Here is a 57,671-nt window from a genome sequence, read left to right on the forward strand (position 1 = left end):
GCCGGTGGCGGCGATCGCCGCCATGGCCCCCCACAGCACCTCGCGCTCGTCCTCGCCGTCGAGCATGACCGTTACCAGCCGTAGCAGTGCGTGTCGGGCGGTCCCCGGCTGCGGGCTGGGGTGGCGGGGTTCGGCGGTCGGAAAAGGAACAGCGTCCATCGCAGGTCCATTCGCGGCTCGACAGCGACTTCCCACCTGCCACGCTACGCCGCTCGACACGGGGTCTCACCTGCGGACCGTACCGCGTCCCCGTCCTCGCGGACCGGAACGTCAGCCCGGATTGGTCCTGCCGGGGCGAGGAAGAGCGCCGCGTACCGCGCGAGGCTGCGACGTGGTGCGGTGTGCCCCGGCTCCGTCCGCCTGGCAGCCCGCCGACCGGTCCGCGTCGCGACGGAGGAGATTCTTATGGCGAAGGCAGTAGGCATCGATCTCGGCACCACCAACTCGGTCATCGCGGTCTGGGAGGGCGGTGAGCCCGCTGTCGTCCCGAACGCGGAGGGGGCCAGGACGACCCCGTCGGTGGTCGCCTTCTCCGATGACGGCCAGCGCTTGGTCGGACAGCTCGCGCGCCGACAGTCGATCCTCAACCCCAAGGGCACCATCACCTCCGCGAAGCGGTTCATCGGACGTCGCTACGACGAGATCTCCGACGAGGCCAAGGCGGTCTCCTTCGACGTGGTCGAGGGGCCCGGCGGGGTGGCCCGCTTCGAGGTGGGCGGAAAGCTGTACGCGCCGGAGGAGATCAGCGCGCAGGTGCTGCGCAAGCTCGCCGACGACGCCGGGAAGTCGCTCGGCGAGAAGGTGACCGAGGCGGTCATCACCGTACCGGCGTACTTCAACGACGCCCAGCGCCAGGCCACCAAGGACGCCGGGAAGATCGCCGGCCTCGAAGTCCTGCGGATCATCAACGAACCGACAGCCGCGGCGCTGGCCTACGGGCTGGACAAGAAGGGCCATGAGACGGTCATGGTCTTCGACCTCGGCGGCGGCACGTTCGACGTCAGCCTGCTGGACGTCGGCGACGGCGTGGTGGAGGTCCGCGCCACGGCGGGCGACTCCCACCTGGGCGGCGACGACTTCGACCGCCGGCTGGTGGACCACCTGGCGGACGGCTTCCAGAAGGCCGAGGGCATCGACCTGCGCAAGGACCCGCAGGCGCTGCAGCGCCTCTTCGAGGCGGCCGAGAAGGCGAAGACCGAGCTGAGTTCGGTCAGCCAGACCCAGGTGAGCCTCCCGTTCATCACGGCGGACGCCTCCGGGCCGAAGCACCTCACCGAGACGGTCCGCCGCTCCACCTTCGAGCAGATCACCTCGGACCTGGTGGAGCGCTGCCTGGAACCGGTCAGGACGGCGATGAGCGACGCCAAGGTCACCGACAACGACATCGACGAGGTCATTCTCGTCGGCGGCTCGACGCGCATCCCGGCCGTGCAGAACCTGGTCCGCCGGATGACCGGCGGCAAGGACCCGAACATGAGCGTCAACCCCGACGAGGTGGTGGCGCTGGGCGCCGCCATCCAGGCCGGCGTGCTCAAGGGCGAGGTCAAGGACGTCCTGCTGCTGGACGTCACCCCGCTGTCGCTGGGCGTCGAGACGGCCGGCGGCGTGATGACCAAGATCATCGAGCGGAACACCACCGTCCCTGCCCGCCGGTCCGAGACCTTCTCCACGGCTGAGGACAACCAGCCGGCCGTGGACATCGTGGTGCTCCAGGGCGAGCGCGAACTGGCCGCTGACAACCGGGTGCTGGGCCGCTTCCGGCTGGAGAACCTGCGGCCGGCTCCGCGCGGGGAGACCCAGATCGAGGTCACCTTCGACATCGACGCCAACGGCATCCTCAGGGTCAGCGCCAAGGACCGGGACACCGGCGCCGAGCAGTCGATCACCATCAGCGAAGGCTCCAACCTCGACCCGTCCGAGGTCGAGCGGATGATCAACGAGGCCGAGACCAACCGCAGCTCCGACCTGGCCCTGCGCGAGGCCATCGACGCCCGCAACGAGCTCGACGCCGCCGCGTACCAGGTGGAGCGCCGGCTGGACGACCTCGGCGACGCCGCACCGGAGCACGAGCGCGCCCGCGCCCGACTGCTCGTCGACGAGGCGCGCACCGCCGTCAAGGAGGAGGCGCCGGCGGAACGGTCCCGGAGCCTGACCTCCGAACTCCAGCAGATCCACGCGGCGCTGGCCGCCCACGCCGCTGGACCGGGCGGGGCCGGGGGTGACGCCCAACCCGGCGCAGCGCCCGACCAGGGTCCCGAGGGCGGCTCCTCGTCGAGAGGCGACGACGAGGTCATCGACGCCGATTTCGACAAGAGCTGAGGCGGCGACATGTCGGATCAGGAACAGACGCGCCCCGCCGAGGACCGCTCCCCGCCCGAGCCCGAGCGGACGCCGGCCGAGTCCGAGCAGACGCCGGCCGAGGGGTCCGGCGAGCCCGGCGGCGACCCGCGCGCACCCGCACCGCAGACGCCCCCGCGGGTCCCCGAAGCCGGGGAGCAGGAGGCGGCACCCGCACACCGCGGCCCCGAGGTGGAGGAACTGGAGGACCGGTGGCGGCGAGCCCTCGCCGACCTCGACAACCTCCGCAAGCGCCACGCCCGTGAGCTTCCCCGGGAACGGGAGGCCGAGCGGGCCAAGGTGGCCTCGGCGTTCCTCCCGGTCGTCGACAATCTCGAACTGGCCCTCGCCCACGCGGGCGACGGCGACCCCGGCGCGATCGTCAGCGGAGTCCGGGCGGTACGCGACCAGGCCGTCGAGGTGCTGCGAAGCCTCGGCTACCCCCGCCACGAGGAGACCGGCGTCCCCTTCCACCCCGAGCAGCACGAGGTGGTGTCCGTGGTGGACACCCCTGACGCACCTGCGGGCACCGTCATCCAGGTGCTGCGGCCCGGCTACGGCGAAGCCGGTCACCAGCTGCGGCCGGCCGCGGTGGTTGTCAGCCGCAAGCAGGAGTGAGGCCGCCATGGCAGAGGACTACTACGAGGTGCTGGGCGTTCCCCGCACCGCCGACGGCGCCGAGATCCAGCAGGCGTTCCGCACCCTGGCCCGCCGCTACCACCCGGACGTCAACCGCGATCCGGCCGCGGAGGAGCGCTTCAAGCAGATCAACGAGGCGTACGGCGTGCTGTCCGACCCCGACACCCGGTCCCGCTACGACCGCTTCGGCCCAGACTTCCGGCAGATTCCGGAGGACTACGACGAGCGTGTCGCGGCCGGCCAGGGCTTCGGCGGCGGAGCCGGCGCGTATCGCGGCAGTCCCTTCGGCGGCACCCGAGGCGCCGACCGGGCAGGCGGCCGGACCTGGACGGAGACCGGTTTCGACGCCTCCGGCGTGGACTTCGAAGATCTCTTCGGAGGCATGTTCGGCGGCCGGGCGGGCGCCGGGCGGGGCAGCCCGATGCCCGGTGCGGACCAGGAGGCCGAACTCACGCTCAGCGTGGAGGAGGCGTACCGCGGCGGCCGGCGGAAGATCACCCTCGGCGGGCCCGGCGGGGAGCGCAGCTACGACGTCACCATTCCGGCCGGCGTCGTCGACGGGCAGCGCATCCGGCTCGCGGGAGAGGGTGGCCGGGGCCGCGGTCCGGGTTCCGCCGGGGACCTCTACCTGGTGGTCCGTATCGCCCCCCATCCGCGCTACCGGCTCGTTGGGCGCGACATCCATGTCGATCTGCCGGTCACCGCCTGGGAGGCCGCGCTGGGGGCCACGGTGCCGCTCTCCGCTCCGGGCGGGACGGTCAAGGTGCATGTGCCGCCCGGTACCTCCACCGGCCGCCGGCTGCGGCTGCGCGGCGAGGGGATGCCGCACCCCAAGGGTTCCCCCGGGCACCTCTACGCCGAGATCCAGGTGATGGTGCCGCCCTCGCCCAGCCCGCGCGAGCGTGAGCTGTTCGAGGAACTGGCCGCCGTCTCCTCCTTCGACCCGAGGAAGCAGACATGAGAGCCGAACACCGTTCGCCCGCCCGAGAAGCCGGACAGCCCCGCACCAGGGCTGCCTATCCGCTGGTGCGCGTCTACCGGACCAGTCCGAGCCCTTACCAGCTCCCCTTGGCCGGAGTGGTCAGCAGGAGTGGACTGCCGCCCGAACTCGTCAGCCGTTTCGTCGCCCTCGGACTGGTGGACGCCGAGCGTGACGCACGGGGCCGGCTGTGGTTCCGGCCGAGCGCGCCGTCGGCCATCGCCCGGGTGCTGCGGCTGAGGGACGGACTGTGCCTCAACTACGCGGCCATCGGCGTGGTCCTGGACCTGCTCGACCGTATCGAACGCCTGGAAACCGCACTGCGGCACAGCGAGCGAGCCGCCAAGGAGCCCACGACATGGACATGAACCGCCTCACCCAGAAGTCCCAGGAAGCGCTTCAGGAAGCGCAGAGCGTCGCGGTGCGGATGGGCCAGACCGAGGTCGACGGGGAGCACCTGCTGCTGGCCCTGCTCGATCAGCAGGATGGCCTGACCACCCGTCTGCTGGCCGACGCCGGCGCCGATCCGGCCGCCCTGCGGGCCGCAGTCGAGGCCGATCTCGCCAAGCGCCCGCGCACGACCGGTCCGGGTGCCGCCCCCGGGCAGGTGGTGGTGACCCAGCGGTTGGCCCGGCTGCTGGACAGCGCGGAGCAGGAGGCCAAGCGGCTCAAGGACGAGTACGTCTCCACCGAGCACCTGGTGCTGGCGCTGGTGGACGAGGGTTCGACCACCGCGGCCGGCCGGCGGCTCGGCGAACAGGGCGTCACCAAGGACTCCTTCCTCGCCGCCCTCACCACGGTGCGCGGGAATCAGCGGGTCACCTCCGCCAATCCTGAGGAAGCCTACGAGGCCCTGGAGAAGTACGGGCGCGACCTCGTCGTCGAGGCCCGCACCGGCCGCCTCGACCCGGTGATCGGCCGGGACGCCGAGATCCGCCGGGTGATCCAGATCCTCAGCCGCAAGAGCAAGAACAACCCGGTCCTGATCGGCGAACCGGGCGTCGGCAAGACCGCCATCGTCGAGGGCCTGGCCCAGCGGATCGTGCGCGGCGACGTGCCCGAAGGGCTGCGGGACAAGACGGTGTTCTCGCTCGACATGGGGTCGCTGGTGGCCGGGGCGAAGTACCGCGGCGAGTTCGAGGAGCGCCTCAAGGCCGTTCTGTCGGAGGTCAAGGGCGCCGAGGGCCGAATCCTGCTGTTCGTGGACGAGTTGCACACCGTCGTCGGGGCCGGCGCCGCCGAGGGCGCGATGGACGCGGGCAACATGCTCAAGCCGATGCTGGCCCGCGGCGAGCTGCACATGATCGGGGCCACCACGCTGGACGAGTACCGCAAGCACATCGAGTCCGACGCCGCCCTGGAGCGCCGCTTCCAGACCGTCCAGGTGGACGAGCCGACCGTCGAGGACGCCATCTCCATCCTGCGCGGCATCCGGGAGCGACTGGAGATCTTCCACGGCGTCAAGATCCAGGACAACGCCCTGGTCGCCGCGGCCACCCTCAGCCACCGCTACATCAGCGACCGCTTCCTCCCCGACAAGGCCATCGACCTGGTCGACGAGGCCTGCGCGCGGCTGCGGACCGAGATCGACTCCATGCCCGCCGAACTCGACGAACTCACCCGCCGGGCAACCCGCCTGGAGATCGAGGAGGCCGCGCTGGACCAGGAGACCGACCCGGCCAGCCGCGCCCGCCTGGAGGACCTGCGGCGTGAACTGGCGGACCTGCGCGGTGAGGTGGACGCCAAGCATGCCCAGTGGGAGGCCGAGCGCCAGGCCATCCGCAAGGTCCAGGAACTGCGCCAGGACCTGGAACGCGCCCGGCAGGAGGCCGAGCACGCCGAACGCGCCTACGACCTCAACCGTGCCGCCCAACTTCGCTACGGAACGGTCGCCGAACTCGAGCGGCGCCTGGCGTCCGAGGAGGAGCACCTCGCCGACAAGCAGGGCGAGAGCCGGCTGCTGCGCGAGGTGGTGACGGCCGAGGAGATCGCCGAGATCGTCTCCGCGTGGACCGGCATCCCCGTCACCCGCCTTCAGGAGGGCGAACGGCAGAAGCTGCTCAAGCTGGACGAGATCCTGCGCGAGCGGGTCGTGGGCCAGGACGAGGCCGTCCAGCTCGTCGCCGACGCGGTGATCCGGGCCCGCTCCGGGGTACGCGACCCGCGCCGGCCGATCGGCTCGTTCATCTTCCTCGGCCCGACCGGCGTCGGGAAGACCGAACTTGCCAAGACGCTGGCCGCAGCGCTGTTCGACAGCGAGAGCAACATGATCCGCCTCGACATGAGCGAGTACCAGGAACGCCACACCGTCAGCCGACTGGTCGGCGCGCCCCCCGGATACGTGGGCTACGAGGAGGGCGGCCAGCTCACCGAGGCGGTACGCCGCAAGCCGTACTCCGTCATCCTGTTCGACGAGATCGAGAAGGCGCACGCCGACGTCTTCAACACGCTGCTGCAAGTGCTGGACGACGGCCGGATCACCGACGCCCAGGGCCGGACCGTCGACTTCCGCAACACCGTGATCATCATGACCTCCAACCTCGGGTCGCAGTACCTGCTCCAGGACGCCACTCAGGCGGGCGAGATCAAGCCCGAGGCGCGGGCGCTGGTGATGACCGAACTCAACGGCCATTTCCGCCCCGAGTTCCTCAACCGCGTCGACGACATCGTCCTCTTCCACCCGCTCGGCATCGCGCAGATCGAGCGCATCGTCGATCTGCTCCTCGACGAGCTGCGCGACCGCCTCTCCGAGCAGCGCATCACGCTCCTCCTCACCGAGCCGGCCCGCCACCTGATCGCCGCCGAGGGCTACGACCCGGTCTACGGAGCCAGGCCGCTGCGCCGCTTCATCTCGCACGAGGTCGAGACCAGGATCGGCCGCGCGCTGCTCAGCGGCGAGGCACGCGAGGGCGTGACCGTCCTGGTCGACGCCGCGGGCGGCGAACTGACCGTCACCCTCCAGGACGAGCCGCAGGAGCCGTGATGAGTACTTCTCCGGAAGGCCGAGCCGACCGCAGCGGCCGTACCGACGGTGCCGGGAGTTCGGTGCGGATGGTCGCCTGCGCCAACTGCGGCCGGACCAACCGCGTACCCGCCGCGGCGGAGGGCAGCCCGCGCTGCGGAAACTGCCGGGCCCCGCTTCCGTGGATCGCCGAAGCGGGCGACGCCGACTTCGGGGAGGTCGCCGAGCAGGCGAGCCTGCCGGTGCTGGTCGACCTCTGGGCCACCTGGTGCGGCCCCTGCCGCATGGTGAGCCCAGCCCTCGAACGGGTCGCCACGGACCTGGCCGGCCGGATCAAACTCGTCAAGGTCGACATCGACAAGTCCCCAGCTTTGGCGCGGCGGTTCGAGGTCCAAGCCGTACCCACCCTGCTGATCCTCGACAGGGGCAGGCAAGTCGCCCGCCAGACCGGCGCCGCGCCCGCGAACGCGCTGCGCCAGTGGGTGGACGAGGCGCTGTCGACGTCCCATGGACCAGCCGATCCCGCCTCCCGGAGGCCGTGATGACCAACTCTCCCGACCCGCACCTGTCCATGGTCCGGCCCGTCGCGCCCAGAACCCCGCAGGGCTGCGAGGACTGCCTGCGCACGGGGACGCAGTGGGTGCACCTGCGCCTCTGCCTGACCTGTGGCCACGTCGGCTGCTGCGACTCCTCGCCGATGCGGCACGCCCGCGCTCACGCGGCGACCGACGGGCACCCGATCGTCCAGTCGTTCGAACCCGGCGAGGACTGGCGGTGGTGTTTCGTGCACGAAGCGATGGTCTGAGGGGAGCGAACCGTGCCGACCCCGACCCCGACACCGACACCGACACCGACGGCCGACGTCCACGGTGCCTACCCGCGGCTGACGGACGACCAGATCGCGACCCTGAGTTCCTGCGGACAGAAACGGCAGGTCCGCGAGGGGGAACAGCTCTTCCGGGCCGGCGAACGCGGTGACGAGTTCTTCGTCGTCCTCAGCGGCACGGTGGCCGTGGTCGAAGGCCGCGACGACCAGGAGCACGTCGTCCAGTTGCACGGTCCGCGCAGCTTCCTCGGCGAACTGGGCGTACTGGAAGGCCAGACCGCCTTCGTCAGCGCGGTGGTGAACAGGCCCGGAGAGGTACTGGCTGTGGGTTCGGCCGCCCTGCGCGACCTGCTCAGCCGCGAACCCGCGCTCGGCGACGTCATCCTGCGGGCCTACCTTCTGCGCCGTAGGATGCTGGCCGGCGCGGGCACGGGCTTCCGCATCATCGGCTCCGCCTTTTCCGCCGACACCCGGCGGCTGCTGGAGTTCGCCGCCCGCAACCGCCTCCCGCACCGCTGGGCCGATCTGGAGAAGGACACCGAGGCCGAGGCGCTGCTCACCCGTCTCGGGATCGCTCCCGAGGAGACCCCGATCGTCGTCTGGAACGACTACCGGGTGCTGCGCAATCCCTCCAACGTCGAACTCGCCCAGGTCATCGGGCTGCGGACCGAGACCGCCGCGAAGGCCGTCTGCGACCTGGTGGTGGTCGGCGCGGGACCCGGGGGCCTTGCCGCCGCGGTGTACGGCGCCTCCGAGGGACTCTCCACTGTCGTCCTGGACGGTGTGGCGACCGGCGGCCAGGCCGGGACCTCCTCCCGGATCGAGAACTACCTCGGTTTCCCCGCCGGGATCTCCGGCATGGAACTCGCCGAACGCGCCGTCGTACAGGCCAAGCGGTTCGGCGCCCGGATCGACGTCTCCGCCGAGGCCACCGGCCTCGAACAGCGCGACGGGACCAACGTGGTGCGACTCGCCGACGGCGGCACGGCCACCGCCACCAACGTCGTGGTGGCCACCGGCGCCCGCTACCGGCGGCTGACCGCCCCCGGCGTCGAGCGGTTCGAAGGACTCGGGGTCCACTACGCCGCCACCGTCTGGGAAGCACGGAACTGTCGCCTTGACCCGGTCGCCGTCGTGGGCGGCGGCAACTCCGCCGGCCAAGCAGCCCTGTTCCTGGCTCGCGAGTCGCCCGCCGTCCATCTTCTGGTCCGCGGTGGAGACCTGGAACACAGCATGTCCCGCTACCTGATCGACAGGATCGAGCGGCACCCCCGGATCGACGTCCGGCTGCATACCGAGGTCCGGGAGGTCACCGGCGAGGACCGGGTCGAATCCCTCGTCGTCGAGAACAACCGCACCCGCGAGCAGCAGGTGCTGGCAGCCCGCGCCCTGTTCGTCTTCATCGGCGCGCGCCCCGCCACCTCCTGGCTCGCCGACGCCGTCACCCTGGACCGGCGGGGCTTCATTCCGACCGGGCAGGACGTGGTCCAGGTGACAGCGGACCTCTGGAGTCGCCTCGCCCGCACCCCGCTCGCCCTGGAGACCGGTCTGCCGGGAGTCTTCGCCGTCGGCGACGTCCGCAGCGGCTCGGTCAAGCGGGTGGCCTCCGCGGTCGGTGAGGGCGCCATGGCTGTGCGCCTGGCGCACGAGCACCTCGGGGAGGTGGGAACGCCCGCCATCCGATGACCTCGGCGCCGAACACGTCTGCGGGCTGCCGCCGTGCCGCCGTGCCGCCGTGCCGCCGGGCGCTCCGGTCGCGCTCGAGGGCGACTACCTCTGCGATCGACACGTGAAAATCTACCTTCGCCGGAGTAGACATTGGGGGGCGGTGTGGCTATGGTTTCTCACGTAGCCGAGATCGAGCAGGGCCTGGCAGAGACGAACTGCCGGGCAGTAGTACTCGCAGTTGCAGGACGGTGCGGTGGTGGAGTTCCGGCGCTGGATTGCCAGATGGCGTCGGGGCTGACGACCGGACCGGGTGGCCCGCGGTGATCAGGGGCCGCCGGGAGAAGTACCGCAGTTCGGTAGGTGCAGTTCGCAGTACCAAGAGGTTTTCGGTCAGCAGAGGAAAGAACGGAGGGGCCAGGCGCCATCAGGATCGCCCGGGCGGAAATTGTGGGCCCGGGTACCGCAGGACATCGATAGTGAGGTGGTCTCCGGTCAAGCAACCGCGATCCCCGCGGCTCCGACAGCAGCACGGTCGGGCCAGCGGAAACAGAAGGTCGGCGCAGTACTGAGGCCGGCAGATGGTGTAGTAGTTCCTTCGGGGTCCTGGCGCCGTACGGTGCCAGGACCCCTCGACGCGTTCCACAGAGAGGTGCGATGACAGCAGACGACTCGTTCGGCCGGCTCGATGACGACGACTACCCCGCCTTCACGATGGGCCGCGCCGCGGAACTCCTGGGCACCACCGCCGGCTTCTTGCGCGCCATCGGAGAAGCCCGGCTGATCACTCCGCTCCGCTCCGAGGGCGGCCACCGGCGCTACTCGCGCTACCAGCTGCGCATCGCCGCCCGCGCACGGGAACTCGTCGACCAGGGCACCCCCGTCGAGGCGGCCTGCCGGATCATCATCCTCGAAGACCAGCTCGAAGAAGCGCAGCGCATCAACGCCGAATACCGTCGCGCCGTATCGCGGGAAGTGACCGAGAATTGACCTGCGGTCGCCGGAAGCGCCATGGACGTGTTCGCCGGCTGGTGCTGGAATTCCAGGCTCCGGATGGTCCCGGCGGCAGCTGATCGACGGCGTACGGTTCCGGGTCCGTACCGGGGTTCAGACGGGACGCCTCGCGAGCCGGGCCGCGAGGTAGGGCGCGGTGGCGCTGCGGCGGGACTTCGCCACCTTGGCCGGCGGGCCCGACGCGACCACCCGCCCGCCCGCGTCTCCGCCGCCCGGCCCGAGGTCGATGACCCAGTCCGCGGTGGCGATCGTGTCGAGGTCGTGCTCGACGAGGACGACCGTGTTGCCGGCGTCGACGAGCCGGTGCAGCTGTCGCAGCAGCAGCGCGATGTCCGAGGGGTGCAGCCCCGCCGTCGGCTCGTCGAGCAGGTAGAGCGCGTGCCCGCGGCGGGCCCGCTGCAGCTCGGTGGCCAGTTTGATGCGTTGCGCCTCACCACCGCTGAGTTCCGTCGCGGGCTGCCCCAGCCGCAGGTATCCGAGCCCCACCTCGCGCAACGTCTCCAGACTGCGGGATGCGGCCGGGACGGCGGACAGGAACTCGGCGGCGGCGTCGACGGACAGCCCCAGCACTTCCGCGATGTTCTTGCCGCGGTAGGTGACTTCCAGCGTTTCGGCGTTGTACCGGGCACCCTGGCAGGTCGGGCACGGCGCGTAGGTGCCGGGCAGGAACAGCAGTTCCACCGCGACGAATCCCTCGCCCTGGCAGGTCTCGCACCGCCCTTCGGGCACGTTGAAGGAGAACCGCCCGGCCGAGTAGCCGCGCGCCCTGGCCTCGTCCGTCCCCGCGTACAGCTTGCGCACCGCGTCGAACATCCCCGTGTACGTGGCCAGGTTGGACCGGGGAGTTCGGCCGATGGGCCGTTGGTCGACCCGGACCAGCCGGTCGAACGACTCGACCCCCGACGCGTCCTGGACGTCGACCTCCAGCTGTGCCTCGTCGGGGTCCTCGGGTACGAGTCCGAGGTGGCCGCGGACGACCTCGGCGAGCACCTGCGTCACCAGCGTCGACTTTCCGGAACCGGACACGCCCGTCACCGCCGTCAGGACGCACAGCGGCACGTCGACGGACACATGGTGCAGATTGTGGCGTGAGACGCCGCTCAGGTGCAGCCAGCCGTGCGGTGTGCGCGGGCGGTGGTCGAGCGGCTGGGCGCGCCCGAACAGGTACGCGCTCGTGGCCGACTCCCCGACCTGCTCAAGACCGGGGACCGGGCCGCTGTACAGCACGCGTCCGCCGCCCTCGCCCGCGCCGGGGCCGATGTCGACCACCCAGTCCGCCCGCCGTACGACGTCCATGTCGTGCTCCACGACGAACAGCGAATTGCCCGCCGCCTTGAGGCGGTCCAGCACCTCCAGCAGCGGTTCCGCGTCGGCCGGGTGCAGCCCTGCGGAGGGTTCGTCGAGGACGTAGACCACGCCGAACAGCCCCGAGCGCAGCTGGGTGGCGATCCGCAGGCGCTGCGCCTCGCCGGGCGACAGGGTCGTCGAGCGGCGCCCGAGGCTGAGATATCCGAGGCCCAGGTCGAGCAGTACGTCGACCCGCGCGACGAGATCGCCGCAGATCCGGACCGCGACCTCGGTGGTCTCCCCGGATCGGGCGGTCGACGTGGCGGCGTCGGCCTCGGAGCGCCCCACGACGGGCCGCAGCAGCGCCACGACCTCGGTGAGCGGCATCGCGTTGATCTCGGCGATGGAGCGTCCGGCGAAGGTCACGGCGAGCGCCTCGGGCCGCAGCCCGCTGCCGTGGCACTCGGGGCAGGGCACACTCCTGACGAACCGGAGCGCCCGTTCGCGCATCTTGTCGCTCTTGGAATCGGCGAGGACGTGCATGACATGCTTGCGGGCGCTCCAGAACTTGCCCTGGTAGCCGTAGTCGACCCGGTCCTCCTCCGGCTCGATGTACACGGAGGGCTGCTCGTCCGTGTACAGCAGCCAGTCCCGGTCCTTCTTCCTGAGCCTGCGCCACGGCCGGTCGATGTCGATCCCCAAGCCGCTCACGACGCTGCGCAGGTTGGCGCCCTGCCAGGCACCCGGCCAGGCGGCGATCGCCCCCTCGCGGATGCTCAGCGAGGGGTCCGGGACCAGCAGGTCCTCGGCGACGTCGTGCACGACGCCCAGCCCGTGGCACTCCGGGCAGGCGCCGGCCGCGGTGTTGGGTGAGAACGACTCGGCATCCAGCCGTGCGGCCCGGGGCGGATAGGTGCCGGCGCGGGAGTACAGCATGCGCAGCAGATTGGACAGCGTGGTGATGGTGCCGACCGTCGAGCGCGAACTGGGCGCCCCGCGTCGCTGCTGAAGGGCCACAGCCGGAGGCAGTCCGGCGATCTCCTCCACGTGCGGTGCGCCGACCTGGTTCAGCAGCCTTCGGGCGTACGGTGCCACGGACTCGAAGTAGCGCCGCTGGGCCTCCGCGTAGAGCGTGCCGAACGCGAGCGAGGACTTGCCCGACCCGGAGACGCCGGTGAAGGCGACCATCGCGTCCCGCGGAACGTCGACATCGACGTTCCGCAGGTTGTTCTCATTGGCGCCCCGGACATGCACGAAGGGGTCGGTCGCGTCCTCGTTCACCATTCCTGGTTACCTGATCGCGCCGGGAACCGCGCGACGGGCGCCGCCACCGAGCCCAGTGCCGGGACCGGAAGGGTTCACCGGTTCGCGGCGCCCGGCACGGCACCAGGCGACGTCCTACCAGGGTGGCGAGGCACGGTGCCTGACCCAGCCCGCCCACCGGTACTGCGCGTGAGCGGGCAGCGGACCGTGGTCGCTGCCCGCACACCGCGGTCAGGGCAGCAGGCTGAGGTCGACCGCGTCTGCGAGCGCCTGCATGCCGGCCTCGTTGGGGTGCAGGTGGTCGCCCGAGTCGAAGCGGGGGTCGAGGGCTGCCGGATCGGCGGGGTCGGCGACCGCCTTCTCGAAGTCGACCGTCCCGTCGAACGCCCCGCTGGTGCGTATCCAGGTGTTGACCGCCTGGCGGAGGGCCTCCGCGGAGTCGCTGTAGTAGCCGTTTCCCTTGTCCGGCAGGAGCGTGCCGCCGATGATCCGGACGCCGGCGGCGTGCGCCTGCCCGATCAGGTTCCGGTAGCCGTCGATCAGGTCCTGGGCGGTGAGGGGGGCGCCGTCGGGGCCGGCGTTGTTGCCGATGTCGTTGATGCCCTCCATCAGGATCACGTATCGCACCCCGGGTTGGCCCAGCGCGTCGTGGGCGAACCGCTTGGTCGCGCTGATCCCCTGCCAGATGTTCGGCACGTCGGTCAGCACCCGGTTGCCTCCGATGCCCGCGTCCACGACGCTCATCGGGTGCGGCCCGGACAGCCGGCGGGCGAGGTCGTCGGGCCAGCGGTGATACGCCCCGGCCGGGGTGTTGTACCCGTCGGTGATGGAGTCGCCGAACGCCACGACGGTGCCGCGGGCGCCGGGCGAGATCACGTCGAGACCGGACAGGTAGTACCAAGAGGTCGTCGCCGTGGTGTAGTTGCCGTCCCCCGTGTCGGCGGTGTGGTCGCCCGGCGTGGAGAGGTAGCTCGTGTCGAAGGCGTCGGAGTGCCAGGTGGCGGAGCTGGTCACCTCCGGGAGATAGACGCTGACCAGCACGTTGTGGTCGGCGGCGACGGACATCGCGACCGGGTCGCTGACCGCCTCCGCGCCGGCGGCGAGGGTGACGGACCTGTGGTTCGAGAAGGTGACCGCGTGCCGCGAACCCGGCACGGCGGTGGCCCGGTCCGCCTGCGCGGCGACGCTCACCGCTCCGATGGTGAGCGGGGTCGTGCCGCGCAGGTTGGACAGGTGTATCCGCAGGGAGGTGCCGCTGACGCTGGAGTGGGCGACCATGCGGATCGTCTCGTCGTCGAAGTCCGGTCCGCCGACGGTCATGCTCGGCGACCACGCGGCCACTCGTGCCGGGGCGGTGGCCCGGCCGTGGGCCGGGTGGGCGGCGGCGAGCGGCGCGCCCGCCGGCAGCCCGACGACGACCGCGCCCGCCGCGATCAGGGCCAGTAGCACCCGCAGTGCCCTTCCCTTGGTGCGCGGTCTCCTCGTGAGCAGCATGGTTCACCCTTCTCCCGTTCGGCAGCCGTCAGTCGAGCGTGAATCCGTCCACCAGCAGGTAGGTCCCACTGAGCTTGGTCACCGGAAGGTGGGGTGGGGCAGGAGCTGGGGTGCGGCGGGACCTCCGGGACACCCGGGGCACCAGGGGTTCAAGGGACACCGGGGGCGTAGACGTCCCATGAATATACGAGCCGACCCGGCCATCTCCTAGAGTCGTGCACGACCTTCCGAAAGAAGGTCCGACGTATGTCCCCGAACTGCCCCTGCGTGGGCAGCTCGTGGGCTCCAGAAGGAACGTACGGCCGCCGAGCCCGCGCGCTCGTCGCCGGAACGGCTGGCCGCACCCCGAAATCCCACCTCCGGCCGGGCCCCCGCGCGCCTTCGCCCGTGGCCTCACCCGAGGTGGCCGCGGGCTTCGCTGGTCCTCCGCTGGCGCCGGACGCGGCGGGGCTCGTTGTGGGAAGGTGATCCCATGACAAGTCGACTGCTTCCGCTGCGTGTTGGCGACGTTGACCTCATGGTCGAGACGGTCACGGTCGCCGGGTCGGAGCCGACCTCGCGGTTGCGGAACGCGAGCGGACGGGTCGTGGACGCCTTCGACCATGCCCGTGACGCGATCGTGGAGATCGCCTCCGCCACCGGGGAGGCGATCGGCCGGCTGACGCACGAGGCAACGCGCCCCGAGCAGGTGGAGGTGGAGTTCGGACTGAAGTTCTCCACGCAAGGCACCATCGTGGTGGCCGGCGTCTCCGGCGAGGCGTCGCTGGTGGTACGGCTGAAGTATCCCGCGCCGAGGGGCGAGCAGGGCGCCGCCGCGGCCGACCGCGCCGACTGACCACTCGTGGCGTACGACGAGGGCGGGACGACGCACGCACGGCTGAGCCGCCCGTAGGGAGAGGGCCGTGGCAGCGGCGTCCGCGGGGGGAGCCGGGGGAGACGGGGGAGCGCAACGGTGGTGGACGCGGTGTGGGACGCGAGGGTCCCCGGTTTCCTGGGCCGGGTCCTCGATGTCGACGGTACGCCCGTGGGCACCTGCTTCCAGGTGTCCCCTGGCGTGCTGGTGACGGCGGCGCACGTCCTCGCGGAGGCCGGATGCGACTGGCTCGGGGCGTCGTTGTCCGTGGACGCCCTGAACGGATCGGTGGGGCGCGCGCCCGCGCAGGTGGTGGCCGTCGACGTGCCACGGGACCTCGCGGTGGTGCGCCGGGCCGAGCCGCTGGCGGAGTCCGTCCCCGTCTCCCTGCACCCGGTGGCCTTCCAGGCGGACGTCGTCGTGACCGGCGTCGCCGAGGTGGACGACCCCGGCCACGGCTACCAGTCGCTGGACGCCCCGGGGAGCTGGCAGGGCGGCACCATGCGGGATGACCAGGTGATGCTGTGGCGCGTCAGGTCCGCGGACGTCATGCCGGGGATGAGCGGTGCCCCCGTGCTGCGCCTCGCGGACGGTGCCGCCGTCGGCGTGGTCTCCGCGCGGTACAACAGCGCGGACGGCTGGCTGCGGGACTCCGTGTGGGTGGCCCGGGTCGAGGACGTCGCTGTGCTGTTGTCGACCGTCCCGGGGATCGACGTGCGTCGGCGGCTCGTGTTCGCCGACGAGGTCGGCACCGTGCTGTCCGTACGCACCGTGGACACCGCCCTGGTCCGCGGGCGGGCCGGCGCGGTGGCCACACGCGTCGCACCCGACCCGGGGCCGGCCCGAGACCGGGGGGTGCCCGAAGGCGTCGGGGGCCTGAACGAGGCCGCGGTGGAGGCGGCCCGTGCGCTGATGGCGCTGGACGACGCGTACCGCGGGGTCGGCGGGGCCGGGGACGCGGCGGAGTGGTTGCTGTCGAGAGCCGTCGCCCACGGCCGACACGAAGGCGACGCCGTACGGGACTTCCGGCGCCGCACCCGGCTGCGCGGGCTCGACCCTCGGGTGCTGCTGCTCTCGCACCCGCAGCACGAGGAGGCCCTGCGCCACTGGTCGGCCCCGCTGGACGGCTCGCGCACGCGGAACGACCCGTACGGCACGGGTCCGAACGGCACGGGTCCGAACGGGACCGGTTCGAACGGCGCCGCACCCCGGACCTCTGACGCGCTGCTCGACTCCTTTCGGCACGTCCTGGTCGAGGAGTTGTCCGAAGAGCTCTTCGTCGAGCTCTCCGCGGTGTGCCGAAGGCAGTTGCGGGCGGTGCTCACCGACGGGCGGACACTGCACCTGGAGGCATTCCTCACCGCCCTCACCGCGCGGCTCCCGGAGCTGCGTACCGCCTCCACCCGCGCCGTCATGGTCCGCAGGCCGGACCCGAACGGGAACGGTGCGCAGGGCCAACAGGGCGGGACGAGCGGCGCCGCCCCCGGGGCGGCCGAGGTCCAGCGCCGCGCTCGACGGGCCGTGGCCGCGGCCCAGATGTGCCGTATCCCCGATCCCGATCCCTTCGTCCTCGGCCGTACCGAACTGGTCGCCGACGTGGTCCGCGCCGTACGCGGGAGCACGGCTTGGCAGGGCACGGCGACCGCGTTCCTGTCGGGGCAGCCGGGCGTCGGCACGTCCACCGTGGCCATCGAGGCCGCCCGCGCACTCGCGCCGGACTTCCCCGGTGGGGTCTTCCACGTCGACCTTCACGGACTGGTCCCCGACGCCCGAAGACCCGCCCGTACCGTCGTGCGGATGGTGGCGGAGGCGCTGGGCCTCGACATCGGCGCGGACCTCGACGCGGGGGAGCACCTGGGCGACGCCGCGCTGTTCGCCCGGTTCACCGCCGAACTCCAGGGCCGAGGGGTGCTGCTGGTGCTCGACGACGCCCTGGACGCCGCCCACGTCGCGCCCCTGGTGAAGCCCCCCGCCACCTGCGCGGTCGTCGTCACCTCCCGCGATCGCGTCCAGGGGTACGCCGACCGGTCACTCGTCTTCCGCGTGGAGCCGCTGACGCGCGACGCCGCGGTCCGGGTACTCGCCGCGTGCGACCCCGAGCGCAGCCACGACCCCGCCCTGCTGCACCGGTTGGCCCGGCTGTGCGCGGACGTGCCGCTGGCGCTGCGGATGGTCGGTGGACGGCTGGCGAGCCGCCCGGACCTGCCGGTGGACTACCTGCTGCACCTGCTGGAGGAGGAGTCGACCCGGCTGGACTACCTGGACTCGGGGGACCGAGCGGTGCGCGCGGCGATCAGGCTCAGCTACGACAACCTGGACGCCGCGGCCCGCCGCACCTTCCGGTTGATCGCCGCGGTGCCCGGCGCGGTGACGACCGGCGAGGAACTGGGCGCCTGCCTCGACGCCCCGGCGCTGCGCCAGGAACTGCTCCTCAACCGGTTGGTCGACCGCAGTCTCGCCCAACACGCCGCCTTCGTTCGCACTTTCTCCGGCGGCGTGCTCGCCTCCTTCGCCCTCTTCGACCTTGTCCTGCTCTTCGCCAAGGAGCGCCTGGCACAGGAGGAGCCGGAGGAGGACGTACACGACGTCACCTACCGCTCCGTCCAGTTCCTGCGCGACCGGCTCGGCCAGATCAACCGGGGGGAGCCCGACGCGGAACTGTCCGGCGCCCTCGACCCGGCCCGCTTCCACGCGGCGGTGCGTACGGCGGAGGAACGCGGATGGCTCGCGCTCGCCCTGGAACTGGCGGAGGGGGTGGCGGCCCTGTACCAGGCGGGCGGCGAGCTCGACGGCGAGGTGGCGGCCAACGACGTTCGCGTCCACCTCCACCAGCGCCTCTCGGCGCCCGCCGATGCGGTACGGCTGTGCTGGGACAACGCGGAGCTGCTGCGCGACACCGACCCGGCGCGCGCACTGGTGTACGCGCAGCGGGCCCGTGACATCGCCGGGGCCCACAACCTGCACGCGGGGGCCGCCGAGGCCGACTTCCTGATCTCGCTGATGCAGTGGGACCAAGGCGACGCGGCGGCTGCCCTGGCGTCCGGCCGGCGCGCGGTCTCCGTGCTGACCGCCTTGGGTCTGGCGGCCACCGCCGTCCCGATCGCCATCAACAACTCCAAGCTGGCCTTCGAGACGGCGGGCCCGGAAGAAGCCCGCGCACTGGCACTGCGCGCCCATGAACTTGCCGAGGGACACGGCACCGCGGAACTACGGGCCTCGGCGCTCTTCCAAAGGCAGCGCGCCGAGCTGTGGGCGGGCAACCACGCTGAGGCGCTCCCACTGGCGTGGCGCGTCGAGACCGCGTACACGACGCTCGGCAACTGGTGGACAGCGGCCGTCGCGTGCGAGAACGGGGCCTGTGCGGCAGAAGCTCTTGACGATCACCACGCGGTGAAGGACCTGGTTGCCCAAGCCGTCGAGCACTGGCAGCGCTGCAACACCCCGCCCCACCTCGTGAGCGCCCTGATCGACCTGAGCGCGGCCCACATCCGCCTCGACGAGATGGCACGCGGAGCGGAGGCGCTGACCCGCGCGGTTGCCGCGCTCGACCTGGACGACGGCGCGAACGTGTCCGCCGCCCTGAGCTCCGAGCTGTTGCTGCGCTATGCCGCGGTGTACGCCCTTTTCGACGCCATCCCGCCCAGCGCGGGCCTCGACCACGCGCTTCGATCCGCCGCTGAAAGCGCGGTGCACGACGGAGATCCGGACCCGGATGTCGAACGCCTCCGGACCGACCTCCGCTGCTTCCTCACCACCGGCACGGGCCGCGGCAAGGCCACGAAGGCAGCCCGCGACCTGCTGTCCACCGGCACCCGCCATCCCCCCGCCGACGAGGTGCGGCTGCACGAGACCCTGGGCACCGAGTCCGCCCCACGTCCGGCACTCGGCACCGCCTGACGCCTCGTACGAAAGTCGACGTCGGGGAGGCATCCCGGCGCATGAGGCTGGTCGCTGGCAGCTATAGCCGGTCGGGGACCGTCCGGGGTCGATCAGCGGGAAGACGTCCTTCACGCAGGCAGCAGGTGCAAGGTCACCCGAATGGGCCTGGTGCGTTGCTGGTCAAGGCGCGCGCGGCAAGGGTGTGGGCCTGGGGCACCGTGCCTGCGGCCGCGTTCGTTGCTGCGGTCTGCTGCTGGACGTGACCGATTGGAGTCCTCCCGTGGTCTACTCGCCCAGGCCCGCCACCGCCGCGACCGCCGCATCGAACCGCGAGGCCGTTGCCCGGTTCGACATGGACGACCGGCAGGACTTCGCGGATGCCGACCGGAACCTGATCGCGCCGTTCCCGGACCAGTTGCGCGGCGCGGACGGCCACCTGATCTTCGACACCGCCAAGTTCGACTACCTGTCCGACGACGCCCCGGCCCCCGACACGGTGCACCCGAGCCTGTGGCGGCAGTCGCAGCTGATGCGCAAGGGCGGCCTCTACAAGGTGGTCGACGGCATCCACCAGGTGCGGAACAACGACCTGGCCAACCTGACGGTCATCGAGGGCGACAGCGGCCTGGTCATCGTGGACTGCGCGTCCAACGTCGAGGCTGCTTCCCAGGGCATGGCGATGATCCGTGAGCACGTCAGCGACAAGCCCGTCGCCGCGGTGATCTACACCCACACCCACATCGACCACTACGGCGGGGTCAAGGGCGTCGTCAGCGCCGAGGACGTGGCCTCGGGGAAGGTGCCCATCATCGCTCCGGGCACCCTCGCGTCCTTCGACAAGCACGCCATCGGTGAGAACGTCATCGCCGGCAACGCCATGTCGCGACGGGCCGGCTACGCGTTCGGCAGCCTCCTCGAACTGGGTCCCACCGGATGCGTCACCTGCGGCATCGGCATCACCTCGCTCCCCGGAGTGACCGTCTCCTACATCCCGCCGACCGACCCGATCACCGAGACCGGGACCAAGCGCGACCTGGGCGGCCTGGAGTTCGAGTTCCTCTACGCCCCGGACACTGAGGCGCCCGAGGAGATGCACATCTGGATTCCGCAGCTGGCCGCGCTGACCTGCGCGGAGAACGCCAACCACACGCTGCACAACATCCAGACCCTGCGCGGCGCCCGCACCCGCGACGCCCGCAACTTCGCCCGCTACCTGGACGAGACCCTGGAGCGCTGGGGCGACGACGCCCAGGTCCACTACGGCCCGCACACCTGGCCGGTGTGGGGCAACGAGGACGTCACCGGGTTCATCGGGTCCCAGCGCGACACCTACAAGTACATCCACGACCAGGCCCTGCGGCTCGCGAACAAGGGCTACACCCCGCTGGAGGCCGCCGAGGAGATCGAGCTGCCCGAGGAGCTGGGCCGCAAGTGGTTCAACCGCGGCTACCACGGCACCCTGCACCACGATGTGCGCGCGGTGTTCACCAAGGAACTGGGCATGTGGGACGGCGACCCGGTCTCCCTGCACCCCCACCCCCCGGTCGAGACCGCCCGCCGCTTCGTCGACCTCATCGGCTCCGAGAAGGTCCTGGCTGAGGGCAAGCGCGCCATCGACGCCGGCGACTACCGCTGGGCGGCCCAGATCCTGCACACGCTGGTCTTCGCCCGACCGGACAACCAGGCCGCCCACGACCTTCAGGCCGACGCCTACGAGCAGATGGGTTACCAGGCCGAGGGCCCGCAGTGGCGCGGCATCTACCTGACCGCCGCCAAGGAACTGCGCCAGGGTGTCCAGGCCGCCACCTTCGCCACCGCCAGCCCCGACACCATCCTGGCCATGCCCGTGGACATCCTCTTCGACTACGCCGCCGTCCACCTGATCGGCGAGAAGGCGGCCCAGGCGCACCTGCGCATCGACTTCCACTTCACCGAAGCGGACGAGACCTGGAGCATGTGGGTCGACCGCGGTGTCCTGAACGCCCGCCGCGGTGCCTCCGCCGACACCCAGCTCACCGTCACCGGCCCCAAGGCCGCGCTGGTCGGCGCCCTGCTGAAGCCTGCCGATGCCGCACAGCTCGCCCAGGCCGGCCGGCTGAAGCTCGACGGCGACGAGCAGGTTCTGCTGACGCTCGCCGGCCTCTTCGACGAGTTCGACCCCAACTTCAACATCGTCAGCCCGTGAACACGGGCTGACGGGCACGCCCGGCGGGTGTGGGGGCTCCCGCCAGCTCCTGCGACCACGCGGGCAGTTGGGCGAGAAACGTGTCCGGGCTCGCGGGACGGGCCTATGGCGGGAGCCATGCGGGCGGCTCCAAGGGCGGCTGAGCGATGCGGGTGCCGGGATTCCAAGGTCGCCCTGGGGACCTGCGGCCGCGACTACGCGACCCGGTGCCAGCATGAAAACGCCCGTGTCAGATGTCCCCTACTGCTCGTGGACAGAGCGCCTGCGCTCTCACGGGAGTGTCCACCCCGGGCTGAATGGGGCGAAGAACGGGGTCGATCTCGGCCAGGGCTTCGTGCATCTGACGAGCCCCCAGGGCAACGCGGTCGTCAGTGTCCCGCAACATCTCCGCGCACAACTGCATCGCGTTGTCCCGTTCCTCGGAGAAGATGCTGAACACATCGTGAAGTGCGGTGTGGATCCAATCGCTGTGATTCGAATCGGCGACTGCCAGTGCGGAGGCGACTACCGCCAACCCGATCCTGTCTTTTCGCCGCAGCACGGCTTCCGCGGTCACCCGGGTGACGAAGGTGTCACCTGGGTCGAGAATCAGCTCCAGTAGTGGCCCGAGGGCCTCCTGCATCTCGGCGAAGCCTGCCAGGCCGTGACCGGCATCCGCCCGGTCACGGTAATCGTGGCTTCGCCCGAGCTCGCGGAGTACCACGACAACTGCATGCCGCCGGTCTCTGTCCACCCGCCTACTCACCCGTCCCGCGATTTCGGGTCAAAATACCACTGGGGCACCCGCCAGATCATCGTCGCGACAGGCTCAAGCTTCGTTCCCGCGGAACAAGGCGTCATAGGCTCCAGGACATGCACAGCACCTTGACGGAGCACGCCCGGTGTCTCTACGGAGACGAGTTCGGACCGACGCCTGAGTGCGACCTCGACCACCGGGAGCACTACTTCGTCGAGGAACTGACCTTCGCTGACGCGGCTTCGATCCTCGCCATGCTCCGTGAGCTCTGCCCGCACGTGGTCGATGGTTGTTTGCCGGTCTGGGTGCGCAACCTGTCCTACCGGTTGGTGCTCCTGCAGCGACCTGATGAGCCAGCGCTGATGCGCGAGGCTGCCGCGAACTTGTGGCTGCACGGACCGGACTGGGATCGCGTCGCGGCGGACCTGGCGAGGCGGGCAGACGCCCTGGAGGCCGGCTGAGTTGGGACGCGAGGTCCGTAACGCGGGCCGGCTGCCCCGACCCCTGGCTGCGGCTGACAACCGTTCGTCGCTCGCGGCGCGTCTGGGGCGACGCGATGGCTCAGGCGCGCGGCGGCAAGACCTCGATCACCGTGGCCGTGCCGGCAATAGGTCGAGCTTCGTACATGGTGATCACATCACCGCACTTCAGATGCCTCCACTGCTCTGGTCTCAGAGGAGCCAGCCGAGCATCGGCCGTCTCTCCCGGGCCGAGCTTCTCCGCATATTCCACCCACAACCTTGCGATGCTCAGCTCTCGTTCCCCGCCGACCGTGCGATTGCCGATGTCCCACATCGGTCGGAGCCGACCGTCTCCGGAAAAGGCAGTCCGGCGTCGGCCCTCCTCCCCACCCGCCAGGCTCAAGGTCACCCGGACAGTGCCGTGCCGGACCTCCCAGGCTCGCCACTCGCACCAACTGCGGCTGCGGTCGAGCATCATCTGGCGAGAGGCCTCGGCGAGGAGTTCCCAGAAGTCCACCGACACGGGGTGGACGTCCCCGATCTCGATGAGAACGCCGAGCACCATCTCCCACTCCTGGCGCCCGATGTCCTCGCGAACATCCCCAACCGTCTGCCCGTTCTCTGCTACGGCGTCCTCAGACAGCAGGTCGACGGCCCGCCGAAGGAGTGTGAACGCGTCATCCATGTCCTGCATTGTCCCCTGTCCCCGGACGTCCGTTCATCTGCGACAAGGCAGGAAGTCAGCCGCACGGCACGCCCGGCTGGCCCCAGCAGGCGAGATGTCTGCCCACTACTTTCAGTAACTCGACGGCGTTCCGTCCCCACCGGGTGCACGGCCGGGCCGCGCCCGAAGGGGGCCACGAGGCCGGATCGCGCAGGTACTCGGGGACCGGCCCGATCTCCCCGTCGAACCCGTCGAACCCGTCGAACCCGTCGAACCCGTCGAACCCGTTGGGGACGATGGAGGGCGCGCGATACAGTTATGTGCAAATGTCCCGTTTCTGGGCTATTCGTTGTCCATGAGTGATCTCGACTACGCAGACACGTCCGACTTCGAGGACGCCGACCGGGGGTTCGTCGCCGCCCTCTCACCCGCGGTGATCCGGACGGACGACGGCCGGGTGATCTGGGACGGTGACGCGTACGGCTTCCTGGACGGGGACTGCCCTCCCAGCGCGCACCCCAGCCTGTGGCGGCAGAGCCGGCTGTGCAACAAGCAGGGCCTGTTCGAGGTCACCGAGGGGATCTACCAGGTCCGGAACCTGGACCTGTCGAACATGACGCTGGTCGAGGGCGACTCCGGTGTCCTCGTCATCGATCCGCTGATCTCGGCTGAGACCGCGGCCGCCGCGCTCGCGCTGTACCGCGAGCACCGCGGCGACCGCCCCGTCACCGGGCTGATCTACACGCACTCCCACGGCGACCACTTCGGCGGCTCACGTGGCGTGCTGCCGCACGGCCACGCCCCGGTGCCGGTGATCGCCCCGGCCGGGTTCCTGGAGCACGCGGTGGCGGAGAACGTGTACGCGGGTGGCGCGATGACCCGCCGAGCGGTCTACATGTACGGCGCCGAACTGGACAAGGGCCCTGCCGGACACATCAGCGCCGGATTGGGCATCACGACCTCCAAGGGCACGATCACCCTGGTCCCTCCGACGCTGGACATCACGCGCACCGGCCAGGAGGAGACGGTCGACGGGGTGCGGATCGTCTTCCAGATGACGCCGGACACCGAGGCGCCCTCGGAGATGAACTTCTACTTCCCCGACCGGCGTGCCCTGTGTATGGCGGAGAACGCCACGCACAACATGCACAACATCCTGACCCTGCGCGGGGCGGTGGTCCGCGATACCCGCATCTGGGCGCACTACCTGGGCGAGACGATCAGCTTGTTCGGCGACCGGGCCGAGGTCGCGTTCGCCTCCCACCACTGGCCCACCTGGGGCCAGGACCGCATTGTCGAGCACCTGGCAGGCCAGCGCGACATGTGGGCGTACCTCCATGACCAGACCCTGCGCATGACCAACCAGGGACTGACCGGGATGGAGATCGCCGAGCGGATGGAGCTGCCGCCGGCGATCGCGAACCGGTGGGCGAACCGCGGCTATTACGGGTCGGTCAGCCACAACGTCAAGGCCGTCTACCAGCGCTACATGGGCTGGTTCGACGGCAACCCGGCCCACCTGTGGGAGCATCCGCCGGTCGAGCAGGCCCAGCGGTTCGCCGCTGACTACGGCGGTGTGCCGGCGTTGATCGCCAAGGGCAAGGAGTACGCGGATACGGGGGATCTGCGGTTCGCCGCGACGCTGCTGGGGCACGCGGTCTTCGCCGCCCCCGACGACTCGATCGCCAAGCAGGCGCTGGCATCGGTGTACGAGAAGCTCGGCTTCGGCGCGGAGAACGCCACCTGGCGCAACTTCTACCTGATGGGCGCCCAGGAACTGCGCGGCACCGTCGCACACACCGCGCTGGAGACGACCAACCCCGAGATGGCGATGGCCCTGACCGTCGACATGCTCATCGACTCGCTCGCCATCCGCGTCGACGGCCCGAGGGCGTGGGACGAGAAGCTCACGATGACCTGGAACGTCACCGACGAGGGCCGTAGTTGGCACCTTCTGCTGTCCAACGGTGCCCTCACCTACCGCAGCACCGACACTGCCTCCGGCACGGACAAGCCGGGCCCGGCGGCCGACCTGACCCTCACCCTGACCAAGCCGGAACTCCTCGGCGTCCTGGGCGGCAAGGGACTGGACGGCGTGCACGTCGAGGGCGACCCGCAGGTCCTCGCCACCCTCACCGGCCTGCTCGACACCCCCGACCCCGACTTCGCCCTCGTCACGCCTTGACGTACAACCCTCGGGACAGGGGTGCCCCGTCTCCCGGCAGGGGGAGACGGGGCACCAGGGCGGGTGTGCCGGGCCGGGTCAGCGCGTGGTCAGGTGCACCTTCAGGCTGCTGCCGGAGGCGACCGTCACCATGTGGCCGAGGTCGATGGTGGTGCCCCCCTTGCCGGTGTGCAGGGTGGCCGGCACGGCGGTGCCGTCGAGGGTGACCGTGACGGCGGTCGCCGCGGTCGCGGTGGTGAAGGTGAGGTGGCTCAGGGACAGCGGTCCGTAGGTCACCTTGAGGGTGTCGGTCTGGCTGCCGCCGGCCCTGGTCTGGCTGAACAGCCCCCAGGAGTTGCCGGCGGTGAAGAACGAACTGTGGTTGCCGGGCCGGAACTTCGGTGCGAAGCCGATGGTCCGGGCCGGACCGTTGTAGGTCAGGCCCTGGAGCGCCTGGATGACCGACCAGCTGCTGCCCGAGCGCCCGTACCACTGCCCGCACTCGTCGTCGCCGAACGGGTTGCCGGTGCCGTCGCCGGTGGCGCAGGTCCCGCTGGTGATGCCGTTGCCGGTGCGCAGCACGCCGTCGTAGCGGTTGTTGACCGCGTCGACCATGGTGAGCCCCTGGGTGACGAGGCCGTTCTGGATCATGGTGGCGGCGGCGGAGTACTCGAAGCCGCTCATGGTCTCGTCGTTGTAGTTGACCGCGTTGGCGGGCTTGTCGTCGTGCGGCCAGGTGAACATGACCGCGGCGGAGTCGGTGGGCGCGACGAAGTCGCGCCACTGGTGGCTGTAGCCGAGGAAGTTGTTCTTGAAGTTGTCGCGGAAGAGGGTGCTCAGCGACTGCGTCTCGCGGTCGGCCGGGTAGATCGGGCCCAGCCCGAGCAGGCTGGACCACCACTGGCCGAGCAGCATGTCGATGGAGACGCCGTTGCCGTAGCTCTGGCCGGAGCCCTGGCTGACCTCGCGGTAGTACTCGCCGTTCCACAGCAGGTCGTTCTGTGCGGTCCGGCCCGCCTGGTAGATGCCGGTGAGCAGGGCGGACTCGGTCGAGTCGCCCTCCACGGTGGCCATCAGGGAGGCGGCGTCCGCTGCGGCGAGGTAGAGCGAGCCGGTCCAGGAGCTGGTGCCGGAGAAGTCGGTGTCCAGGGTGTTGTGGGCGAGCCCGGTGGTCAGGCCCGTCCGGTCGGGGTCGTTGGTCTTCCAGATCCAGTCCATCGCCGCCTTCAGGTGCGGCCACTGGCTGTCCAGCCATGCCTTCCCGGCGGTCGGCGAGTCGGCCAGGTACTCCCGATAGGCGGAGAGCACCACGCCGGCCTGGCCGTCGATCGCGGACCCGGTGCTGCCGCTCAGCGGGCGCTCGGGCAGGCTGCCGTCCGGGTTGATCTTGTCCAGCCACTGGGTGACCATGTCGGTGCCGATCTCGGGGAAGAGCTGTGGTGCGTCCTGGTTGTACTCCCAGACGTGCGGCGGCATCCCGCTGCAGCACCCGTAGCCCTCGTACCCGCCGAACATGCCGGAGTCCGTCCAGTACACGGTCGGGGTGTGCAGCAGTGCGGCGCCGGAGCTGGCCCTGTCCAGCACGTACTGGGGCAGGTCGGAGGCGTAGAGCGTGTCGTGGTACTTCCGGGTCAGGGCCTGGGCGTCGGCCAGGTGCGTGTCCAGGTAGGTGTCCAGATTCGCGGCCGACTTCCACAGGGTGGTGTAGTGCCGACCGCTGTACAGGCCGCTCTGGTGGGACGCGTCGGGGACCCACCAGCGCAGCGTGACGGGGATGTCGACCGACTGGCCGGCGGCCAGGGTGAGGGTGGAGGCGAGCGCCGCGTCGACGGTCTTTCCGGTGCCGCTGGTGGCGGTCGTCGGCCCGGTGAGGTCCGGGCTCCTGGTGAAGGCGCTGAGCAGGTTGGCGCTGCCCGACCAGGAAGCGGTCGCGGTGGCGTGCGGCGCGGTCGTGCTCAGCCGCAGGCTGGCCGCGCTACCGGACTTGGTCAGCTGGATGCGAGTGCCCGACGCGTCCTGCTCGACGGTGTCGGTGTTGTTCCCGTAGCCGGAGTAACTGGTTCCCGACACCTTGGCCAGACCGTCCCAGCCGACCGCGTTCTGCTGGGCGGCGAGCAGGCTGACCTGCTTGGCCGCCTTGGTGGTGTTGGTGAGGGTGAAGGTGTAGGCCGCCACCGGCAGCGAGGAGTCCTTGGTGTCTCCCGGCACCATCGGGCTGTCGAACTTCTCGGTGACGTCGAGGCCGGGCACGGCCGCCTTGAACCGGTAGCTGCCCATCGGGTATTCACCGGTCATGGTCAGCGACGGCGAGGCGGGGAACGAACCGGCCGGGACGCTTTGCAGCGCCGCGACCGCCCCGGCGGAACCCGCCTTGCCGGAACGGACCGCGAAGAAGGTGTCGGGCAGCGGATCGGCGGTGTAGGTGACGTTGTCGGCGGGGTAGAAGTTCTGCCAGTTGCGGCGCTGCCCGGTGCCGTCCTGGAGCAGCCCGCCGTCGCCCAGCGGGCCGACCGGGAACTTGATGTCGGTCAGCGCGCTGCCGGAGTAGACCTTGGTGGTGCCACGGGCGTTGAGGTCCTGGTAGGCGCGGGCGATGGTGTAGGCGGGTGGCGACTCGTCCCCCCGCGCGTCCACGGCCTTCACGGTGTAGATGTACTCGCCGGCCGCCTTCGCGGTGTGGTCGGTGTATCCCAGCTCGGTGACCGGCACGTTCGCCAGCAGGCTGGGCGCGCCGGTCGGATGGGTGGCGGTGGCGGAGGAGAGCGGGGCACGGTAGACGCGGTAGCCGGTGACGCCCGAGCTGATCGGATAGGTCCACTGCAAGGCCACCGGCCCGCGCTCGGTGTGGGTGGAGGCCGGATCGCCGACGACCGCGGGCGCACTGCCGGGGGCGGGGAGGTTGATCTGCACGTCGTCGAGGGTGATGTGGCCCCACTTGGAGGCGGCCTCGTCGACGACCCGCAGACGCAGGGTCTGCCCCAGGTAGGGGGTGAGGTCCGCCGTCAGCGGCCGCATGGCCTCGGAGTTGCCGCCGCTGCCCCGCCAGACCTGGGTGCCGTCGGCGGTCTCGACGGCGACGTACTCCTTCGGACCCTTTCCGCCGCCGACCATCATCTGGATCGCCGGCTGGCTCAGCACGAAGTCGGGGGAGACCACCTGGCCCGTGTAGCCCTCGTCGGTGGTCCCGTCCGGGGCCTCCTGGGTGGAGAAGTAGAAGGAACCCTGCTTGGTGTAGGGCAACGCCGGGGCGTCCAGCCGGTAGTCGCGGTCGGTCACCAGGGAGCCGAACGATCCGCTGACCGTGGTGAACCCCTGCGGAGTCCCGCTCTCGAAGTCGAAGGCCTGGTAGCCGGACAGCGGCTGGTTGACGTGGACGTCGTCCACAGTGACGTGCCCCCAGCTGCCGGTGGCCTTGTCGACCACCGCGAGGTGCAGGGTCTGCCCCAGGTACGCGGACAGGTCCAGGGTGCGCCGGATCATCGTCTCGGCGTTGTTGCCCTGGGCCTTGGCGACCGTCTTGCCGTCGGCGTCGACGACGCCGACATAGGTGTTCGCCGAGTTGCCACCGCCGACCAGCATGCTGATGTCGGGCCGCGTCAGCACGAACGAGGGGGAGTCGACCTCCCCGGTGTATCCGTCGTCGGCGGCCTGGGTGGGCGACTCCAGGGTCGACAGGAACCAGGTGCCCTGCTTGGTGTACGGGGTGGTGGGGCTGTTGTGCTCGAAGGCGCGGTCGCTGATCAGCCGGCCGAAGGAGCCGGACGTGACCTGCCAGCCCTGGGCGGTGCCGTCCTCGAAGTCCCAGGTGGTGCCGGCGTCGGTCGCGGAGGCGGTGGAGGGCGCGGGCAGTTGGAGGGTGAGCGCCGCCGCGGTGAGAGCCAGGGCGAGCGCCGCCGGTCCGAGGGCGCGGACGCGTCCGGTGCGGCGGGCGGGTGGAGCGTGCATGTCTTCCTCCAGGATGGGGGTGGCGGAGGTTCAGCAGCTGCTCTTGTAGACGTACTTGGCGATCTCCGGGGTGGCCATGTTGGCCTTGGTGAGCACCACGTACGGGGTGGCGATGCTGGTGGTGGTCGCCTTGCCCTGGAGCGCGGCGAGGGCCTGGTCCACGGCGTCCTTGCCGATCTGCAGCGGCTCCTGGACCACGACGTCCTGGACCACGCCCTTGCTGACGTCGTCCATGATCGGGGCGGAGGTGTCGAAGCCGACGACCTTGACCCGGCCGGTGGCGCCCGCGCTCTGCACGCCGGTGGCCACGCCTTCGACCTCCTGGGTGCTGACCGCGAACACCCCGGCCAGGTCGGAGTTGGCGGCCAGTACGGCGCTGAACTTGGCGGTGGCGGTGGCGGGCTGGCTCTCGCTGTACTGCGGGTCCAGCACGGTGATGCCCGGGTGGTTCCTCATCTCCTCGACAAAGCCCTGCTGGCGGGCGTCGGTGGTGGAGATCCCGGGCTTGGCGCCCATCACCAGGACCTTGCCCTTGCCGCCGATCTCGGTGGCGAGGGTCTTGGCGGCGAGGACACCGCCCGCGTGGTTGTCCGAGGCGATCTCGGACACCGCGAGCGAGTCGTCGGCCGCCTTGGAGTCGGCGAAGACCAGTTTGATGCCTTGGGCCTTGGCCTGGGTGAGTGCCGGGACCATGGCCTCGCCGGCCATCGGCGAGATCAGGATGGCGTCCGGGTGCTGAGCGATGACCGCGTTGAGCACCGGGGTCTGGCTCTCCGGGCTGTAGTCCTTCCCGCCCTGGGCGTCGAAGGACACGCCCTTGGCCTTGGCCTCGGCCTGGGCGCCGCAGGTCAGCGAGGTGAAGAAGGGATTGCCCGCCATGCCCTGGACGTAGACCATCTTGTAGTGCTTGCTGCCGCCCGAGCCTCCCGCGGCGGTGGAACCGGAGCCGGAGCAGCCGGCGGTGAGGGCGACGAGCGCGGTGAGGGACACGGCGAGTGCCGCGGATCTCTTGACAGGCATGGTGACGGGACCTTTCGGGCGGGTGGGTGGCGGAGCAGGGGAGCCTGGGGTCAGAAGCGTTCGAGGGCACTGCGCTTGAGCTGGTCCAGGTAGACCGCGAAGACCAGGACCAGGCCGATCACGACCTCCTGCCAGAAGGTCTGCACCCGGACGATCACGAAACCGTTCTGCAGTACCGCGGGGATGAACACGCCGATCACCGTGCCGAGGATGGACGCGGTGCCGCCGAAGAGGCTGGTTCCGCCCAGCACCACGGCGGTGACGGCCTGCAGGTTGTCGTTGGTGTGCCCGGCGATGTTGGCGCTGGCGTAGAGGGCCAGGTCCAGGAAGCCGGCCAGCCCGGCCAGGGTTCCGGCCAGCGCGTACACCGTGATCAGGTGCCGGGTGACGTCGATGCCCGATCGGCGCGAGGCCTCGCTGTTGGAGCCGATGAAGAGCGTGCGCAGTCCGAACCGGGTCCTGGTGAGCGTGATCCAGGCACCGATCGTGACGGCCGCCGCGATCACCACGATCCACGGCACCACGCCGAACAGCCGCCCCAGGCCGATGGTGGTGAACAGCGCGGTGGGGACGCCGTTGAGGTCGGAGCCGTTGGTCACCAGCTCGGCGATGCCCAGCGCCACGCCCATCGAGCCCAGCGTGGCGATGAGCGGCGGCACCCTGAGCCGGGCCACCAGCAGGCCGTTGATCGTGCCCCACACCAGCCCGGCCAGCAGCGCGGCGGCCAGGCCCACCAGCACGGCGCCCGCGCCGCCGCCGACCGCCTCCATCGCCTTGATCGAGACGACCCCGGCGAAGACCAGCACGGAGCCGACCGACAGGTCGATCCCGGCCGTGGCGATCACAAAGGTCGAGCCGACCGACACCACCAGCAGGACCGAGGCGACGGTCAGCATGGTGCGGATGTTGTACACCGTCAGGAAGGAGCCGGGGGCGGCGATCGAGAAGCCGACGACGAGCACGGCAAGGGTGACGGAGAGGTACAGCAGCGAGGAGCCGAGCAGCCGCTGCCGGAGCGTCCGCGCGAGCTGGTCACCGTCTTCGCCGTGCCGGCGTTCCCGGCCGGGGCCCGGCCGAAGACCGGCGGGAAACAGTGCACTCATCGGGTCGCCTCCGGGGCATCGTGTACGAGGAGTCCGGTCATGGCGGCCACCAGGTCCTCCGCGGTGGCCTCGCCGGTGCGGAAGCGGGCGACCCTGGCACCCAGCCTGAGCACCTCGATCCGGTCCGAGACCTCCAGCACCTGCGGCATGCTGTGGCTGATCAGCACGACCGACACCCCGGCGTCGCGGACCCGCCGGATCAGGTCCAGGACCCGTCGGGTCTGGACCACTCCGAGCGCGGCGGTCGGCTCGTCCATGAAGACCACGCGCTTGGCCCAGGTGACCGCCCGGCAGATGGCGACGGACTGCCGCTGGCCGCCGGAGAGCGTGGCGACCGGCGAGTCCACATCGTTCAGCTTCTGTCCCAGCGAGGCCAGTTCCTCCACGCAGCGGCGGCGCATCGCGGACTTGTCGAGGAACCCCATGCGGCCCAGGAACCCGGCCCGCAGCGGCTCGCGACCCATGTGGAGGTTGGCCGCCGACCCCAGCCCACCGGCCAGCGCCAGATCCTGGTACACCGTCTCGATGCCGGCGGCCTGGGCATCCTGCGGGGAGGCCAGGCGCACCGGCTCGCCGTCGATCCGCACCTCGCCGCTGTCCGGCAGGAGTGCGCCGGACATCGCCTTGACCAGGGTGCTCTTGCCCGCTCCGTTGTCCCCGATGAGCGAGACGATCTCGCCCCGGTAGACGCTGAAGTCGGCGCCGCGCAGTGCCTCGGCCCGGCCGAAGCGCTTGCGTACGGCGCGGGCTTCGAGCAGGGGTACAGGTGGAACCAGGGGTGGGGAAGGCATGGCGAAGAGTCCCTTCGGCGGGTGTGCGGGTGTGCGGGTGTGTGGGTGCGCGGGTGTGTGGGCAGCGGGCAGCGACAAACGGCGTGCAGCGAAAATCGGCGTGCAGCGGCGTACGGCGATCAGCTGCACGCGGGCAGTGAGATGCGCGGGGTCTGCGGAACAGGTACGTCCGGGAGCGGGTCGGCTCAGTGGGGGGACAGCATGGCGTCCTCGATGCCGGCCACATGTGCGGCGGCGCGGATTCTTGCCCGGTAGGTGTCCCCGGCGGCGAGGGCTTCGTAGATGGCCCGGTGCTCGCTGAGGGTGAGATGGAGGTCGGATCGATCGGTCACGCCGCACCATGCGTGCGGACGCAGCGTCTTGCCGGAGATGGTCTCCACGATGGTGGCCAGTACCGGATTGCGCGAAGCCCTGGCGATGACGCGGTGGAACGCCTGTCCGTTCTCCGCCGTGAGCCGACGGTCCGGGTCCGGGTCCTGACCGCTCACCAACTTCTCGCCCTGGTCCAGCAGTCGGTCAAGTTCGGCGAGCTCGTCGGAACTGATGCTCAGAGCGGCCTTGGCCGCGGCTTCCGGCTCCAGCAGACGACGGACTTCCAGGAAGTGCCGGACCGTGCTGTCGTGGTGCAGATCCACGACCATGTGCATGGTTCCGAGCAGCAACTCCGGGTCGAGGCTGGTGACGTAGGTGCCGTCGCCGCGACGGGTGTGCAGGACACGCATCAGGGTGAGCGCCCGGACCGCCTCCCGCAGTGAGTTGCGTGACAGCCCGAGCCGTGCGGCCAGTTCCTTCTCCGCCGGGAGCTTGTCTCCCGGCGCGAGTTCACCCGTGATGATCATCTGGCGGATACCGTCCACCGCATCGTCGGTGAGCGCCACGTACCTCCCTCCCTCGCGCATTAACCCGATGTTTCCTTGAATTGACGGAACCATATGAGCGTGCCGCGTCCCTGTCAATAACCCGATGTTTCCCGCTTCCGCGACGCTGCGCCTCGACGCGTTACTCCGGCAACAGGCGTGTGCCGGCTGGCCTATGGCCCCACCGGCCACCGGCCGACCAGGGGAGGAGACCGACGGCTCGGGCGGCCGGCCGATGGAGTCGGCGGACTCCGTCCGAGGGCTTGGCCGAGCAAGTCATCCGACTTATGATCGCAACCGCGACGCTTCGGCTTCGCCGTCCCCATCGGGTCCCACCAAGGACGCAACCGACAACCGACAACTGACAACCGACAACCGCAACCGACGACCGATGACCGCACGACGGGCGCGCCTGGTGCGTCGGATGTCCCGCGGCGGCCTTGCCCTACGGGAGATCCGGATCGGGCGTGGTGCGAGTCGGTCCGGCGAGCTCAGCCATCTGCACGGCGCGGCTCGGCGGGCTGCTGAACGCGGCAACCGGACGGCGGCCGGCCGACCTTGGGGCGAGAGCACTGGCCGCAGCCTTTGGCCCAAGGTGGCCAGGACGGCCGGCTCGAACGCGGTGTACCTCAGGGCCAGGTGTGTTGATCGCGGACCGCGTACCTGCCCAGCCCGTTCTCCACCGGCGCGAAGACCTCCTGCGCGAGGGCGACCACGGTCGGGTAGATGTCGTCGACGTTGGAGCCGCCCGGCCGGACAACCGCCTGTCCACGTCAGGGCGTCGCGTCGGCTCCGGGGCTGACCACGGAACGGCGTGCCCTGTTCCCGTGGCTGTCGCTCAGGCGCGCGGTCCGGCGCCGTGGAGCAGGGTGTCGATGATGCGGGCGGCCAGCGTGTCGGTGTCGGTGTCGGAGTCCTCGGGGCTCCCGTGCAGGGACTCCCCGAGCAGTGCGTAGTAGACCCGTCGTAGCCAGTGGAGGTCGGCCGTCTCGTCGATGAGCCCGTCCGTCCGGGCCCGTTCCAGCACGGTGAGGCAGCGCCGGGCGATGTCCTGGTGGAGGACGGCGGCTTCGCTGCCGGGCTCGGACGGCAGCCCCAGCGCGAACGCCCAGGCGCTCTTCACGTCGAGCACGTTGGCCGTGATCCGGTGCAGTGCCACCAGGGGAGGGGCCGTGTCGGGTCGGCCGTCCTCCACGGCTTGGGCGAGCTGGCGGGCGGCGGACGAAGCCAGCGCGTCGATCAGCGTCTGACGGTGGGCGAACCGCCGGTGGACCGTTGCCCTGGCCACCCCGGCCGCGGCCGCGATCTGCTCCATCGTCGCGCCCGGATCGGCGGAGAGCACGCGTTCGGCCGCCTCCAGGATCGCGCGCACGCTGCGCTCCGCGTCCGCCCGCAACGGCCGTGCCGTCGACTCGCTCATGGTGCCTCCCACGTGGCCGCTTGGTCCGGTAAACGATACATCGCTGAGTCAGTTCCAGCTTATCTGAGACAACTCTGTTGCAGATACTCGGGAAATGGGTATTCTTCCGTCTCAGTTACTCGCCACTCGCCACTCGCCACTCGTTGCTCGTCAAGCGAAGGAGTTCCCGTGCACAGCGCAGCGCTCGTCACCGGCGCCTCATCCGGACTCGGCGCGGAGTTCGCCGTACAGCTCGCCGCCCGCGGACACGATCTGGTCCTGGTCGCGCGTTCCGAGGACAGGCTCACCGCCCTCGCCGAGAATCTGATCGCGGAGCACGGCGTCCGCGTCCACGTCCTGGTCCAGGACCTCGCCGCACCCGACGCGGCCCAGCGCGTCACCGACCGGCTCGCCGCCCGCGGTCTGGCCGTCGACCTGCTGGTCAACAACGCCGGCTTCGGCACGTGCGGCCACTTCGAGGACATCGCCACCGCCCGTGACCACGACCAGCTGATGGTCAACGTCGTCGCACTGGTCGACCTCACCCACCGGCTGCTTCCCGGCATGCTGGCGCGCGGCACGGGCGCGGTCGTGAACGTCGCCTCCACCGCGGCCTTCCAGCCCTCCCCGTACTTCGCCGTCTACAGCGCGTCCAAGACCTTCGTGCTGAACTTCGGACTCGCCCTGCGCCAGGAGTACCGCGGCCGCGGCATCCGCGTGCTCACCCTCTGCCCCGGCCCGGTCGACACCCCGTTCTTCGACGCCATCGGCACCCGTGAGGCAGCCGTCAACGGCTCGATGACCACGCCGGAGCCGGTCGTCCGCGCCGCTCTTCGCGCCCTCGACCGCGACCGCGGCTACGTCACCCCCGGGCTCGCCAACGCCCTGTCCGCCCATCTCCTGCCGCGCCGCCCGCGCACCCTGGTCACCGCCCTCGCCGAACGCGTCACCCGCAAGGTCCTCAGCCCCGCGCGCACCGTTCCGCAGCCCAAGGAGTACGCGGCATGATCTCCTCCACGGTCCCGGCGACGGGCGCCGCCGCCGCGATGCTGCTCGTCGGCACGTCGACGGCGGTGTCCGCGACCATCGCCGGCTACCCCGTCCTCAGCGGCCAGGCCGTGCGCTACGGCCTCGCCGCGGCGATCCTTCTCGCCGTCGTGCGCCGCCGGCGCCTGCCCCGGGCCGGGCTGACACCCCGTGACTTCCTGCTCCTCGCCGCGCTGGCCGCCACCGGCCTGGTGGGCTTCAACATCTTCCTGGTGGAGGCGACCCGGTACGCGAGCCCCGCCATGATCGGCACCGTGATCGGGATGATCCCGGTGGTCCTCGCCCTCGTCGGGCCACTGACCCAACGCCGCCGCCCCGCCGCCCGGACCATCGGCGCCGCAGCCGTCGTGACCGTGGGCGCCGCCGTTGCCGCCGGGTTCGGCGGCGGCAGTCCGCGCGGTGTGCTGCTGTCACTGGGAGCACTCGCCGGCGAGGTCGCCTTCTCCCTGATCGCCCTCCCCCTGCTGCCCAAACTCGGCCCCCTGAGGGTCGCCGCCTACCCCGCGGCCATGTCCGTGCCCGTACTCCTGGCCGCGAGCGTCGCCATCGACGGCGCGAGCGCCCTGCGGTTGCCCACCCCCACCGAAGCGGCAGCGTTCGGCTACCTCGGCGCCCTCGTCACGGCAACCGCCTTCTTCCTGTGGTACGACGCGCTGCGCCGGCTGGGCGCGGATCGTGCGGGACTCTTCGCCGGCCTCGTCCCGATGGGCGCGCTGCTCACCACCGCCGTGCTCGGGCGCGGCGTGGTGGGCCCGGCGGATGTCGCAGGCGCCTTGGTCGTCGCCGCCGGCGTCGTCATCGGGCTGCGCCGACCGCCCAGGGCGAACGGCGCGAACCGGGACGGCCGCCTGGACCGGAACCCCGAACGCGCCAACGGGCTGCGGGAACTGACGGCGAACTCGTGAACGGGCACCCCGTTGCGGCGTTCGCGGCGGGTGGCGCTGACCGGTCGGTGCCCTCGCGTGCGTCCCTGTGCGACGCCGACCGGCCAGCGGCCCGCACACCGTTCCGGCGAGCCGGCCGTGCGCGCGATCCCCAAGCCGCAGACGGCTATCGCCGACGACCGGGCCTCCCGGTCCGCCGACCGGCGGCCCTTGCCGACGGTGGTCGGAGCAGGGCGGCCCTCCGGCGAGCGGGTAGCAGTGCCCGCCCGGAGGGCGCCCGCCGGCCGCAGCGCCGGGCGGCGAGGCTCAGCGCTGCCTCACGTCGAGCCGGACGTCCAGGACTGATCGCGTACCTGGAGGCCGACCGGCGCTTCCACCTCGGGTTGCCGGGCCTTGCCGGCAACGCCCACCTCGTCCAGGTGGTGGGCGACCTCCGCAAGCGCTCGCGGCTGTACGGGCTCACCGCGCCGGACGCGAGGGGCCGCCTGGTGGAGTCCGCCGAGGAGCACCTCGAACTGCTCGACCTCATGATCGCCGGGGACGTCGAGGGCGCCCAGGCGTGCATGCGGCGCCACCTCGGCAACGTCCGCTCCCTGTGGGCCGACACCCCGGAAGGGGCCCCGTCCGCCGGGCCGGATCGCGGCGCGAGCTGACGGTGCGCCTGGTGGACTGGGGACTGCTCGGCAACCGGTCGGTGGAGGAGGTCTTCGCGCTCGGCCCGCACCGGCGCTGGACGCTGGCCGGCACCGGCCACATGCTCGACCTGGACGTGCACGACTGCGCGCTGGCCCCCACCGAGGCGTACGTGGACGGCACGCTGGCGCCGGGGATGGTGCTCACGGTGGAGCCCGGCCTGTACTTCCAGCCCGACGACCTGACGGTGCCCCAGGAGTACCGGGGGACAGGCGTGCGGATCGAGGACGACATCCTGGTCACCGCGGACGGCAACGAGAACATGTCGGCGGGTCTGCCGCGGTCCGCCGACGAGGTGGAGGCGTGGATGGCCGGCCTGCGCGGCTGACACGGGTGTGCGGCCGCCGCGGCGGCCCCACACCCGGCTTCCCGGACCGAGCGGGACTCAGCGTGCGGCGGTCACCCACGCTTCGACGTCGTCCGCCGCCCGCGGCAGCGCGGAGGACAGGCACTCGGCGCCGTCCGCGGTGATGAGGAAGTCGTCTTCGATGCGCATCCCGATGCCGCGCAGGTGTGCCGGGACCGTCAGGTCGTCGGGCTGGAAGTACAGGCCGGGCTCGACGGTGAGGACATGGCCCGGCTCCAGGACGCCGTCCAGGTAGGCGTTGCGGCGGGCGTCGGCGCAGTCGTGGCAGTCCAGGCCGAGCATGTGCCCGGAGCCGCAGACGGTGTAGCGGCCGTAGAGGGAGGAGTCGTGCGGGCCGGCGCCGCCCGGGCGCAGGCCCCATGCGTCCAGGCCCTCGGTGACGACGCGCGCCGCGGCGTCGTGGAAGTCCCCGAACCGCGCGCCGGGCCGCAGCGCGGCGATGCCCGCGGACTGCGCCGCGTACACCAGGTCGTAGACCTGCCGCTGGGCGTCGGTGAAGCGCCCGCCGACCGGCAGGGTGCGGGTCACGTCGCCGGTGTAGCAGGTGTCGGCCTCCACGCCGGCGTCCAGCAGGAGCAGTTCGCCGTCGCGTACGGGACCGTCGTTGCGCATCCAGTGCAGGACGCACGCGTGCGCGCCGGCCGCCGCGATGGTCTCGAAGCCGAGGCCGTAACCCTCCAGCCGGGCCCGCCGGTTGAAGGTGCCCTCGATCCAGCGCTCGCCGCGCGGCAGCCGCATGGCGGTGGGCAGTTCGCCCGCCACGTCCTGGAACGCGGCCACCGTGTGCCCCACGGCCGTGCGCATCTGCTCGACCTCCCACGCGTCCTTGACCAGCCGCGACTCCGACAGGTAGGCGAGGAGTCCGGCCTCGGCCTCGGCGGCCGGGGGCGCCGCCGCGTCGACCACCGGGTCCAGGCCGCGTACCACCCGGGTCGGCACGCGTGGGGTGAGGGCACGCGCGAGGTCGTCGCGGGGGAGGACCGTGAGGCCGAGGGCGTCGGAGGTCTCCGCCAGGGTACGGCGCCGGCCGACCCAGAACTCGCCGTACCTGCGGTCGCGGTAGAACTCGGTGCCGTACGGCCCGCCGTCACGCGGCGAGCGCGGCCGGGCGAAGACGGTGGCCTCGTGACCCGTGCCCGTCGGTTCGAGGACGAGGACGCTGTCCGGGACGGCGGTGGCGCCCTGCTCGGCGGTCAGGTGGAGGTAGGCGGAGTGCGGCCGGAAGGTGTAGTCGAAGTCGTTGCTGCGGACCTTCAGGCCGCCGGCCGGGACCACGATCCGCTCGCCGGGGAAGCGCGCGGACAGCCGCGCGCGACGGTCGGCCGCGTACGCCGCGCCGGGCAGGACCGTGACCGCGGGGACCTCCTTCGCCCACCCTTGCGTGAAGCACTCCGCCAATGTCGGCGGTACCGCGCGGTCGTGGCTCGCGCCCTCGCGCGGCCGCATGTCGTCTCGCCCCACCGTCTGCTCCGTCCGTCGGGAACCCCTCATGAAGGCGACGGTACCATTTCACATGGTATAGAAACAGAGGGATGTCACTCCGCCCGTGCTCCCGGCCGGGATGCCCCCGCCTGCCGGTACGCCGCGACGGCGACCACCAGGTCCTGCCACCCCATCCCGCAGGTCTTGACCACGGTCGGACGCCCGCCGGGCGGAGCCGCTCGCGAGCGGAGCAGGTCGGCCATCGTGACCAGCGCGTCCGGGTCGAGCGCGCCCTCCGCGACCGCCTGGATCACGTCGCCGGCCTCGCGCAGCGCGCTCGCCCGGCTGTCGACGACGACCGTGGCGCGTGCCATGAGCGTGCCGTCGAGTTCGCGCACCGACGGCTCGTGGGAGCCGACGGCCAGCACGAGCGCCGCGTCGCGGACGAGACGGCCGTCGAGGACCGGCGTGCGGGCCGAGGTCGCGGTGACGATGACATCCGCGGCGCGGACATGGTCGGCCACGGCCGCGTCGTCCGCGGTCGGATGGCGGTCCGCCCAGGCCAAAGGCGTGCCGCGCCGGGTGACCGCCGTGACGTCGGCGACCGGTGCGTGCGCCCGGATGGTCCGCACGTGCCACTCGGCCTGCGGTCCCGCGCCGAAGACCACGAGTCGCAGCCCGTCCGCGGCGCTCCCGGCGAGTTCGCGCAGCCGGTCGATGCCGCCGGCGACCGAGACCGCCGGGGTGCGCAGCGTCGTCAGCGCGACGCCGTCGAGGATCGCGGCGGGCCGCAGGGTCCGGCTGTCGTGCAGCAGGTAGGTCGCGTTGATGCGGTCCAGGCCGAGGGCGGCGTTGCCCGGGGCGACGGTCGCGACCTTCACCCCGAACCAGCCGTCGGCCTCCGACGGCATGAACAGCCCCTGCCCGTGGGCCAGCGGCGCGATGGCCCGCGGGATGTCGCTCTCCGGGTCGAGGCCCGCGGCCAGCGCGTCGCGGATGGTCCGGACGGCGCCCACCGGGCCGAGCGCGAAGACCTGTTCGGCGTCGAGGAGTTCGGTCATCGCAGCACGAACCCGGGCAGCAGGGTGTCGCGGGGGTCCACGGTGAACCGGCACGTGCCGACCGCGTGCGCGGTGCCCGTCACCGCCGTGACGACCGCCGGGATTCCGTGGGCCGAGGTCTGCTCGGTGATCCGGGCGTGGAACACCGAGCCCACCACGGACTCGTGCCGCAACTCGTCGCCCGGGCGCAGCTGTCCGGTGCTCGCGAGCACCGCGACCCTCGCCGACGTGCCGGAACCGCACGGCGAACGGTCGACCTGGCCGTCCGCGAACACCGTGACGTTGCGCTGCCGTACCAGCCGGCTGCCGTCGGCGCGCTCCTCGGTGGGCCCGGTCTCCTCGGTGAGGATCGTCCCGTAGATCCCGGATCGCCGGGGATCGAGCGGGTGTTCGGCGGCGCCGGCGGCGTTCAGCGCGTCGCGGATCTCCCGTCCGACGGTCATGAGTTCGGTGACGTCCCGCGGCCGGACGCGCAGGCCGGCGGACTCGGCCGGCAGCACGGCGTACATCGCGCCGCCGTCGGCGATGTCGACGGTGACCTTCCCGCGGGAGGTCGGCACCTCGACGCCGTGCGCGTGGACGTACGCGGGCACGTTGGTGAACGTGGCGTCCTGGACCCGGCCTTCGGCGGTCCTGACGCTCGCCGTGACCCGCCCGGAGGGGACGTCGATCACGACGTCGGTCGTGCCGTCGGCGGGTGCCGGGACCCGGCCGGAGGCGACCGCCCACGAGCCCAGCGCGATCGTGCCGTGCCCGCACGCGGTGGAGAACCCGTCGTTGTGCCAGAAGAGGACACCCAGGTGGGCGCCGTCGTCGTCGGGCGGAACGAGGAACCCGCCGTACATGTCGGCGTGGCCGCGCGGCTCGCGGCACAGCAGCGCCCGCAGCCACTGCGCCTCCTCGCTCGCCGTCGCGACGACCCGCCGCTCGGCGACGGTCAGCCCGTGGCCGGTCACCGCTTCCGGGCTGTCCTCGACGATCCGGAACGGTTCGCCGCCGGTGTGCCAGTCGATCGTCTCGATCGGCCGCGTCCTCGTCATCCGCCACTCACTCCTGTCAGGCATCGCCGACCGGTGCGCCCGGTGTCCTCGCGCGCCGGTGTTATGGGTCGGCCGGGGACAGTGCTGGGTCCGCGAGCATTGCCCATGGCTTCACCCCAGTGCAATGTTACATACCGCTGCCGGCCACATCGGACAGCGTTCCCTCAGTTCCCCCCACTGGAGATGCGATGCACTGTCGTTCACTACTGCCCAGAATCCTGGCCGCCGGTCTGGCGGCCGGAGGGCTCGTCACCGGCCTGATGACCACTCAGGCCGCGGCGGTGGCACCCGGCGCCGCCCGGGCCGCCGCGGCGTCGTCCAGCACCACCGGCAGGCATGCACCCTCGTCGGGCGTGTCGCCGACCGTCGCGGCCGTGCAGGCCGCCAGGCAGCACGGAAAAGCCACGCCGACCGGGCCCGAGACCGGTCGGTCCCAAGCCACCGTCACCCGCGCCAAGCCGGTGCCCGCGAAACTGCGCGGGGAGCCGGTCGCCCTGGGCTCGGCGAAGCCGTCCAAGCCGCGCCTGCCAGGACACGCGGCACGCAACGCGGCCGGTGCCGCGCGGCCCGCCGCCGTCACGTCGTGCACCACGTCGGACTTCTCGGGCCGCTCCGGAAGCGACCTGGTGTCGTACATCAAGACGGTGGACTGGGTCGCCTGCATCAACCCGCTGTTCAGCCTGACCGGCTCCGACGCGAAGGCGGTGTTCAACCAGAACCAGATGCTCGCGGTGGCGAACGGCGTCGCCGACGCGGCCTCCTCCTACACCGGTGACGACTCCGGCGGCCTGTTCGAGCTGATGTACTTCATGCAAGCCGGCTACTACGTGCAGTACGGAGACCCCGCGGACGTCGGTACGTACGACTCCTCGCTGCGCAGCGCCATCGAGAGCGGGTTCAACGCCCTGTTCGCCGACTCCCACGCGAACGACGTCAGCGCGGGCAACGGCAGCGTGCTGGCGGAGGCGTTCGTCCTCACCGACAGCGCGCAGGCGCAGGCCGACTACCTGGACGTCTACGCCCGGTACCTGAGCACCTACGACAGCAGCACCTGGGACGCCGTGCCGGAGATGGACCAGGCGCTGAACGCGATCTACACCCCGCTGTGGCGCGGCCCGTGGATCACGGACTTCGTCACCGCGATCACCGCGAACCCGGGCATCGCCGACACCCTCTCCACCTTCACCCTCGCCCACCGCGACCTGCTCGGCGGGGACAACGACGTCCTCGACTCCAACGCGGGCAACGACCTGGGCAACTTCCTCCAGATACCCGCCCTGCAGAGCAAGGTCCGCCCGCTCGTCAAGGGACTGCTGGACGGTTCGTCCATCACCGGGGCCACCGACAACCTGTGGGTGCACGTCGCCTACCAGGCCAACCTCGACGACTCGGGCCAGTGCTCCTACTACGGGGTCTGCGACCTGACGCAGCAGCTCACCGCGGCCGCGCTGCCGATCGACAACTCCTGCAGCAACTTCACCATCATGGCGCAGGTGCTCACGGCGACCGAGCAGTCCGACGTCTGCACGAGCCTGTCGAACGAGGTCGCCTTCTACCAGAACCAGGTCAAGACCACCACGCCGATCCCCGGTGAGTACTTCGACGTGAAGATGGTCATCTTCGGCAGCAGGGCCGACTACACCACCTACTCGTGGGCGATCTTCGGCAACGACACCGACAACGGCGGCGAGACGCTGACCGGCACGCCGACCGACCCGAACAACGTCGCCTACTCCATCCTCTACCAGGAGCCGACCGACAACGGCTTCACCGCCAACGCCTGGAACCTCAACCACGAGTTCGCGCACATCCAGCAGTCCATCTACGACATGAAGGGCGACTTCGGCACCCAGACCACCGTCCCCGACGTGTGGTGGATCGAGGGCCAGGCGGAGTACGTCTCCTACACCTACCGCAACCTCACCGACGACGGCGCGCTGACCGAGGCGGCCAAGCACACCTACAAGCTCAGCCAGCTCTTCCAGAACACCTACGCCATCGACGACGAGACCCGCACCTACCCCTGGGGCTACCTGGCCGTCCGGTACATGACCGAGAAGCACCCGGACCAGATCCAGGACATGCTGGCCAAGATGCGCACCGGCGACTACCAGGGCGCCTACGCCGTCTACAACACCATCGGCACCAGCTACGACGCCGACTTCGACGCCTGGCTCACCACCCTGGCCGGCGGCGGCAACAGCGGCGGCGGCACGGCCACGGCCTGCACCGACACCAACACCCAGGCGATGGACCGGAACTGCTACCGCTCCGACCAGTCCCGGGTGGCCGGTGACACCGACTACTTCTGGGTCTACCTGCCGGCCGGCACCACCACCTTGAAGGTCACCACCAGCGGCGGCACCGGCAACGCCGACCTCTACTACGACCCGGCGAACTGGGCCGGCCCGTCCACCTTCACCGAGAAGTCCACCAACCCCGGCAACACCGAGAGCATCACCGTCACCAACACCGACGCGGGCTACCGGTACCTCAGCCTCTACGCGGTGACCGACTTCAGCGGAGTCACCGTCACCACCTCCTACTGACGTCTTGACGTCTCCCTCACTGGCGGTCCCTGGCTGAACCGCGGCCGCGGTCGACTCCGGTCGGCCGTGGCCGCGGCGCACGCCGCCCCAGCGCGGGCCACTCGGCGGCTGGTCGGGGGTGCGGGACCCGCGGGAAGGGAGCAACACCGACTACGGCGCGATCGTCGGCGGCACCGCGCTGTCCACCGTGCCGATGGTGATCCTCTTCCTCGTGCCGCGACGGCAGTTCATCGCCGGCCTGCCGGCCGGAGCCACCAAGGGCTGACCCCCCGCCCCCGCCCCACCCCGACCTCCGGCGAACCGACGCGACTCACGGAAGGCAGTGCACGTTCGATGACCGAAGCACGGACCGAAGCATGGACCGAAGTACAGGAAGTCTGGGAGCCCTACGCCCGTTCGGGCCCGGCACGCCCCCGGCTGGAGGCGATGCCCTCGAGCGGCGTCGACCTGCTCGTCGCCGGCAACGCCGGCGTCAGCGAACTGTCCGAAGGAGTCACGGAGGTGACGGTCGTTCCGGAGGGCTCCGAGGTGGGGCCGGTGCGCCTGGAGTGGCGGCTGCCCCGCGTGGACGCGACCGCCTTCTGGACCCCGTACGGCAACGGCGCGGGCGGCCGGCTGCCCGCCTCGTGGTCGGCACCGCAGCGCATCGACCTTTCCCGTGGCGCCCCGATCGCCGCTCTGGTCGGCACCGGCGACACCGGACTGTGCTGCTTCGCGGCCGACCGCATCGACGTGGAAGCCGGCGGCGGCGTCGTGGAGGAGACCGGGGAGTTCCGGTTCTGGGTGCGCGCGGACGGACCGCTGACCGTCCGCATCGACACCTCGCGCCGCCACTTCGGCACGTGTCTTCGGGAGTTGATCCGCTGGTGGGAGGAGTTGCTGGCCGACGAGGTGACCGTGCCCGACGCGGCCCGGCGCCCGGCCTACTCCACCTGGTACTCGATGCACCAGGAACTCTCCCCGCAGCGCCTGGAGGAGCGGGCGGCGCTCGCCGGGCCGCTCGGCAGGGAGGCCCCGATCGTCGACGACGGGTGGACGACCGCCGACCGCACCCCCGGCCACGGCCACTGCGGGGCCGGGGACCCGGTGTCGCTGCCCGGCACCGCCGCGCACGCCCGACGACCCGAGACGGTGAGTGACACGGTGACGGAAGTGCTGAGCATCGACCCGCGTACGGGGGAGTCCCGGGGGCCGGTCGCGGTGGAGGCCACCGCGGCGGACGTGGACAGCGCTGTGCGTGCCGCTCATGCGGCCCGAAAGGCGCTGGCCGACCACCGGACCCGGGCCCGACTCCTTCGAACCGCGGCGGAGTTGCTGGAGAAGGACGGCGAGGCGATCACCGCGGCCGCCGAAGCCGAGACGGCGCTCGGCCGGGTCCGGATCACCGGCGAACTCGCCCGCACCTGCCACCAGTTGCGGGCCTTCGCCGAAGCCGTCGAGGACGGCGGCCACCTGGACGTGATCATCGACCACGCGGACCCCGAGGCGCGGCCCGCGCCCCGCCCGGACCTGCGCCGCTGCAAGGTGCCGCTCGGAGTGGTCGCGGTCTTCGCCGCGAGCAACTTCCCCCTGGCGTTCAGCGTTCCCGGCGGCGACACCGCGAGCGCGCTGGCCGCCGGCTGCCCCGTCGTCGTCAAGGCGCACCCCGACCACCCGCGGACCAGTGTCCTGTGCGCGCGGGCCCTGCGGGCAGCGGCGGCCGAAGTGGGGCTGCCGGAGGACGTGGTGTCCGTCGTCCACGGATTCGAGGCAGGCCCCGCCCTCGTCCGCCACCCGCTCACCGCGGCTGTCGGATTCACCGGCTCGGTGCGTGGCGGCCGGGCCCTGTTCGACATCGCTTGTGCCCGTCCCCGGCCGATTCCCTTCCACGGTGAACTCGGCAGCCTGAACCCCGTCGTGGTCACCCCGCGGGCCGCACGGACCCGGGCGGAGGAGATCGGCGCCGGGCTGGCCGCCTCGTACACCCAGGGCCTGGGCCAGTTCTGCGTCAAGCCGGGGCTGGTTCTCCTGCCGGCCGGTGCGGACGGCGACGCGGTGGTGCGGGCCGTCGTCTCGGCACGGGTGCCGTCCGGCCCCCTGCTCGACCCGCGTATGCGCGAGGCGTTCCTGGCCGGTGCCCGCGCCCGCGCCGCGCTGCCCGGCGTCGAGGAACTCCTGGCCCCGGGCGAGGAGGGCACGGGGGACGCGCCCCTGTCCGTGCGCCCGGGCGTGCTGTCGGTGCCGGCGGCCCGGTTGACCGAGAGCGCCCCGCACTCCGAGCTTCTCGACGAGTGCTTCGGGCCCGTCACCGTGCTGGTCCGCTACCGCTCCGCCGCTGAACTGGCGGCCGTACTCGGCATGTTGGACGGCAACCTCACCGCGTCGGTACACCTCGCGGCCGACGAGCGCGACGAGGCGGCCACCGACCTGGTGTCACGGCTGACCGAACTGGCCGGGCGCGTCGTCGTCGACGGCTGGCCCACCGGGGTCGCGGTCGCCCCGGCCATGCACCACGGCGGCCCGTACCCGGCCTCGACGAGCAACTCGACGTCGGTTGGTGCCACCGCGACGGAACGCTGGCTTCGTCCGGTCTGCTTCCAGAACACGCCGGACGAACTGCTGCCCCCGGAGCTGCGCGATGGCAACCCGCTGGGCGTGGCGCGCAGAGTGAACGGCGCGAACGTGGCCTCCCCGGCGGTGAGTTGAACCTCCTGGTCCCACCCGAAGCACGTCAACGACGCTCCCGCGGCAGGCACGCCCAAGGCGAGCGCTCCTGCGATCGGGCCGCAGCCCGCCAACCGTCCGTACGGGAAGCCACCCGGCCCGGCGACAGGTGCCCGCAGACGGACGGCAGGCCCGGGCAGCCCGCCTCCACGGACGAGGATTGCCTGTTCGCCAACGTCACGACACCGCGCGAGGTGGCGCCGGGTGCCAGACCGCCCGTCATGGTGTGGTGGCACGGCGGCGGCTACACACACGGCGCCGGCAGCGACTACAACGCCGACCGGCTGGCGGCCCAGCGCAACGTCATCGTGGTGACCCTCAACTACCGGCTGGGCGTCTTCGGCTACTTCGGCCTGCCCGGCCTGCCCGGATCGGGGAACTTCGGACTGGAAGACCAGATCGCCGGCACCCAGTGGGCCAAGGACAACGCAGAGGCGTTCGGCGGCGACCCGGACAACGTCACCGTCTTCGGCGAGTCGTCGGGCGGCATGTCGGCGTGCGCGCTGCTGACCTCCCCACAGGCGCGCGGCCTGGTCGACAAGGTGAGCATCGCGTCCGGGTCCTGCCTCCTCGACTGGCCGACCGGCGTGCTGTACCCGGGCGCACCGCAGCAGACGCCGTACACCTCGGCGCGGCAGGACCGGGAGGACGGCCTCGCGGCGGCTCGGAGCAGCGGGTGCCCGACCGGCGAACTGTCCTGCATGCGGAGAAAACCGGCCGCCGACCTGCTGCCCCTCAACGAGGACTTCACCAACCACCTGGCCTACGGCACCCCCCTGCTCCCGCTGAACCCGGCGACAGCCCTGCGGAAGGGGAAGTTCCTCCACGTGCCGGTGATCTCCGGCGGAAACCGCGACGAGGCACGCGCGTACGTGGGTGGAGCGATGCTGGCCGGAGTGCCGCCGATCACCGCCAAGAGCTACCCGGCCATGCTCCGCACGACCTTCGGGGCCGACGCGGACCGGGTCGCGGCCAGGTATCCGCTGTCCCGGTACGCGTCGCCGCCGCTGGCGTGGTCCACGCTCACCACCGACGCGTCGTGGGCCTGCCAGACGGCGGCCGCCGACCGCTACCTTGCCGCACACACCACGGTGTACCCGTACGAGTTCGCCGATCCCGACGCCCCCCAACGTGAACGGGTTCGACATTCCCGGGCCGCCCATGGGGGCCGCCCGCACCGGCGACCCCAACGACGCCGGAGCGCCGCAATGGGCCGCCGGGACAGTCCGGGGCACCAGTCAGATGCAGTTCGTGCCGGACCGGACCCGGCAGGCGAACGTGGCCGCCCAACACCAGTGCCCGTTCTGGGCGACCGTCCGATGATTCCTCGTCCGCCCGCCGTCGGATCGGCCGCCGTGTTCAGTACCAGGACGGTCGTTGAGCCGGGAGACCCCGGAGGGCAGCCGACGGGGCCGCGACGGCGGTGGGCGGTCCGGGGCAGGTCCACGGGTTCGGGATCTGCGGGTGGCGGTGTCGGGCGACGATGCCGAGCCGGTCAGCCGGTCCGGATCGTACGGGCGGTCAGGCTCGCCCTCCAACTCTGGAGGAGCGATCACTGAGCCGCTCACCTCGCGTGTGGAGTGCGAGGACCTTATGCCTGCACGCCGGAAAGCGGCTGCGTACGGACGGCATCTGACGCTGTGTCCGATGGGGGCTGACGGATCAGTGTGAAGCTGGCGGCGGCGCCGAGGAGGGCCACGCACATACCGACGAGGAAGGCCGCGCGCATGCCAGTGGCGAAGGCATGGTTGGCTGCCGCGTGGAAGGCGCCGCGGACGGGGGTGGGTACGGAGGCCGCCGTGCCGTTGATGTTGCCGGTGGCCACGTCAGTGGCCAGTGCGCTCAGATTCCGGTGCAGGCCGTGGAGTCGACCGGCTCGGGAAGTCAGGTCGTGGGACACGGCCACGACTTGGACGGCGCCAATGCCGCCGAAGCCGGCGGTCATGCCGACGATGCGCATGGTCGAGTTGATGCCGGAGGCCATGCCGGAGCGGGACACGGGCACGATGCTGATGGCCACGTTGCTCATCTCGCCGTTGATCAACCCCGTTCCCAGACCGCTGATCAGCCCACCGGCCGCGTAGCCGGTCCAGCCGCTGTACAACGGGGCGAATGCCAGGAGAGCGGCTCCGATCGCCACCAGGAGTTGACCGATGGCCAGCAGGGCGCGCGAGGAGATGCGGCCGGCCAGGCGCGCGCCGAGGGGGCCCGCACCGAACAGCGGGACGGCGAAGGGCAGCATCGCCATGCCGGCCTGCAAGGGGCTGTAACCAAGAACGCCTTGGAAGTACAGCGGCGTGTACAGGAACAGGCCCCAAAAGGCGATGGACAGCACCAGGGGAGCCAGGCTGGCCCCGAGAAAGGTGCGGTCGGTGAACAGGCGCAGCTCGATCAGCGGGTAGGACCGGCGCAGTTCCACGGGGACGAAGGCGATGGCGAGCACCGCCGCCGCGGCCAGGGTGGAGACGATGGTGGGGCTGGTCCAGCCCATCTGCGGCGCCATGACGAGGGAGTAGACCGCCAGCAGGACCGCTCCGCTGAAGAGCATCAGGCCCTTGAGGTCCAGACGTGTGGCATCGGGGTCCTTGGATTCCCGGGTGCGCAGCAATCCCAGGACGAGCATCGCGATACCGAACGGCACGTTGAGCAGGAATGCCCATCGCCAACCGCCCAGGTCCACCGCGAGCCCGCCGATGAAGGGGCCCAGGGACGCGCCCAGCCCCGAGGCGACACCGAAGACCGCGAAGGCATGGACCCGGCGCGGGCCGGTGAACTCCTGGATGAGAAGGGCGAGCGAGGAGCTGAACATCCCCGCCGCGCCGATGCCTTGGGCGACCCGAGCCACGTTGAGCCAGAGCATGGCCGGGGCCAGGCCGGCGAGCAGAGAGGCGGCGGTGAAAACGGCCAGTCCGGACAGGAAGACCTTCCGCCGACCGAACAGGTCTGCCAGACCACCGCCTGCCATCAACAGGGCGGCGAACGCCATGGTGTAGCCGTTGATCACCCACTGCTGGTCGCTGAAACTGACGGAGAAATCTCGGTGAATGTCGCGCAGGGCCACCGAGGCAACCGTGTAGTCCAGGGGCAGCAGAAAGGTCGTCACACTGCTGACGATGAGTGTGGCGAGCGCATGGTTCATGCGTGGCTTCGGGGGCATGCGGTTCCTGTTTCGGCTTCGGGGCGAATTCGGAGTTGCGGACACAAGCGTCTGGAGACGCGGTCAGCGGAAGACGTTTCCTGCCGTCGTCGAAATTCCTCGGCAGGCGCATTCACGGCTCCACTCCGGATGCACCGGGTGGGGAAACGATTGCTACGTAGATCGTGACAGGGCCCCGGGCCGTTTCTCCAGCAGCTATCGGACCAGCACAGTCGCTCCTCACCCGGAGCGCTTCTGAACTCCGGCCTCGGTCTTTCACGGCGGTCCGTCGGTTCTTCGCGGGCCGTTTCGTGTGTCTGGGCTGGTGGCGGCCAGGACGAGGGGCCCCGCTGTCGCGTCCGGGTGCGCCTGTGCCGGGACTCGAATCACGGGTGGCCGCACGGCTCCCACAGCCTCAGGAGGCGGGCGCGAGCAGGCCCTGCGCGATCGCGGCGGCCTTGACCTCCTGGTACAGGGCGGTGAGGCTCTCGCTCACCTGGAGCCGGGGCAGTTGCAGGCGGTCCAGCGCCCCGGCGTCCACGCCCACATCCTGCCAACCCTGCCCGGTGAGGTAGCGCATCAGCGCGGGATTCAGCCGGTCCACACCCCGCACAAGCCGGGCCTCGGGGGTGACGCCCGCCTCGTGCTCCTGCCAGATCTTGAGGAACTCGTCGCTCAGTTCGTCCGGGAGCGCTCCGTACCTGCGTTGGGCGATCTCCTCCTCGATGAGCGCCTTCTTCTCCCGTAGTCGGGCGTTGTCCTGGGTACGCCAGGCCGAGGGGTCGCCCGCCTCGATCTCCACGAGGTCGTGCATGAGGCACATCTTGAGCATCTTCTCCAGGTCCAGCCGGTGCCCGCACTCGCGCTCGAACTCGCGGTGCAGGACCCAGCAGACCAGCGCCAGGTGCCATGAGTGCTCGGCCACGCTCTCCTTCCGCACCCGCGTGGCGTTGTTGTGCCGCTCGACCTCCCGGAGCCGGGCGGAAAAGGCGATGAAGTCGAAAACCTCGCGAAGCTCGTCACTCATGCTGATTGCCTTCCCTGTTACTGCGCTCTGTTTGTCACGGTGAACTGTTCCCGCTGTCCATCCGGGGCGGTGGGAGATCCGCTGGATCAGGGGCGCCACCGTGAACAGTCTCCTGCTCTCCGCAGTCGGCCGGGCCGGCCTCGGCGGGACGTCACGATGCCAAGATCGCCGGCTGTGGTGCTGTCCGGTGCGAAGGCGCGAAGAGGTGGGTGCCCTCAGGGCAGAGGTTCCACAGCTGCATGAGCGCGTAGGAGCGCCACGGGCGCCAGTGTTCGGCGCGGCGCATCGTCGAGGCAGGGTCGGTCGGCTGCCCCAGACTCCGCAGAGCCCGGCCGGTCCCGGGAGCCTGGGGGAGGAAAACGTCGGGGTCCTTGAGGGCCCGCATGACCAGGTAGGCGGCGCTGTCTCCACCGAGGCCGGCCCGCGTCAGCCGGTACTCCGTCTCCGTGCGATCGCTGCCGTCACTCAATGTCAGCTCATGGTCAGCCACGTCGGTGGCGATGCGGCGCAGCAGGACCGCTGCCTCGTCGTCGAGCAGATCGGTCAGCGATGCCTCGGCCAGCGTCCGGGCCGTCGGGAACAGGTGGGTCACCGTTCCGCTGGGGAACGGCAGCGGGCGGCCGAAGCGACGCGTCAGTGCGGCTGCCACCGTCGAGCCCTGGGGTCCGGGGAGGATGTGCCGAAGGGCGGTGGTCAGCAGCAGTTCCTCGGGGTCGGCGGCCCCGGGCACGCGCAGGCCGGGGTGGGCGGCGACCAAAGGAGCCATCAGGGGCTCCCCGGCGAGGAGTTCCGCGACGGCCAGCGGGTCGGCGTCCAGGTCCAACAGGCAGCGGCAGCGGTGGATGGCGGTGGCCAGGTCCCGTATGTCTTCCAAGCGGAACTGCGCTTCGACGTAGCCGGGGCGCGGGGTGAGGGCAACGACGCCGGCACCATACGGCAGCCGCAGCCCCCTGCGGTAAGTGCCGTTGACGATGTCCTCGATGCCAGGGATCGCGTGGGCGGCGAAGAAGCGCAGCAGCGCCGGTCCGTCGAAGGGTTCCCGGACCGGCAGACGTACGACGACGGTCCCGGCGGCCTGGCCGGTGGGTGAGGAGGCCGCGCCCCGCAGGGCGGTGGGGGTGCGGTCGAAGACGGCGGCGATGGTGTCGTTGAACTGGCGGACGCTGGAGAAGCCCGCGGCCATCGCCACGTCGGTGATCCGCAGGCCGGTCCTCTCCAACAGGATGCGGGCGGTCTGGGCTCGCTGGGCACGAGCCAGGGCCTGCGGGCCGACGCCGATCTCGGCCGTGAGCAGGCGGTGGAGATGCCGTGCGGTGTAGCCCAGTTGTGAGGCCAGTCCCGCGACGCCCTCCCGGTCGCAGACCCCGTCCGCGATCAGGCGCATGGCCCGGCCGACGACGTCGGCGCGGAGGTTCCACTCCGGCGAGCCAGGGCTGGCGTCGGGATTGCACCGCTTGCAGGCACGGTAGCCGGCCTCCTGGGCAGCCGCCGCGCTCCTGTAGAAGCGGACGTTCTTGCGCATGGGGCAACCCGGGCAGCTCGGGCGGCAGTAGATGCCAGTGGTGATCACGGCCGAGTAGAAAAGGCCGTCGAAACGGGTGTCCCGGCTCAGCGTGGCCCGCCAGCAGCGTTCGAAGTCGAGCATGCCGACATCCTTCCAGCGAGGAGGGCAGGGTGCTGGCAGGTATCGGACATGCACGACCGCCTCACCGCAGCCGGGCTCCGCGGCCGACCGACATCCGTCCGCTGCCGGCCGACTGCGGCCTCACTCCGGAGAGGGGGAGCCGGATGACCGGGTTGCCGCGATGCCGGTGCTCCGGAAGCCCTGCCGCCGACTTCGCGAACCGACCTCGTACGCGTAGCCCGTCCCACGTGTGATCATCTAGCGGAACTCGCCTGCCGCGCCCGCGGCCCAGTCCTCGAAGGCGCGGCCGCGGCGGCCGAGAATGCGCTCCAGATCCGGGGATACAGGGGTCGGGGTCTCCACGCACGACGCGAAGTAGCGAAGCAGGGAGTCGGCGATCTCCTCGGTCATCCAGTCGTTGGAGAGCATCGCGTTGCGCGCTGCCGCGTGTGAGATCTCCTCGTAGCGCAGTGGTCGACCGAGCACCGCACCGAGGATGCGGACCTGTTCCGTGAAGGTCAGCACCTGGGGCCCGGTCAGGACCGGCGCTTCACCGGAGGGAACCGCTCCCGTCAGAGCACGGGCGGCGACGGCGGCTATGTCGTCCTCATGGACCGGTGCGGTGGCGGCCTGTGCATACGGACCCGCGACGGTGTCTCCCGCCCTGACCTGGCCGATCCACTGGCGGGCGTTGGCGGCGAAAGCGTCGGCCCGCAGATGGACGAACTCGGGCGCGACCGCTTCGGCCGCGGCTTCCAGCTCGCGGTGGCGGTTGGCCACGGCGTGCCGGCTGTCGCCGGTGAGGACGGACGAGGAGGACAGCGTGACCACGCGCGTCACCCCCGCTTTTCTCACGGCGTCGAGCAGGGTCTGCTCGCCTTGCCAGAGGGCCGCCGGGTTGAGGAACACCGCGGTGACGTCGTCCAGGTCGGGGCTTGCGCTGTCGCAGGACTCGACGCCGGCTGGAAAGCGGGCGTCGCGAGGAGCCCGGGTGAGAGCGCGGACGGCATGACCGGTGGCGGCGAGCTGTGCCACGAGGGGACGGCCGACGGTGCCGGTGGCTCCGGTGACGAGTATCAAGGTTCTCTCCCGTTCGAAGAAGTGCTGAACCCCAGTTCAACCATCTGGATGAATTCTGTCAACCATCCAGATGGTTGACGTCCTGGCCGGCGCCGATATCCTTGCCCTCATGACCCCGCCCACCCGCCGTCGTGCCGCCGACGCCGCACCCGACGCCTCCCGTCGCCGTCTCCTGGAGGCCGCGAAGGACGTCTTCGCCGAGAAGGGGTACGCGGGAGCCCGGGTGCAGGAGATCGCCGACCGCGCGGGTGTCAACAAGCAGCTGATCACCTACTACTTCGGCGGCAAGAGCGGGATCTACGCGGAGCTGGGCCGCCAGTGGGCGAGGAGCGAGGCGGAGCTGCAGGACCCCGAACTCCCGTATGACGAGCTGGTTCTCGGCTACCTGCGGAACGTCTTCGCGGACCCGCGCGGCGTACGCCTGGAGGCGTGGTCGCAGCTGACGGGCCGCCCGGACGCGGCCGAGTCGGGGGCGGAGGACCTCGCCGACATCGAGCGCCGCCAGGCCGAGGGCGAGTTGACCGACGCGATCAGCCCGGCCATGGTCATGCTGCTGTCCCAGGCTCTCGTCATGGCCCCCCACCTCATGCCGGGCACCGTGCGCCGGATCTTCGGCAGCGACCCGGCGGACCCGGACTTCCAACGGAACTACGCCCGTCAACTGGGCCTCGTCTTGCGCCTGTTGCGCGCCTGATCGCCCGGGCGGCCGCTCCCCGCCACCCACCTCGACCACCGGCTACGCCGCCGACGTCAGCCGCCGTTGACTCCCCACGGGGCCCGCGGCGCCACGCGCGGTGAGGACGAGCGCCCCCGCGACCCAAACGCCGAGATCACTCTGATCACTCCGGGTTACTGGTTGAATGCTCTCGGTAGTCAGTCGTGACGAGCACGACGACCGGGAACGAGGAGAAACCCTCATGCGACATGTGTTCACCAAGGCGGCCGCCGTGGCCGCCGTCGGCGTGCTCGCCTTCACCGTGGCACAGCCCTCTCAGGCCAGCACCCCCCAGCAGGGGCCGGTCCGCGCGGCCGCAGCGGGCCCCGCCTACTTCGAGATGACCGACATCACGCGGGCCACCTTCGTCATCAAGCTGACGAACAGCACGGAAATCGAGCACGCCCGCGAGCTGATCAGCGGCGAGACCACCGACGAGCCCCACGTGATCACGCGGATCATCCCCCGCCCGGCCCCCTACAACCCGCGCTGGAGCTACCAGGCGGACCCCGACCAGACCAGCTTCTTCGACCAGGGCCTCGAGGTCTGCGACGCGACCATCCCCTACGTCGAGGAGTACCTCGACGAGGTCGGCGGCGCCTTCCTGCCCGGTCGCATCTGGTGCGACTGGACGTCTCGCCTGGTCAGGGAAATCCCCGCACCGTAGGTGACCGCCCGCGGGTGCCGACGCCCACCCGTCACGACACCCGCGTCGCCCCGAAGTCTGCTCGGGCGGCGGTTGACCGCCCGCCCGAGCAGTCCCGCCCGCCGGCGGCGGCCGAACGCGTCCGCTACCGCGTCCGCCCCGAGATCGATCCGCCCGCGGGCTACGGCGCCGAGGCCGTGTACCTGGCGCGGCGGTTGGACGGGGCCGGGGGTGACCGCCGGTCAGTAGCGCCAGCGGGTGGCCTCGATGACGTCCTCGTCCGTGCGGGTGGCGAACAGCTCCGCCTCCCCTCGGCGTACGGCGAGTACCGCCTCGTACAGTTCGCGGCCGAGGGCCTTGCGCAGGAGCGCGGACTTCTCGTAGGCGTCGGTCGCCTCGGACAGGGTGGTCGGGAGGCGGTCGGCGGTGCCGAGGGTGGCGGGGTCGCTGCGGGTCTCGGGCGGTAGTTGCAGCCCGGCGTCGAGCCCCGCGAGGCCCGCGGCCAGCACGCCGCCGATCACCAGGTACGGGTTGGCGGCGGCGTCGAAGCACTTGACCTCGGCGTTGGCCTGCTCGGCGGTGGAGCCGGTGATCAGGCGCAGCGCCGCCTCACGGTTCTCCAGCCCCCAGCAGCGGTAGGCCCCGGCGAACCGGGAGGGCACCAGGCGCAGGTAGGAGGCGGCGCTGGGCGCGCCGAGGGCGAGCAGGGCCGGCAGTTCGGACAGCACGCCCGCGAGGAAGTGCTCGGCTTCCGGGTGCAGCCCGTGGCGGCCGGGGCCGCCGTGTGCGAGGTTGCGGCCCTGCCGCCAGAGGCTGAGGTGCACATGGCCGCCGTTGCCGAGCTCGCCCCCGGAGAAGACGGGCGCGTACGAGACCCGCAGGCCGTGCCGGGCGGAGACGGCCCGGATGGTGTGGCGTACCAGCATCGCGGTGTCGGCTGCCTCGACCGGTCCCTCGGCGGCGACGGAGACCTCGAACTGCCCGGCGGCGTACTCGGGGTGGAGCTGGAGCACGGCGAGGCCCTGCCGGGTGAGGGCGTTCAGCACCTCCCGCAGGTAGTCGGAGTGCTCGACGAAGCGGGTCATGCCGTACCCGGGCCCGTGCGCCGCGGGGGTCCCGGCGGCGTCGGCCGCCACCCATTCGACTTCGATCCCGGCCCGCACCGACATCCCGCGCCGTCCGACGGCCTCGGCGGCCCGGCGGGTGAAGCCGCGCTGGCAGCCGGGGTGCGGCGCGCCCCCCTGGGTGTAGCGGTCGGCCGGGGCCCACGCCCAGCCGGGCTGGGCGGCGAGCGGGGTGAGCCGGTCGAGGTCGGGGACGAGCCGCAGGTCACCGGTCGGGCCGGTGCTCGACGGCGTGCGGGTGAAGGAGTCGTCGACCAGGGAGAAGTCGAAGCAGGGCGCGGCGCCGACACCGTACTCGGCGGCGTGTTCGAGCTGGGCGAGCGGGACGGACTTGACCCGGGTGAGCCCGGCGTTGTCGACCCAGCCGAACACCACCCCGTCGATGCCCTCGGCGGCGAGCTGTGGTGCCGCGGTCCGGGCCCGGGCGGCCCGTTCGGCGCGGGAACGCGTGGTGGTCATGCCGCCCATGCTGGTGCGGGCGGTGGCGGGAACGCCCGGGTTCGGCGGGAGTTCATCCGTCCGGGAAGGACCACGACGACGAGTTGACGACGCGTCAGGCATGCCGCATGCAGAGGCTTCCCCACTGGAAGCCCGCGCCGATCCCGGCCAGCACGTAGGCGTCCCCCGGGCGCAGGGCGCCTGCGGTGACGGTGGTGTGCAGCGCGGTGAACAGCCCGGCCGATCCGGTGTTGCCCAGCCGGTCCACGGTGACGGGGGCGCGCTCCGGGGGAACGTCCAGCGCCGCCATGGTCTCGGTGAGGATGTTCAGGTTGGCCTGGTGCAGGAAGAAATGACGGACCTGGTCGATCGGCACGCCGGCGCGGTGGGCGGCGCTGGTGATGCTCTCGGGCAGGCGAGTGGTCGCGGTGTTCCAGACGGCGCGGCCGTCCATGGACAGGTAGTGCTCTCCGGCGGCGACGGTGGCGGCGCCGGCGGGCAGCCGGGAGCCTCCGGCGGGGATCTGGACACCGTAGGACAGCTGGGAGCCGAGGCTGTAGGAGAGCAGGCCCGCTCCGGGGGTCTCGGAGCGGCTGAGGACGACGGCTGCCGCGGCGTCGCCGAAGAAGACGCCGGTGGTGCGGTCGGTGGGGCTGGCGAGCCTGGAGGCGCAGTCGGCCGCGAGGAGGAGGACAGTGGTGATGGAGGGGTTCTGCAGGAGGTGGGCGGCGATCAGCATGGCCTGGATGCCGGAGGCGCAGGCGGCTTGGGTGACGTCCAGGGCCAGGGCGCGGTGCGCGCCGAGGGCGTCCTTGACGATCAGCGCGGTCGACACGATCGGCTGGTCCCAGGTGTAGGTGGCGACGATGACCGCGTCCAGTCGGGTGGGCTCGATGCCGGCGGCGTCGAGGGCCGGGTGGGCGGCGGCGACGCACATGTCGGAGGTCGCCAGATGCGGTGCCAGCCGGCGGCGTTCGCGGATGCCGGTGCGGCTGGTGATCCATTCGTCGCTGGTGTCCAGGGTCCGGGTGAGCTGCTGGTTGGTGACGACCTCCGGGGGCAGGTGCATCCCGGTCCCGGCGATGGAGAACGGTACGGACAGGCCGACACCGGTCTGGTGGAACAGGGTCTGGTCCAGGGCGACGGTCATGCCACGCTCCGTTCCGGCCTGAGCGGTGCACCTCGAAGAACTCCCATGTCCGTTCCTTTCGATAGCGGTTCGTGAATGGCGGGGCGCCGCCGGGCCGATCACCCGGGCTCCGGCGGACACCGCGTCCGGGTGCCCTCCGGTGATGACGTCCTCTGCGCGGGCGGGACCGCGCGCAGGGACGGCACGGAGGCGAGCAGCGTTCGGGTGTAGGGGTGCCGCGGGGCGCGCAGGATCGTCCCGGTGGGGGCGCTCTCGACGATCCGGCCGTGCCGCATGACCGCCACGACGTCGGAGACGTGGCAGACCGCCGGCAGGTTGTGGCCGATGAAGAGCACGGACAGCCCGAGACGTCGCTGGAGGTCGCGGATCGTGTTGAGGACGGCGGCCTGTACCGAGACGTCGAGCGCCGAGGTGATCTCGTCGGCGATCAGCAGGCCGGGCT

General features: G+C 71.3%; 44 protein-coding genes and 1 pseudogene (2 of these 45 cut by a window edge). 24 read left to right on the forward strand and 21 right to left on the reverse strand.

Annotated features, from left to right (window positions below; all coding sequences use genetic code 11):
- Positions 1 to 66: the start of a helix-turn-helix domain-containing protein gene (locus AB0399_RS13125; RefSeq protein ID WP_366411320.1), read on the reverse strand. The gene continues 1,707 nt to the left of window position 1, outside the view; the window shows 66 of its 1,773 coding nt (coding positions 1–66); it begins with the start codon at positions 64 to 66; the stop codon falls past the left edge of the window.
- A gap of 339 nt (positions 67 to 405) precedes the next feature.
- On the opposite strand from AB0399_RS13125, the gene dnaK reads away from it, so the two are divergent.
- The 9 genes from dnaK to AB0399_RS13170 all read left to right on the forward strand — a co-directional run bounded on the left by dnaK (position 406) and on the right by AB0399_RS13170 (position 10,398).
- Complete coding sequence (gene dnaK / locus AB0399_RS13130; RefSeq protein WP_366411321.1) at positions 406 to 2,319, forward strand: molecular chaperone DnaK; 1,914 nt, start codon at positions 406 to 408, stop codon at positions 2,317 to 2,319.
- 9 nt (positions 2,320 to 2,328) lie between these two features.
- Positions 2,329 to 2,955, forward strand: coding sequence for a nucleotide exchange factor GrpE (grpE, locus tag AB0399_RS13135; protein WP_366411322.1), 627 nt, complete (start codon positions 2,329 to 2,331; stop codon positions 2,953 to 2,955).
- Positions 2,956 to 2,962: 7 nt separating this feature from the next.
- Entirely contained in the window at positions 2,963 to 3,937 is a 975-nt protein-coding gene (locus tag AB0399_RS13140; RefSeq protein WP_329372784.1) for a J domain-containing protein, read from the forward strand.
- Positions 3,934 to 4,323, forward strand: a complete 390-nt coding sequence (locus AB0399_RS13145) for a chaperone modulator CbpM (protein ID WP_366411323.1) — start codon at positions 3,934 to 3,936, stop codon at positions 4,321 to 4,323. The genes AB0399_RS13140 and AB0399_RS13145 overlap by 4 nt, the downstream gene beginning before the upstream one ends.
- Positions 4,314 to 6,938, forward strand: a complete 2,625-nt coding sequence (gene clpB, locus AB0399_RS13150; protein ID WP_366411324.1) for an ATP-dependent chaperone ClpB — start codon at positions 4,314 to 4,316, stop codon at positions 6,936 to 6,938. The genes AB0399_RS13145 and clpB overlap by 10 nt, the downstream gene beginning before the upstream one ends.
- 68 nt (positions 6,939 to 7,006) lie before the next feature.
- Positions 7,007 to 7,459 carry a thioredoxin gene (gene trxA / locus AB0399_RS13155; protein ID WP_329374541.1) on the forward strand — a complete coding sequence of 151 codons (453 nt, stop codon included), beginning with the start codon at positions 7,007 to 7,009 and terminating at the stop codon, positions 7,457 to 7,459.
- A complete protein-coding gene (locus AB0399_RS13160) occupies positions 7,459 to 7,722 on the forward strand; it encodes a UBP-type zinc finger domain-containing protein (protein ID WP_366411325.1) in 264 nt (87 codons plus the stop codon). Before trxA ends, AB0399_RS13160 begins: the two co-directional genes overlap by 1 nt.
- Positions 7,723 to 7,734: 12 nt before the next feature.
- Positions 7,735 to 9,429 carry an FAD-dependent oxidoreductase gene (locus AB0399_RS13165; RefSeq protein WP_366411326.1) on the forward strand — a complete coding sequence of 565 codons (1,695 nt, stop codon included), beginning with the start codon at positions 7,735 to 7,737 and terminating at the stop codon, positions 9,427 to 9,429.
- Positions 9,430 to 10,065: 636 nt separating this feature from the next.
- Complete coding sequence (locus tag AB0399_RS13170) at positions 10,066 to 10,398, forward strand: MerR family transcriptional regulator (RefSeq protein ID WP_366411327.1); 333 nt, start codon at positions 10,066 to 10,068, stop codon at positions 10,396 to 10,398.
- Between the two features lie 117 nt (positions 10,399 to 10,515).
- On the opposite strand, the gene uvrA is transcribed toward AB0399_RS13170, so the two are convergent.
- Positions 10,516 to 12,993 carry an excinuclease ABC subunit UvrA gene (gene uvrA / locus AB0399_RS13175; protein WP_366411328.1) on the reverse strand — a complete coding sequence of 826 codons (2,478 nt, stop codon included), beginning with the start codon at positions 12,991 to 12,993 and terminating at the stop codon, positions 10,516 to 10,518.
- Positions 12,994 to 13,203: 210 nt separating this feature from the next.
- The gene (locus AB0399_RS13180; protein ID WP_366411329.1) at positions 13,204 to 14,466 is read right to left on the reverse strand and encodes an SGNH/GDSL hydrolase family protein; all 1,263 of its coding nucleotides are present in this window, start codon (positions 14,464 to 14,466) and stop codon (positions 13,204 to 13,206) included.
- 472 nt (positions 14,467 to 14,938) lie between these two features.
- On the opposite strand from AB0399_RS13180, the gene AB0399_RS13185 reads away from it, so the two are divergent.
- The 3 genes from AB0399_RS13185 (at position 14,939) to AB0399_RS13195 (ending at position 21,383) form a co-directional block, all read left to right on the forward strand.
- Positions 14,939 to 15,301, forward strand: a complete 363-nt coding sequence (locus AB0399_RS13185; RefSeq protein ID WP_329372800.1) for a CU044_2847 family protein — start codon at positions 14,939 to 14,941, stop codon at positions 15,299 to 15,301.
- A gap of 117 nt (positions 15,302 to 15,418) precedes the next feature.
- A complete protein-coding gene (locus AB0399_RS13190) occupies positions 15,419 to 19,216 on the forward strand; it encodes a trypsin-like peptidase domain-containing protein (RefSeq protein ID WP_366411330.1) in 3,798 nt (1,265 codons plus the stop codon).
- Positions 19,217 to 19,457: 241 nt separating this feature from the next.
- Positions 19,458 to 21,383 carry an alkyl sulfatase dimerization domain-containing protein gene (locus AB0399_RS13195; protein ID WP_366411331.1) on the forward strand — a complete coding sequence of 642 codons (1,926 nt, stop codon included), beginning with the start codon at positions 19,458 to 19,460 and terminating at the stop codon, positions 21,381 to 21,383.
- Positions 21,384 to 21,612: 229 nt separating this feature from the next.
- Here AB0399_RS13195 and AB0399_RS13200 read toward each other — a convergent pair whose 3' ends face one another.
- Complete coding sequence (locus AB0399_RS13200; RefSeq protein ID WP_366411332.1) at positions 21,613 to 22,086, reverse strand: hypothetical protein; 474 nt, start codon at positions 22,084 to 22,086, stop codon at positions 21,613 to 21,615.
- A gap of 149 nt (positions 22,087 to 22,235) precedes the next feature.
- On the opposite strand from AB0399_RS13200, the gene AB0399_RS13205 reads away from it, so the two are divergent.
- Positions 22,236 to 22,580, forward strand: a complete 345-nt coding sequence (locus AB0399_RS13205; RefSeq protein ID WP_366411333.1) for a hypothetical protein — start codon at positions 22,236 to 22,238, stop codon at positions 22,578 to 22,580.
- 100 nt (positions 22,581 to 22,680) lie between these two features.
- On the opposite strand, the gene AB0399_RS13210 is transcribed toward AB0399_RS13205, so the two are convergent.
- Positions 22,681 to 23,265, reverse strand: coding sequence for a hypothetical protein (locus AB0399_RS13210; protein ID WP_366411334.1), 585 nt, complete (start codon positions 23,263 to 23,265; stop codon positions 22,681 to 22,683).
- Positions 23,266 to 23,599: 334 nt separating this feature from the next.
- Between AB0399_RS13210 and AB0399_RS13215 the strand changes: the two genes are divergently transcribed.
- The gene (locus tag AB0399_RS13215; protein WP_366411335.1) at positions 23,600 to 25,429 is read left to right on the forward strand and encodes an alkyl sulfatase dimerization domain-containing protein; all 1,830 of its coding nucleotides are present in this window, start codon (positions 23,600 to 23,602) and stop codon (positions 25,427 to 25,429) included.
- A gap of 78 nt (positions 25,430 to 25,507) precedes the next feature.
- Here AB0399_RS13215 and AB0399_RS13220 read toward each other — a convergent pair whose 3' ends face one another.
- From AB0399_RS13220 to AB0399_RS13245, 6 genes are all read right to left on the reverse strand, one after another.
- Positions 25,508 to 29,353 carry a GH116 family glycosyl hydrolase gene (locus AB0399_RS13220; RefSeq protein ID WP_366411336.1) on the reverse strand — a complete coding sequence of 1,282 codons (3,846 nt, stop codon included), beginning with the start codon at positions 29,351 to 29,353 and terminating at the stop codon, positions 25,508 to 25,510.
- Positions 29,354 to 29,383: 30 nt separating this feature from the next.
- The gene (locus tag AB0399_RS13225) at positions 29,384 to 30,373 is read right to left on the reverse strand and encodes an ABC transporter substrate-binding protein (protein ID WP_366411337.1); all 990 of its coding nucleotides are present in this window, start codon (positions 30,371 to 30,373) and stop codon (positions 29,384 to 29,386) included.
- A gap of 50 nt (positions 30,374 to 30,423) precedes the next feature.
- Positions 30,424 to 31,476 carry an ABC transporter permease gene (locus AB0399_RS13230; protein WP_366411338.1) on the reverse strand — a complete coding sequence of 351 codons (1,053 nt, stop codon included), beginning with the start codon at positions 31,474 to 31,476 and terminating at the stop codon, positions 30,424 to 30,426.
- Positions 31,473 to 32,267 carry an ATP-binding cassette domain-containing protein gene (locus tag AB0399_RS13235; protein WP_328460211.1) on the reverse strand — a complete coding sequence of 265 codons (795 nt, stop codon included), beginning with the start codon at positions 32,265 to 32,267 and terminating at the stop codon, positions 31,473 to 31,475. Before AB0399_RS13235 ends, AB0399_RS13230 begins: the two co-directional genes overlap by 4 nt.
- A gap of 185 nt (positions 32,268 to 32,452) precedes the next feature.
- Positions 32,453 to 33,166, reverse strand: a complete 714-nt coding sequence (locus tag AB0399_RS13240) for a FadR/GntR family transcriptional regulator (RefSeq protein WP_366411339.1) — start codon at positions 33,164 to 33,166, stop codon at positions 32,453 to 32,455.
- A 796-nt stretch (positions 33,167 to 33,962) separates the two neighbouring features.
- The gene (locus tag AB0399_RS13245) at positions 33,963 to 34,544 is read right to left on the reverse strand and encodes a TetR family transcriptional regulator (RefSeq protein ID WP_366411340.1); all 582 of its coding nucleotides are present in this window, start codon (positions 34,542 to 34,544) and stop codon (positions 33,963 to 33,965) included.
- Between the two features lie 168 nt (positions 34,545 to 34,712).
- On the opposite strand from AB0399_RS13245, the gene AB0399_RS13250 reads away from it, so the two are divergent.
- From AB0399_RS13250 to AB0399_RS13265, 4 genes and pseudogenes are all read left to right on the forward strand, one after another.
- Entirely contained in the window at positions 34,713 to 35,531 is an 819-nt protein-coding gene (locus AB0399_RS13250; RefSeq protein WP_366411341.1) for an SDR family oxidoreductase, read from the forward strand.
- A complete protein-coding gene (locus AB0399_RS13255) occupies positions 35,528 to 36,475 on the forward strand; it encodes a DMT family transporter (protein WP_366411342.1) in 948 nt (315 codons plus the stop codon). Before AB0399_RS13250 ends, AB0399_RS13255 begins: the two co-directional genes overlap by 4 nt.
- 47 nt (positions 36,476 to 36,522) lie before the next feature.
- Positions 36,523 to 37,107: an FCD domain-containing protein gene (locus AB0399_RS13260; protein WP_366411343.1), complete on the forward strand. Its 585-nt coding sequence runs from the start codon at positions 36,523 to 36,525 to the stop codon at positions 37,105 to 37,107.
- Positions 37,092 to 37,475: pseudogene (locus tag AB0399_RS13265) on the forward strand (M24 family metallopeptidase); the annotation flags it as partial. The gene AB0399_RS13260 and the pseudogene AB0399_RS13265, both read left to right, overlap by 16 nt.
- 57 nt (positions 37,476 to 37,532) lie before the next feature.
- On the opposite strand, the gene AB0399_RS13270 reads toward AB0399_RS13265, so the two are convergent.
- The 3 genes from AB0399_RS13270 to AB0399_RS13280 form a co-directional block, all read right to left on the reverse strand.
- On the reverse strand, positions 37,533 to 38,960 hold the full coding sequence (locus AB0399_RS13270; RefSeq protein ID WP_366411363.1) for an aminopeptidase P family protein: 1,428 nt from the start codon (positions 38,958 to 38,960) through the stop codon (positions 37,533 to 37,535).
- Positions 38,961 to 39,049: 89 nt separating this feature from the next.
- A complete protein-coding gene (locus AB0399_RS13275) occupies positions 39,050 to 39,997 on the reverse strand; it encodes an ornithine cyclodeaminase family protein (RefSeq protein WP_366411344.1) in 948 nt (315 codons plus the stop codon).
- Complete coding sequence (locus tag AB0399_RS13280; protein WP_366411345.1) at positions 39,994 to 41,037, reverse strand: proline racemase family protein; 1,044 nt, start codon at positions 41,035 to 41,037, stop codon at positions 39,994 to 39,996. The genes AB0399_RS13275 and AB0399_RS13280 overlap by 4 nt, the downstream gene beginning before the upstream one ends.
- Positions 41,038 to 41,225: 188 nt before the next feature.
- Between AB0399_RS13280 and AB0399_RS13285 the strand changes: the two genes are divergently transcribed.
- From AB0399_RS13285 to AB0399_RS13300, 4 genes are all read left to right on the forward strand, one after another.
- On the forward strand, positions 41,226 to 43,586 hold the full coding sequence (locus AB0399_RS13285; RefSeq protein ID WP_366411346.1) for a M9 family metallopeptidase: 2,361 nt from the start codon (positions 41,226 to 41,228) through the stop codon (positions 43,584 to 43,586).
- A gap of 118 nt (positions 43,587 to 43,704) precedes the next feature.
- Positions 43,705 to 43,851, forward strand: a complete 147-nt coding sequence (locus tag AB0399_RS13290; protein WP_366411347.1) for a hypothetical protein — start codon at positions 43,705 to 43,707, stop codon at positions 43,849 to 43,851.
- Positions 43,852 to 44,738: 887 nt separating this feature from the next.
- The gene (locus tag AB0399_RS13295; protein WP_366411364.1) at positions 44,739 to 46,271 is read left to right on the forward strand and encodes an aldehyde dehydrogenase (NADP(+)); all 1,533 of its coding nucleotides are present in this window, start codon (positions 44,739 to 44,741) and stop codon (positions 46,269 to 46,271) included.
- Positions 46,268 to 47,848, forward strand: coding sequence for a carboxylesterase family protein (locus AB0399_RS13300; protein WP_366411348.1), 1,581 nt, complete (start codon positions 46,268 to 46,270; stop codon positions 47,846 to 47,848). Before AB0399_RS13295 ends, AB0399_RS13300 begins: the two co-directional genes overlap by 4 nt.
- Before the next feature lie 32 nt (positions 47,849 to 47,880).
- Here AB0399_RS13300 and AB0399_RS13305 read toward each other — a convergent pair whose 3' ends face one another.
- The 4 genes from AB0399_RS13305 to AB0399_RS13320 form a co-directional block, all read right to left on the reverse strand.
- A complete protein-coding gene (locus AB0399_RS13305) occupies positions 47,881 to 49,428 on the reverse strand; it encodes an MFS transporter (protein WP_366411349.1) in 1,548 nt (515 codons plus the stop codon).
- A 412-nt stretch (positions 49,429 to 49,840) separates the two neighbouring features.
- Positions 49,841 to 50,452, reverse strand: coding sequence for an HD domain-containing protein (locus AB0399_RS13310; protein WP_366411350.1), 612 nt, complete (start codon positions 50,450 to 50,452; stop codon positions 49,841 to 49,843).
- A gap of 151 nt (positions 50,453 to 50,603) precedes the next feature.
- The gene (locus tag AB0399_RS13315; protein ID WP_366411351.1) at positions 50,604 to 52,097 is read right to left on the reverse strand and encodes an AlkA N-terminal domain-containing protein; all 1,494 of its coding nucleotides are present in this window, start codon (positions 52,095 to 52,097) and stop codon (positions 50,604 to 50,606) included.
- Between the two features lie 237 nt (positions 52,098 to 52,334).
- The gene (locus tag AB0399_RS13320; RefSeq protein ID WP_366411352.1) at positions 52,335 to 53,156 is read right to left on the reverse strand and encodes an NAD(P)H-binding protein; all 822 of its coding nucleotides are present in this window, start codon (positions 53,154 to 53,156) and stop codon (positions 52,335 to 52,337) included.
- A 109-nt stretch (positions 53,157 to 53,265) separates the two neighbouring features.
- On the opposite strand from AB0399_RS13320, the gene AB0399_RS13325 reads away from it, so the two are divergent.
- Positions 53,266 to 53,850, forward strand: coding sequence for a TetR family transcriptional regulator (locus tag AB0399_RS13325; protein ID WP_366411353.1), 585 nt, complete (start codon positions 53,266 to 53,268; stop codon positions 53,848 to 53,850).
- Between the two features lie 223 nt (positions 53,851 to 54,073).
- Positions 54,074 to 54,538 carry a calmodulin-binding protein gene (locus AB0399_RS13330; RefSeq protein ID WP_366411354.1) on the forward strand — a complete coding sequence of 155 codons (465 nt, stop codon included), beginning with the start codon at positions 54,074 to 54,076 and terminating at the stop codon, positions 54,536 to 54,538.
- 221 nt (positions 54,539 to 54,759) lie between these two features.
- Here AB0399_RS13330 and AB0399_RS13335 read toward each other — a convergent pair whose 3' ends face one another.
- The 3 genes from AB0399_RS13335 to AB0399_RS13345 all read right to left on the reverse strand — a co-directional run.
- Positions 54,760 to 56,100, reverse strand: a complete 1,341-nt coding sequence (locus AB0399_RS13335; protein WP_366411355.1) for a glutamine synthetase family protein — start codon at positions 56,098 to 56,100, stop codon at positions 54,760 to 54,762.
- A gap of 94 nt (positions 56,101 to 56,194) precedes the next feature.
- Positions 56,195 to 57,229 (reverse strand): beta-ketoacyl-ACP synthase 3, encoded by a 1,035-nt coding sequence (locus tag AB0399_RS13340; protein ID WP_366411356.1) that lies wholly within the window; start codon positions 57,227 to 57,229, stop codon positions 56,195 to 56,197.
- Between the two features lie 98 nt (positions 57,230 to 57,327).
- On the reverse strand, positions 57,328 to 57,671 hold the final stretch of the coding sequence (locus AB0399_RS13345; protein WP_366411357.1) for an ABC transporter ATP-binding protein. It continues 490 nt past the right edge of the window; 344 of the gene's 834 nt are visible here — the last part of the coding sequence; its start codon lies beyond the right edge, outside the window — the gene reads right to left on this strand; it ends in the stop codon at positions 57,328 to 57,330.

This window comes from Streptomyces sp. NPDC088194 (assembly GCF_040702025.1).
Taxonomy (GTDB): Bacteria; Actinomycetota; Actinomycetes; order Streptomycetales; family Streptomycetaceae; genus Actinacidiphila.

Excerpts from the sequence above, each read along its gene's own strand:
- clpB (WP_366411324.1), top strand. The coding sequence starts at position 4,314 with ATGGACATGAACCGCCTCACCCAGAAGTCCCAGGAAGCGCTTCAGGAA.
- AB0399_RS13285 (WP_366411346.1), top strand. The coding sequence starts at position 41,226 with ATGCACTGTCGTTCACTACTGCCCAGAATCCTGGCCGCCGGTCTGGCG.
- AB0399_RS13330 (WP_366411354.1), top strand. The coding sequence starts at position 54,074 with ATGCGACATGTGTTCACCAAGGCGGCCGCCGTGGCCGCCGTCGGCGTG.
- AB0399_RS13220 (WP_366411336.1), bottom strand. The coding sequence starts at position 29,353 with ATGCACGCTCCACCCGCCCGCCGCACCGGACGCGTCCGCGCCCTCGGA.
- AB0399_RS13240 (WP_366411339.1), bottom strand. The coding sequence starts at position 33,166 with ATGCGCGAGGGAGGGAGGTACGTGGCGCTCACCGACGATGCGGTGGAC.
- AB0399_RS13230 (WP_366411338.1), bottom strand. The coding sequence starts at position 31,476 with ATGAGTGCACTGTTTCCCGCCGGTCTTCGGCCGGGCCCCGGCCGGGAA.
- trxA (WP_329374541.1), top strand. The coding sequence starts at position 7,007 with ATGGTCGCCTGCGCCAACTGCGGCCGGACCAACCGCGTACCCGCCGCG.
- AB0399_RS13275 (WP_366411344.1), bottom strand. The coding sequence starts at position 39,997 with ATGACCGAACTCCTCGACGCCGAACAGGTCTTCGCGCTCGGCCCGGTG.
- AB0399_RS13255 (WP_366411342.1), top strand. The coding sequence starts at position 35,528 with ATGATCTCCTCCACGGTCCCGGCGACGGGCGCCGCCGCCGCGATGCTG.
- AB0399_RS13280 (WP_366411345.1), bottom strand. The coding sequence starts at position 41,037 with ATGACGAGGACGCGGCCGATCGAGACGATCGACTGGCACACCGGCGGC.
- AB0399_RS13185 (WP_329372800.1), top strand. The coding sequence starts at position 14,939 with ATGACAAGTCGACTGCTTCCGCTGCGTGTTGGCGACGTTGACCTCATG.
- AB0399_RS13270 (WP_366411363.1), bottom strand. The coding sequence starts at position 38,960 with ATGCGGCCGCGCGAGGGCGCGAGCCACGACCGCGCGGTACCGCCGACA.
- AB0399_RS13225 (WP_366411337.1), bottom strand. The coding sequence starts at position 30,373 with ATGCCTGTCAAGAGATCCGCGGCACTCGCCGTGTCCCTCACCGCGCTC.
- AB0399_RS13325 (WP_366411353.1), top strand. The coding sequence starts at position 53,266 with ATGACCCCGCCCACCCGCCGTCGTGCCGCCGACGCCGCACCCGACGCC.
- AB0399_RS13305 (WP_366411349.1), bottom strand. The coding sequence starts at position 49,428 with ATGAACCATGCGCTCGCCACACTCATCGTCAGCAGTGTGACGACCTTT.
- AB0399_RS13335 (WP_366411355.1), bottom strand. The coding sequence starts at position 56,100 with ATGACCACCACGCGTTCCCGCGCCGAACGGGCCGCCCGGGCCCGGACC.
- AB0399_RS13205 (WP_366411333.1), top strand. The coding sequence starts at position 22,236 with ATGCACAGCACCTTGACGGAGCACGCCCGGTGTCTCTACGGAGACGAG.
- uvrA (WP_366411328.1), bottom strand. The coding sequence starts at position 12,993 with ATGGTGAACGAGGACGCGACCGACCCCTTCGTGCATGTCCGGGGCGCC.
- dnaK (WP_366411321.1), top strand. The coding sequence starts at position 406 with ATGGCGAAGGCAGTAGGCATCGATCTCGGCACCACCAACTCGGTCATC.
- AB0399_RS13145 (WP_366411323.1), top strand. The coding sequence starts at position 3,934 with ATGAGAGCCGAACACCGTTCGCCCGCCCGAGAAGCCGGACAGCCCCGC.
- AB0399_RS13160 (WP_366411325.1), top strand. The coding sequence starts at position 7,459 with ATGACCAACTCTCCCGACCCGCACCTGTCCATGGTCCGGCCCGTCGCG.
- AB0399_RS13170 (WP_366411327.1), top strand. The coding sequence starts at position 10,066 with ATGACAGCAGACGACTCGTTCGGCCGGCTCGATGACGACGACTACCCC.
- AB0399_RS13315 (WP_366411351.1), bottom strand. The coding sequence starts at position 52,097 with ATGCTCGACTTCGAACGCTGCTGGCGGGCCACGCTGAGCCGGGACACC.
- AB0399_RS13340 (WP_366411356.1), bottom strand. The coding sequence starts at position 57,229 with ATGACCGTCGCCCTGGACCAGACCCTGTTCCACCAGACCGGTGTCGGC.
- grpE (WP_366411322.1), top strand. The coding sequence starts at position 2,329 with ATGTCGGATCAGGAACAGACGCGCCCCGCCGAGGACCGCTCCCCGCCC.
- AB0399_RS13215 (WP_366411335.1), top strand. The coding sequence starts at position 23,600 with ATGAGTGATCTCGACTACGCAGACACGTCCGACTTCGAGGACGCCGAC.
- AB0399_RS13245 (WP_366411340.1), bottom strand. The coding sequence starts at position 34,544 with ATGAGCGAGTCGACGGCACGGCCGTTGCGGGCGGACGCGGAGCGCAGC.
- AB0399_RS13235 (WP_328460211.1), bottom strand. The coding sequence starts at position 32,267 with ATGCCTTCCCCACCCCTGGTTCCACCTGTACCCCTGCTCGAAGCCCGC.
- AB0399_RS13140 (WP_329372784.1), top strand. The coding sequence starts at position 2,963 with ATGGCAGAGGACTACTACGAGGTGCTGGGCGTTCCCCGCACCGCCGAC.
- AB0399_RS13310 (WP_366411350.1), bottom strand. The coding sequence starts at position 50,452 with ATGAGTGACGAGCTTCGCGAGGTTTTCGACTTCATCGCCTTTTCCGCC.
- AB0399_RS13180 (WP_366411329.1), bottom strand. The coding sequence starts at position 14,466 with ATGCTGCTCACGAGGAGACCGCGCACCAAGGGAAGGGCACTGCGGGTG.
- AB0399_RS13210 (WP_366411334.1), bottom strand. The coding sequence starts at position 23,265 with ATGGATGACGCGTTCACACTCCTTCGGCGGGCCGTCGACCTGCTGTCT.